General features: G+C 39.4%; 46 protein-coding genes and 1 riboswitch. Of the genes, 28 read left to right on the top strand and 18 right to left on the bottom strand.

Translation table 11 applies throughout. The features are described from left to right. Window positions 1-86: 86 nt before the first annotated feature. Window positions 87-1,706: an ABC-F family ATP-binding cassette domain-containing protein gene (locus BV906_RS11625; RefSeq protein WP_087973705.1), complete on the bottom strand. Its 1,620-nt coding sequence runs from the start codon at window positions 1,704-1,706 to the stop codon at window positions 87-89. 405 nt (window positions 1,707-2,111) lie between these two features. Here BV906_RS11625 and BV906_RS11620 point away from each other — a divergent pair, with 405 nt between their 5' ends. Then, a complete protein-coding gene (locus tag BV906_RS11620) occupies window positions 2,112-2,720 on the top strand; it encodes a hypothetical protein (protein ID WP_087973704.1) in 609 nt (202 codons plus the stop codon). Between the two features lie 613 nt (window positions 2,721-3,333). Here BV906_RS11620 and BV906_RS11615 read toward each other — a convergent pair. The 4 genes from BV906_RS11615 to rarD all read right to left on the bottom strand — a co-directional run bounded on the left by BV906_RS11615 (window position 3,334) and on the right by rarD (window position 8,093). Beyond that, on the bottom strand, window positions 3,334-3,969 hold the full coding sequence (locus BV906_RS11615) for a YpmS family protein (protein ID WP_087973703.1): 636 nt from the start codon (window positions 3,967-3,969) through the stop codon (window positions 3,334-3,336). 12 nt (window positions 3,970-3,981) lie between these two features. After that, window positions 3,982-4,887, bottom strand: coding sequence for an SGNH/GDSL hydrolase family protein (locus tag BV906_RS11610; protein ID WP_087973702.1), 906 nt, complete (start codon window positions 4,885-4,887; stop codon window positions 3,982-3,984). Between the two features lie 292 nt (window positions 4,888-5,179). Continuing rightward, window positions 5,180-6,886 carry an O-acetylhomoserine aminocarboxypropyltransferase/cysteine synthase family protein gene (locus tag BV906_RS11605; RefSeq protein ID WP_087973701.1) on the bottom strand — a complete coding sequence of 569 codons (1,707 nt, stop codon included), beginning with the start codon at window positions 6,884-6,886 and terminating at the stop codon, window positions 5,180-5,182. 84 nt (window positions 6,887-6,970) lie between these two features. Then, window positions 6,971-7,088, bottom strand: a riboswitch (SAM riboswitch). A 96-nt stretch (window positions 7,089-7,184) separates the two neighbouring features. Continuing rightward, complete coding sequence (gene rarD / locus BV906_RS11600) at window positions 7,185-8,093, bottom strand: EamA family transporter RarD (RefSeq protein ID WP_087973700.1); 909 nt, start codon at window positions 8,091-8,093, stop codon at window positions 7,185-7,187. Window positions 8,094-8,251: 158 nt separating this feature from the next. Here rarD and megL point away from each other — a divergent pair, with 158 nt between their 5' ends. The 3 genes from megL to BV906_RS11585 all read left to right on the top strand — a co-directional run bounded on the left by megL (window position 8,252) and on the right by BV906_RS11585 (window position 11,565). After that, window positions 8,252-9,436, top strand: coding sequence for a methionine gamma-lyase (gene megL / locus BV906_RS11595; RefSeq protein WP_087973699.1), 1,185 nt, complete (start codon window positions 8,252-8,254; stop codon window positions 9,434-9,436). 143 nt (window positions 9,437-9,579) lie between these two features. Next, window positions 9,580-11,019 (top strand): cardiolipin synthase, encoded by a 1,440-nt coding sequence (gene cls / locus BV906_RS11590; RefSeq protein ID WP_087973698.1) that lies wholly within the window; start codon window positions 9,580-9,582, stop codon window positions 11,017-11,019. A gap of 33 nt (window positions 11,020-11,052) precedes the next feature. Continuing rightward, on the top strand, window positions 11,053-11,565 hold the full coding sequence (locus BV906_RS11585) for an acyl-CoA thioesterase (RefSeq protein ID WP_087973697.1): 513 nt from the start codon (window positions 11,053-11,055) through the stop codon (window positions 11,563-11,565). A 424-nt stretch (window positions 11,566-11,989) separates the two neighbouring features. On the opposite strand, the gene BV906_RS11575 is transcribed toward BV906_RS11585, so the two are convergent. Continuing rightward, on the bottom strand, window positions 11,990-12,319 hold the full coding sequence (locus BV906_RS11575) for a winged helix-turn-helix transcriptional regulator (protein ID WP_087973695.1): 330 nt from the start codon (window positions 12,317-12,319) through the stop codon (window positions 11,990-11,992). 300 nt (window positions 12,320-12,619) lie between these two features. Between BV906_RS11575 and BV906_RS11570 the strand changes: the two genes are divergently transcribed. Next, window positions 12,620-13,858 carry an aminopeptidase gene (locus BV906_RS11570; protein ID WP_087973694.1) on the top strand — a complete coding sequence of 413 codons (1,239 nt, stop codon included), beginning with the start codon at window positions 12,620-12,622 and terminating at the stop codon, window positions 13,856-13,858. Window positions 13,859-14,952: 1,094 nt separating this feature from the next. On the opposite strand, the gene recQ is transcribed toward BV906_RS11570, so the two are convergent. Next, complete coding sequence (gene recQ, locus BV906_RS11565) at window positions 14,953-17,100, bottom strand: DNA helicase RecQ (protein WP_087973693.1); 2,148 nt, start codon at window positions 17,098-17,100, stop codon at window positions 14,953-14,955. Window positions 17,101-17,332: 232 nt separating this feature from the next. Here recQ and BV906_RS11560 point away from each other — a divergent pair, with 232 nt between their 5' ends. Beyond that, window positions 17,333-19,183 carry a cation:proton antiporter gene (locus BV906_RS11560; protein ID WP_087973692.1) on the top strand — a complete coding sequence of 617 codons (1,851 nt, stop codon included), beginning with the start codon at window positions 17,333-17,335 and terminating at the stop codon, window positions 19,181-19,183. Window positions 19,184-19,225: 42 nt separating this feature from the next. On the opposite strand, the gene BV906_RS11555 is transcribed toward BV906_RS11560, so the two are convergent. Next, window positions 19,226-19,414, bottom strand: a complete 189-nt coding sequence (locus BV906_RS11555; protein WP_087973691.1) for an SE1832 family protein — start codon at window positions 19,412-19,414, stop codon at window positions 19,226-19,228. A 63-nt stretch (window positions 19,415-19,477) separates the two neighbouring features. Beyond that, window positions 19,478-20,572 carry an AI-2E family transporter gene (locus BV906_RS11550; RefSeq protein ID WP_176330333.1) on the bottom strand — a complete coding sequence of 365 codons (1,095 nt, stop codon included), beginning with the start codon at window positions 20,570-20,572 and terminating at the stop codon, window positions 19,478-19,480. Between the two features lie 388 nt (window positions 20,573-20,960). On the opposite strand from BV906_RS11550, the gene BV906_RS11545 reads away from it, so the two are divergent. Next, window positions 20,961-22,703, top strand: coding sequence for a phospho-sugar mutase (locus tag BV906_RS11545; RefSeq protein ID WP_087973689.1), 1,743 nt, complete (start codon window positions 20,961-20,963; stop codon window positions 22,701-22,703). A 234-nt stretch (window positions 22,704-22,937) separates the two neighbouring features. Continuing rightward, the gene (locus BV906_RS11540) at window positions 22,938-23,729 is read left to right on the top strand and encodes a TerC family protein (RefSeq protein WP_087973688.1); all 792 of its coding nucleotides are present in this window, start codon (window positions 22,938-22,940) and stop codon (window positions 23,727-23,729) included. A 63-nt stretch (window positions 23,730-23,792) separates the two neighbouring features. Here the strand turns inward: BV906_RS11540 and BV906_RS11535 are convergent, their stop codons facing one another. Beyond that, window positions 23,793-24,770, bottom strand: a complete 978-nt coding sequence (locus tag BV906_RS11535; RefSeq protein WP_087973687.1) for a DUF4003 family protein — start codon at window positions 24,768-24,770, stop codon at window positions 23,793-23,795. Between the two features lie 193 nt (window positions 24,771-24,963). Between BV906_RS11535 and BV906_RS11530 the strand changes: the two genes are divergently transcribed. The 3 genes from BV906_RS11530 to BV906_RS11520 all read left to right on the top strand — a co-directional run bounded on the left by BV906_RS11530 (window position 24,964) and on the right by BV906_RS11520 (window position 26,832). After that, complete coding sequence (locus tag BV906_RS11530; RefSeq protein ID WP_087973686.1) at window positions 24,964-25,404, top strand: OsmC family protein; 441 nt, start codon at window positions 24,964-24,966, stop codon at window positions 25,402-25,404. A 225-nt stretch (window positions 25,405-25,629) separates the two neighbouring features. After that, window positions 25,630-26,397 carry a FixH family protein gene (locus BV906_RS11525; protein WP_087973685.1) on the top strand — a complete coding sequence of 256 codons (768 nt, stop codon included), beginning with the start codon at window positions 25,630-25,632 and terminating at the stop codon, window positions 26,395-26,397. 33 nt (window positions 26,398-26,430) lie between these two features. After that, window positions 26,431-26,832, top strand: a complete 402-nt coding sequence (locus tag BV906_RS11520) for a VOC family protein (RefSeq protein ID WP_087973684.1) — start codon at window positions 26,431-26,433, stop codon at window positions 26,830-26,832. Window positions 26,833-27,138: 306 nt separating this feature from the next. On the opposite strand, the gene BV906_RS11515 is transcribed toward BV906_RS11520, so the two are convergent. Beyond that, the gene (locus tag BV906_RS11515) at window positions 27,139-28,932 is read right to left on the bottom strand and encodes a DNA ligase D (protein WP_342744385.1); all 1,794 of its coding nucleotides are present in this window, start codon (window positions 28,930-28,932) and stop codon (window positions 27,139-27,141) included. A gap of 186 nt (window positions 28,933-29,118) precedes the next feature. Beyond that, window positions 29,119-30,246 (bottom strand): RNA-guided endonuclease InsQ/TnpB family protein, encoded by a 1,128-nt coding sequence (locus BV906_RS11510; RefSeq protein WP_087973682.1) that lies wholly within the window; start codon window positions 30,244-30,246, stop codon window positions 29,119-29,121. A gap of 230 nt (window positions 30,247-30,476) precedes the next feature. Between BV906_RS11510 and ku the strand changes: the two genes are divergently transcribed. Next, a complete protein-coding gene (gene ku, locus BV906_RS11505) occupies window positions 30,477-31,331 on the top strand; it encodes a non-homologous end joining protein Ku (protein WP_087973681.1) in 855 nt (284 codons plus the stop codon). Window positions 31,332-31,525: 194 nt separating this feature from the next. After that, complete coding sequence (locus tag BV906_RS11500) at window positions 31,526-32,527, top strand: acyltransferase family protein (RefSeq protein ID WP_087974068.1); 1,002 nt, start codon at window positions 31,526-31,528, stop codon at window positions 32,525-32,527. Between the two features lie 564 nt (window positions 32,528-33,091). On the opposite strand, the gene BV906_RS11495 is transcribed toward BV906_RS11500, so the two are convergent. Then, entirely contained in the window at window positions 33,092-34,435 is a 1,344-nt protein-coding gene (locus BV906_RS11495) for a YjiH family protein (protein WP_087973680.1), read from the bottom strand. Between the two features lie 201 nt (window positions 34,436-34,636). On the opposite strand from BV906_RS11495, the gene BV906_RS11490 reads away from it, so the two are divergent. The 4 genes from BV906_RS11490 (at window position 34,637) to BV906_RS11475 (ending at window position 37,787) form a co-directional block, all read left to right on the top strand. Continuing rightward, window positions 34,637-36,280 (top strand): ABC1 kinase family protein, encoded by a 1,644-nt coding sequence (locus BV906_RS11490; protein WP_087973679.1) that lies wholly within the window; start codon window positions 34,637-34,639, stop codon window positions 36,278-36,280. Window positions 36,281-36,294: 14 nt separating this feature from the next. Beyond that, window positions 36,295-36,609 (top strand): phasin family protein, encoded by a 315-nt coding sequence (locus BV906_RS11485; RefSeq protein WP_087973678.1) that lies wholly within the window; start codon window positions 36,295-36,297, stop codon window positions 36,607-36,609. Between the two features lie 491 nt (window positions 36,610-37,100). Further along, entirely contained in the window at window positions 37,101-37,394 is a 294-nt protein-coding gene (locus tag BV906_RS11480) for a YwdI family protein (RefSeq protein WP_087973677.1), read from the top strand. A gap of 21 nt (window positions 37,395-37,415) precedes the next feature. Beyond that, the gene (locus tag BV906_RS11475; RefSeq protein ID WP_087973676.1) at window positions 37,416-37,787 is read left to right on the top strand and encodes a DUF423 domain-containing protein; all 372 of its coding nucleotides are present in this window, start codon (window positions 37,416-37,418) and stop codon (window positions 37,785-37,787) included. Between the two features lie 103 nt (window positions 37,788-37,890). Here the strand turns inward: BV906_RS11475 and BV906_RS11470 are convergent, their stop codons facing one another. From BV906_RS11470 to hemQ, 3 genes are all read right to left on the bottom strand, one after another. Then, entirely contained in the window at window positions 37,891-38,142 is a 252-nt protein-coding gene (locus tag BV906_RS11470) for a hypothetical protein (protein ID WP_087973675.1), read from the bottom strand. Window positions 38,143-38,316: 174 nt separating this feature from the next. After that, the gene (gene gerQ, locus BV906_RS11465) at window positions 38,317-38,802 is read right to left on the bottom strand and encodes a spore coat protein GerQ (RefSeq protein ID WP_087973674.1); all 486 of its coding nucleotides are present in this window, start codon (window positions 38,800-38,802) and stop codon (window positions 38,317-38,319) included. 514 nt (window positions 38,803-39,316) lie between these two features. Further along, window positions 39,317-40,066 (bottom strand): hydrogen peroxide-dependent heme synthase, encoded by a 750-nt coding sequence (gene hemQ, locus BV906_RS11455; RefSeq protein WP_087973672.1) that lies wholly within the window; start codon window positions 40,064-40,066, stop codon window positions 39,317-39,319. 287 nt (window positions 40,067-40,353) lie between these two features. Here hemQ and pta point away from each other — a divergent pair, with 287 nt between their 5' ends. Then, the gene (gene pta, locus BV906_RS11450) at window positions 40,354-41,331 is read left to right on the top strand and encodes a phosphate acetyltransferase (RefSeq protein ID WP_087973671.1); all 978 of its coding nucleotides are present in this window, start codon (window positions 40,354-40,356) and stop codon (window positions 41,329-41,331) included. A 187-nt stretch (window positions 41,332-41,518) separates the two neighbouring features. Here pta and BV906_RS11445 read toward each other — a convergent pair whose 3' ends face one another. After that, a complete protein-coding gene (locus tag BV906_RS11445; RefSeq protein WP_087973670.1) occupies window positions 41,519-42,373 on the bottom strand; it encodes a lipoate--protein ligase family protein in 855 nt (284 codons plus the stop codon). 84 nt (window positions 42,374-42,457) lie between these two features. Here BV906_RS11445 and BV906_RS11440 point away from each other — a divergent pair, with 84 nt between their 5' ends. From BV906_RS11440 to BV906_RS11430, 3 genes are all read left to right on the top strand, one after another. Next, window positions 42,458-43,777 carry an HD domain-containing protein gene (locus BV906_RS11440; protein ID WP_087973669.1) on the top strand — a complete coding sequence of 440 codons (1,320 nt, stop codon included), beginning with the start codon at window positions 42,458-42,460 and terminating at the stop codon, window positions 43,775-43,777. After that, the gene (locus tag BV906_RS11435) at window positions 43,767-44,261 is read left to right on the top strand and encodes a YwgA family protein (RefSeq protein WP_087973668.1); all 495 of its coding nucleotides are present in this window, start codon (window positions 43,767-43,769) and stop codon (window positions 44,259-44,261) included. The genes BV906_RS11440 and BV906_RS11435 overlap by 11 nt, the downstream gene beginning before the upstream one ends. A 132-nt stretch (window positions 44,262-44,393) precedes the next feature. Further along, window positions 44,394-44,912: a YwhD family protein gene (locus BV906_RS11430; protein ID WP_087973667.1), complete on the top strand. Its 519-nt coding sequence runs from the start codon at window positions 44,394-44,396 to the stop codon at window positions 44,910-44,912. A gap of 872 nt (window positions 44,913-45,784) precedes the next feature. Here the strand turns inward: BV906_RS11430 and BV906_RS11420 are convergent. Further along, a complete protein-coding gene (locus tag BV906_RS11420) occupies window positions 45,785-47,812 on the bottom strand; it encodes a transglycosylase domain-containing protein (RefSeq protein ID WP_087973665.1) in 2,028 nt (675 codons plus the stop codon). Between the two features lie 191 nt (window positions 47,813-48,003). Between BV906_RS11420 and BV906_RS11415 the strand changes: the two genes are divergently transcribed. From BV906_RS11415 to BV906_RS11385, 7 genes are all read left to right on the top strand, one after another. Beyond that, window positions 48,004-48,444, top strand: coding sequence for a YwiB family protein (locus tag BV906_RS11415; RefSeq protein WP_087973664.1), 441 nt, complete (start codon window positions 48,004-48,006; stop codon window positions 48,442-48,444). Beyond that, the gene (gene argS / locus BV906_RS11410) at window positions 48,441-50,111 is read left to right on the top strand and encodes an arginine--tRNA ligase (protein ID WP_087973663.1); all 1,671 of its coding nucleotides are present in this window, start codon (window positions 48,441-48,443) and stop codon (window positions 50,109-50,111) included. Before BV906_RS11415 ends, argS begins: the two co-directional genes overlap by 4 nt. A gap of 688 nt (window positions 50,112-50,799) precedes the next feature. Then, window positions 50,800-52,908: a (Fe-S)-binding protein gene (locus tag BV906_RS11405; RefSeq protein ID WP_087973662.1), complete on the top strand. Its 2,109-nt coding sequence runs from the start codon at window positions 50,800-50,802 to the stop codon at window positions 52,906-52,908. Window positions 52,909-53,061: 153 nt separating this feature from the next. Continuing rightward, the gene (locus tag BV906_RS11400; RefSeq protein WP_087973661.1) at window positions 53,062-54,249 is read left to right on the top strand and encodes an acetyl-CoA C-acetyltransferase; all 1,188 of its coding nucleotides are present in this window, start codon (window positions 53,062-53,064) and stop codon (window positions 54,247-54,249) included. A gap of 32 nt (window positions 54,250-54,281) precedes the next feature. Next, window positions 54,282-55,133, top strand: coding sequence for a 3-hydroxybutyryl-CoA dehydrogenase (locus BV906_RS11395; RefSeq protein WP_087973660.1), 852 nt, complete (start codon window positions 54,282-54,284; stop codon window positions 55,131-55,133). A gap of 30 nt (window positions 55,134-55,163) precedes the next feature. Further along, complete coding sequence (locus tag BV906_RS11390) at window positions 55,164-56,300, top strand: acyl-CoA dehydrogenase (RefSeq protein ID WP_087973659.1); 1,137 nt, start codon at window positions 55,164-55,166, stop codon at window positions 56,298-56,300. Between the two features lie 12 nt (window positions 56,301-56,312). Beyond that, window positions 56,313-57,452, top strand: coding sequence for an acyl-CoA dehydrogenase (locus BV906_RS11385; protein WP_087973658.1), 1,140 nt, complete (start codon window positions 56,313-56,315; stop codon window positions 57,450-57,452). Window positions 57,453-57,671: the final 219 nt, after the last annotated feature.

Raw genomic sequence — 57,671 nt, 5'->3', positions numbered from 1 at the left:
GTGGAGTTGAATAGGAAAACGTGTGGAGATATATAAAATAATAAAAAGAGCGGGGGACCCTTAAGTGGGCACCTCCGCTCTTTTTATTAAGCATACATTTCTTTTATCTGTTTTTGCAGTTTGCGGTCTGAAACATATTCATCATAGCTTACTTCTTTATCAATAATGCCAGACGGTGTAATTTCAATCAGACGGTTTGCGATACTGTTAATAAATTGATGGTCATGTGATGTAAATAGGATTGAACCTTTAAATTTAATTAATCCATTGTTCAATGATTGAATAGACTCTAAATCCAAATGGTTTGTAGGCTCATCAAGCATAAGCACGTTCGCATGTGAAAGCATCATTTTAGATAGCATACAGCGTACTTTTTCTCCCCCTGATAAAACATTTGCTTTCTTCTTCGCTTCTTCCCCAGAAAACAACATTCTTCCCAAAAATCCACGTAGGAATGTTTCTGTTTCATCTTCAGGTGAATATTGACGAAGCCAGTCAACTAATGTCAAATCGCCATTTTCAAAGTACTTTGCATTATCTTTCGGGAAATAGGACTGTGACGTTGTTACTCCCCATGAATAGGTTCCTTCATCTGGTTCAATTTCACCAGCTAATATTCTTAGTAACGTTGTTTTGGCTATATCATCTTTTCCAACGAGCGCGATTTTATCGTCTTTGTTCATCGTAAAGCTGATTTTATCAAGGACCTTAACATTACCAATTGTTTTTGATAATCCCTCTACACGTAATAAGTCATTTCCAATTTCGCGTTCCGGTGTGAATGCAACATATGGATATTTACGTGAGGATGGTTTAATATCGTCCAATGAAATATTATCAAGCATCTTTTTACGGGAAGTTGCTTGTTTGGATTTAGAAGCATTTGCACTAAACCTTGCGACAAAGGCTTGTAATTCTTTAATTTTTTCTTCTTTCTTTTTGTTGGAATCCTGTGCCATTTGGGATGCTAGCTGACTTGATTCATACCAGAAATCATAGTTTCCGATATAAATTTGGATTTTCCCGAAGTCAACATCGGCAATATGTGTACACACTTTATTTAAAAAGTGTCTATCATGGGAAACAACGATAACCGTATTTTCAAAGTTTATCAAGAATTCTTCCAACCATTGAATGGCTTGGATATCAAGTCCGTTGGTAGGCTCATCAAGAAGCAGGATATCAGGACTGCCGAACAATGCTTGTGCAAGCAATACTTTTAATTTCTGATCTCCAGAAACCTCTGCCATTTTCATTGAATGAAGCGATTCTTTAATGCCAAGTCCTTTTAGTAAAACAGCTGCATCAGATTCTGCTTCCCAACCATTCATCTCAGCGAATTCGCCCTCGAGTTCAGCTGCACGCATACCATCTTCTTCCGAAAAGTCAGCTTTCATATAGATTGCATCCTTTTCCTCTTTTACTTTATATAACTTCTCATGACCCATTAATACCGTATCAATTACTTCATATTCTTCAAAAGCAAAGTGATCCTGCTTCAAGAAAGTTAGACGCTCCCCTGGGGACATGGAAACATTGCCTGACTGTGGCTCAACATCACCAGATAAAACTTTAAGGAATGTTGATTTTCCTGCACCATTTGCACCAATAACGCCATAGCAGTTTCCAGGAGTAAATTTAAGATTTACATCCTCAAAAAGCTTCTTATCACCATATCTTAAACTAACATTATTTACATTTATCATACTTGGTTTTTCCTCCAATAAACTAAATAGTAATCACGTTTAGCTTACGTCATTTAGCGCAATATTGCAAGGTATCGCGGGTGAATCTTTATGTGCATGACTAGCTATTTGCTGTTTCCAAATAAACCAAAATGACATATGCTATATAAATAGGAAATTAATTTTTGTACACATTCAGAAATGGTCTTGTATATTTCCTGTTTTTTTGTAATAGTAGTAAAAAGGGCTCTATTAGTGTATTTCAAAAAAATGCCAAATTGAGTCACGAGATGACGAAACGTTGAGCACAGAAAAAGGCAAGCATTCTTCGAGATTCGCCACTTATCATTTGCTGGTTTTTGAACGTCATTTATTGCTAGAAAAAAGAATAAAAAGTCACCCAATCATTGGAAGGAGGGAAATTAAATGGGTGAAAAGCTAATTTACTTCCTTTTTACAGATACAGGAAGCTACTTATCAAAAGCGATTAATTATTACACGAAAAGATCATTGAACCATGTATCCATCGGTTTTGACCCACAGCTCAATGAGTTATACAGTTTCGGGAGAAAGCAACCAAGGAATCCGTTTATCGGAGGGTTTATAAAGGAAGATATCCACAGTGAGCTTCTTAAAAAAGCAAGCTGTGAACTTTACAGTTTTCCTGTTTCGGACGAAGATTATAACGCTATTATCCATAATATTAAAGAGATTGAAAAAAGGAAAGAATACTATAAATATAATTTTATCGGCCTATTTGGTGTGATGCTGGATATTGAAATTCACCGTAAATCTGCTTTGTTTTGTTCCCAGTTTGTCGCAACGGTACTAAGGGATATAGATAGGTTCCAATTTGAAAAACCAGCATGTTTTATTACACCCGCAGATATTCGCGGGTTTCCTGGAATGCAGTTAGTATATCAAGGGATACTCGAAGAATACCAGAAGCAACAACAGGTTAAAATCGAAGAAGAGACATTGCCAAAGCAATCATTTATATTTCTTATATCCAATCGATTCAAACGATCCGTATAAAGTGAGAACCATATACAATGTAGATGGTTCTTTTTTCATGTTTACTCTTTGATTAATGATTATTGCTTTTTAATTATGCATCCGAACGTGTAGCCCTTTTTCTAATAGGTTCTTTGATTAATATTTGGAACTGTGGTTACTCGTTCCACCGAAAAGCATTGTCGCTTTATAATTATCGCATTTGACATAAATTCAGCAGTAACTACTAGTTGATATCCTAAAACCCGTGCTATTACCGCCGTCCGGGATTGCTCTGGGCGGATGCGCATCCTTAGGGCACGGCCTCCTCAGCCCCGAAGAGAAAACCACTCTTCAGGTCTTCGGACACGTGCTTTTCCCGTAGGAGTCACCGCCCTCCGCTCACCCGTACTGGTAAAGTTGCATGATGCTTTTTAACTATTAGCAAGTGTGGTAATTGTCAGCGTCCTCCTAACTAGCTCTGGGAAATATACGTAGACTCCAGCGGGAGGAAAGGCATAGGTGAGACAACGTAGCTCTTTAGCGCAAGTTGGCTCACCAGCCACCCTAAGGTGCGCGAAGTATATTTCCCAGAGCGGCTGCCGAGAGACTTATTTTATATCACAGCATTTCCCAACTGCTACAGCTCAGTTCACTAATCACGTAGCATTTCTATCCCCAATGTTTCATAAGGTACTTTTAATTTGAATGCTAAGTTATTTGCCTCTAAATCAATGGTCTCAACTGCGACTTGAAAATTACTTTGTATATCCATATCGGTTACAGCAACATAGATTTCCTGATTCTTCGGATTGACGGTTACCCACTCAGGCATTGGAAGGTATTTATCCATATATTCCATAATTTTTTGATTAGGCAACTCAAGTAACCCAACGGAAATGGAGCGTTGTTTTAAAATAAGATCCCCATTCTCCTGCACCAATGGTTCGAAATGGACAGATAATGGCACCGTCGATGAAAACACAGGGAGCTCACCAATCAGATGGACGTCTTCCTCTAAAGATACTCTGTAATGGTGTTTGGAATCTCCAAGTAATTTTTCAATGTAGGCATTGACAAGACTATTCAGATTCTGTTTCGAAGTCCTAATTACAAATTCTGAGCTAGTTTGCTCTGAAGCCTCTTCTGTAATGACTAATCGATTTTCTGATACAGGCCAGAAAATCAGTGTAAGCAGCATTATAATAATAAGTATATTGAAGGCAAGTAAGCTGAAAAAAAGCTTCTTCCATTTACTGGTTTTTTTCAAACGCTGTATTCTGTCTGTCATAGCGTTCATCCTTTATCTAATCGTAATATATTCTAAAACCCGTTCAGCAATTCGGTAATAACCTTCATAATTTGGGTGGAAGTTATCATCAGAAAAAAGTTCAGCAGTTTCATCTGTAAATAAATCATCTGTTGGTATATAGGTGGCATTTTCATAGTCACTTGCAACATCATTTCCAGTAGTATTCCATGTTTCAACAATTAAATCCAGTTCTTCAATATCGTCAAAATACTGCTTGAAAGGATTATAAAATCCAAGTAAGTAAATCTCGGTGTTCGGGTTTAATCTTAAAATTTCATCAAATATTTCACGGAGTCTTTCCTCATAACCATCCCGTTCAAAAACAAAATCCTCCATGACCAGATTGGTGAAATTCTCTTTAACGACCTGCATAATATCATTGGCACCAATCGTCATTAATACGATATCGGAATCACTGATCGAACTGGCAATTTCATCATCTTCCAAACGCATTAACAGGTGATCTGTCCGATTTCCACGCTTACCGAAATTATCAATATGAGCAATTTGTTTATGACCATTAATCGTCCGATCTAAAATACCGACATAGCCATGTTGTTCTGTTTCGTCACCAACACCATGCGTCAGGGAATCACCAATGGCAACTATATGTGTTTCACGTTTTGTAAAGAAATCTACGGTGCCTTGCACTGCTTCTGTAACGATTTGTGGAAATGCTCGTTGTTCTGTTTCTTCCGTTTCAGTCTCATTCCTTTTCTCTGCTTTTTCTTCCTCTTTTTCAATTTTTACCTGTTCTTCTAATGCTGCTTCTTTTTCTGCTACCTCGAGTTTTGTAGCGGAATCAGGGATACTTGAATCGGTTCCTGTCATAAAATAAATGAATGCTATCCCAATAATTAAGAATAAAGCAATCATATATATCCATTTTCTTTTCATGTCATCATCCTAAGCAGTTATCTATTATATATATTATGAAAACGGGTGGCTATTTGTCCTTTATCTATTCTAATAATATACCCTAATGGATCATGTTCGAAAAGTACAAATCTATGAAAGTTTTTAGTATGGTTTGCAATTTTACTTGTAGATCATAAATAACCTATGAATAGTGTACTCAATAAAGGATGATGTTAAAACGGGTTGAACAAAAAAATCACCTTCATGAAAGAAGGTGATTTTAGTCAGTGTGGGATTCTTTCCCTTAGTATCCTATTAGTAAAGCCGTTTATCAAACATTTTGTTTCTCCCTAATCGTATTACTTCGAAGTGCTAAAGCTTCAGTGGCAGGGTTTTGATCTATAATAACAATGATTCCAGCTTCTTTAGCAAGTTTTAATGCTTGCTGGTTATTTGTATTTTCTGCAAAGATAATTTTTCCCTCTTTATTAATCACTTGCTCGACTATAGCAGAAGGGAGTTCGCTATTGTTTACCCATAATGCATCAACAGTATCTGGCAAGTCTGAAATATTGAAATCATCTCTAATTTGAATAACTTGGAAGCCTTGTTTCTCCAGAGCTATTCTTGAAGCATCATCACTACCCAGGGATAAAATTACCTTCCTGCGCGGCCCATTACTACGGTCAAATGGGGATGATAGTAGCCATTTGATTGCTTCTGCTTCTTCTGATACATTCGTTAATCCCGTCTTCCCGGTAGCATTGCCAATTGCCTGATCCAAATCTGCAAGCGTATCTTCCACAGCCTCAAGCCCTATTGATAAACGGACAAGTTCTTCTGATACACCGCTATTCTTTAAATCTTCCTCACTTAATTGCTGATGTGTAGTTGAGGCAGGGTGGATAATTAATGATTTTGCGTCGCCGACATTGGCCACATGTGACCATAATTTAACACTGTCAATCAGCTTTCTGCCAGCATCACGACCACCTTTGATTCCAAAAGTAATGATGGATCCATAGCCGAATTTAAAATATTTTTTGGCAAGCTGATGTGATGGATGTTCAGACAAACCAGGAAAACTAACCCATTCTACGGATGGATGATCTTGTAAATAATTTGCAACTTCTTCCGCATTTTTAGTATGTCTTTCCATACGCAGATGAAGTGTTTCCAGTCCTTGTAATAGTAGAAACGCATTTTGTGGACTTAGGCATGCACCGATATCACGCAGAAGTTGAACACGCAATTTGGTTATGAAGGCTGCTGGGCCAAGGTCATTGTATTTCAGGCCATTATAGCTTTCATCAGGCTCTGTAAATCCTGGGAAGCGTCCATTATCCCAATTGAATCTTCCACCATCAACAACAACGCCGCCAATTGTTGTACCGTGTCCGCCAATCCATTTTGTTGCAGAGTGAACAACGATATCAGCACCCCATGTAATTGGCTTCGTTACATATGGAGTCGCGAATGTGCTATCAATGATTAGTGGAACTCCATGTGCATGGGCAATATCAGCGACCGTTTCCACATCAAATACATTTAAACTTGGATTGGTAATAATTTCTCCAAAGATAGCTTTTGTTTTTGTTGTGATGGCCGCTTCAATTTCCTCAGGGTTAGTTCCATCCACGAATTTGACGGTTATTCCGTAACGTGGAAGTGTCGTAGCAAATAGATTATATGTACCACCATATAGGTTGCTGTCCGCGATTATTTCATCACCCGTTCCAGCAATATTCAGGATGGATAGAGTGATTGCTGCCATACCAGATGAAGTGGCAACAGCTCCAATTCCGTCTTCAAGCAGGGCAACCCTCTGTTCAAATGCATCAACAGTTGGATTCATAATTCGGGAATAGATGTTACCTGGTTCCGCTAAACCGAATAGATTCTGGGCATGTTCTGTGTCACGAAATACATAGGAAGTAGTTTGATAGATTGGGACAGCGCGTGAGCCTGTACTCGGGTCTGGTTGCTGGCCACCATGAAGTAACACGGTTTCTGGATTCTGAACATGAAATTTTGTCATAAATAATCCCTCCTAATTTGGTTGGTTTTATTGGTATTAAAAACCCTCTTCCTAAGAAGAGGGCGTATGTACGAACCGGTCCTCATCTTATCTTCCAGATCAATGGATAATCTGTAGGATGTAGCACCTTTAACAGCAGAGAAATCTGCATCTGGTTGCTGGGTTTCACAGGGCCTATTCCCTCCACCGCTCTTGATAAGAGATTGCATTTATTAATATTTAATTATTATGAGTTTATAATGAATTTAATTAATTGTCAACATCTTTTCTGAAATAATTAATAGACTGAGAATATAAACTAGTTTTGCACCTTTAATTTTCTTCTTGGTTTTTTGTAAACGCTGAACATATAAATAAATAATGCTGTCCATATCAGGATAAAGGTAATTAAATGGGCCTTGGTGAATGTCTCATCGTATAAAAATACACCTAATATAAGCATCATTGTTGGGGTGATGTACTGCAAGAAACCTACCATTGCCAGTGGGATTTGTTTAGCACCACTTGAGAAGAGTAACAATGGAACGGCTGTTGCAATCCCGCCCCCAATTAAATATAGATTCGTTGTGGTTATGAATGGTTGCAATGTAAAGGAATTCACTGGAATCATGATTAAATAAATAAGGGCAACCGGAGCAACAATCATAGTTTCAATCGTTAAACCGTACATTGCACCTATATCCACTGTCTTTTTCAACAAGCCATATAGGGCGAATGACGTGGCGAGTAGCAATGACACCCATGGAAACACCCCGTAGCTGAAAGTTAGATAAAGTACTCCTGCAGCTGCAAGGATAAAAGAAATAATCTGTCCTTTGGAAACGGATTCTTTTAGAATAATAATTCCGAGTAAAATACTGATGAGCGGATTGATGTAATAGCCAAGACTTGCCTGAAGTACATGGCCACTGACAACTGCCCAAATAAATAGGAACCAGTTCAAACTGATGACAATGGAAGCTGCCGTAATACCGAATAGTTTTTTCCTATCCCGAATAATGTTATGGCATTCATTAATGAATGGTTGCCATTTGCCTAATATGGTAACAAGTAGAAGCATGAATGCACATGACCAAACAATACGTTGAGCAAGAATAACCCCCGGTGGAACATATTCAAGTTGTTTCCAGTATATTGTAAGAAAACCCCATAACAGATAGGCACTAAATGTATATAGTATGCCAAATTTCGTTTGACGATTGTCCATTTATATTTCTCCTTTTTCTGGTAAGCCTAAGATAATAGTAAATTGGAAAAATTAATAAAGCAATTTATTGGCTAAAAATCTATAAGAAAAACGATTTCATAAATTACTAGTTTCCTTTAAAATGGAAGCAAGCTCAAATGAATGGGAGGAGCTATTTCATGAGCAAGAAACGGGGTCATTTTGAAACAGCGGTAATCCATGAGGGGTATGATTCAAAAAATATGCTCGGCAGTCTCACCCCACCAATTTTTCAAACTTCCACCTACACTTTTGAAACAGCTGAACAAGGAGAACGTCGCTTTGCCGGTGAGGAGGATGGATATATATACTCAAGACTTGGTAATCCGACTGTTCGAATACTTGAAGACAGAATTGCAGTACTTGAAAATGGGGAAAAAGGTCTTGCATTTGGGTCGGGAATGGCAGCAGTATCAGCTGTCCTGGTTGCGTTGACAAAGGCAAATGATCATATTGTCTGTTCTTCCGGATTATATGGTTGCACATTTGGTTTACTTTCGATGATGAAGGAAAAATACAATATGAAGACCGATTATATAGATATGAAAACAAAAGCAGAACTCCGAGCTGCAATCAGACCGGAAACTGCTGTTATTTATGTGGAGACACCAATTAATCCAACAATGAGGCTCGTCGATCTGGAAATGGTAGCTGAAGTTGCCAAAGAACATGATATACCTGTTGTCGTTGATAATACGTTTTCCACCCCGTATTTACAACGCCCCTTAGAACTGGGCTGTGATGTCGTTATCCATAGTGCAACGAAATATATTGGTGGACATGGAGATGTTATTGCCGGTTTGGCAGTAGGAAAGCAGTCATTTATTGATTTGGTTGCACGCACAACCTTAAAGGATATGGGTGGCGTGATTTCCCCGTTTGATGCCTGGCTATTACTCCGGGGACTCAAAACATTACCGGTAAGACTTGACCGTCATTGTGATAATGCAGAAAAAATCGTGGAAAAACTAAAGAAACATCATAATATTGCACATATTTATTATCCAGGCGACAAACATAACCCTGACTTTGCTATCATGGAAAAGCAAATGAAGCGTGGTGGCGGTGTTATCTCATTTGAAATAAAAGGTGATAAAAAGTGCGCACAGAAATTACTGAACCGTTTAGCTTTCATGAAAATCGCCGTAAGCCTTGGCGATGCCGAAACATTAATTGAGCATCCTGCCACAATGACCCATGCGGTGATTCCGGCTGAAACCCGCGGGGAAATGGGAATAAGTGATCAGTTGATTCGTCTTTCTGTTGGCCTTGAGGCATGGCAGGATATTTGGTCCGACTTGGAGCAGGCTTTGAATCAAATATAAGAGAGTATGCATTACTCGCCTACCCCAGTAAAACATGGAGCAGGCGTGTTTTTTATTTTTGCATTATTATCTTGGAAGAAATTTCTATGCTATATTATATAGGTAGAAGTTACATATTAAACAGAAAGGGAGGACCATAAAACATGGGGATACTTTCTTATTTATTAGTATTTATCATTATCTTTAATATTGCATTAGGAGTTTCCATTATATTCTTAGAGAGAAAAGACCCTACTTCTTCATGGGCATGGCTAATGGTCCTTCTGTTTATACCGATAGCAGGATTTTTTCTATACTTGGTCTTTGGGAAGCCGATAAGTAAACGGCGAATTTTCACATGGGATAAACAAAGTAGAATAGGTGTCAAAACTGCTGTTCAGGCTCAACTCAGGTCACTGGAGGAAAGGGAATTTGTCTTTAATCATAAGGAATTGGAGATATACAAAGATTTGGTATACCTTCAATTACGGAATGATGATGCAATATTTTCACAAAATAATAATATCGATATTCTTACTGATGGAGAAGAAAAATTTAATGCTTTAATCCTAGATATGCAAAAAGCAACCAATCATATTCATATGCAATATTATATTATGCGTAGTGATGAACTCGGCGAGCGTCTGGCCGGAGTTCTGATTAAGAAGGCTAATGAAGGTGTGAGCGTTCGCGTACTATACGATGCGATGGGTTCCCGCTCCTTAAAGAAAAGCTATATTAAACGATTAAAAAATGCTGGTGTCATGGTCGATGCTTTTTTCCCAGCGTTATTTATTTTCAACTTAAAAATTAACTTTCGAAACCACAGAAAGTTGACAATTATTGATGGAAAAGTTGGATATATCGGAGGGTTTAATGTTGGTGATGAATATCTCGGTAAGAAAAAGAAATTCGGATATTGGCGGGATACACATTTACGTATAACTGGGGATGCCGTTCGAAATATGCAGACACGATTTATTCTTGATTGGAATCAAGCTTCACGGGATATTATTCTATATGATGATCACTATTATGATACAAGTCCAAGTGGTGATGTCGGAGTCCAAATAGTTACAAGTGGACCGGATGCTGAGTGGGAGCAAATCAAAAATGGCTATATCAAAATGATTTTGGCAGCAAAGGAGTATGTATATATTCAGACACCTTATTTCATTCCTGACGAGAGTCTTCGTGATGCATTGCGAATTGCAGCTTTATCGGGTGTAGATGTAAAGGTTATGATTCCAAATAAACCGGACCACCCTTTTGTTTATTGGGCCACCCTTTCTAATAGTGGTGACTTGTTAAATGCTGGTGCAGAAGTATATATTTATCAGAATGGTTTTCTCCATGCGAAAACAATTGTTGTCGATGGGAAAATTGCATCAGTAGGAACCGCAAATATTGATGTGCGCAGTTTTCGACTAAACTTTGAGGTGAATGCATTCCTTTATGGTTCGGGGATTTCCGAAAAGCTAGCACAGCAATTTAGTAAAGATATTGAATTATCCACTCAAATGACGGAAAAACTTTATGAGAAACGATCGATAGGGATACGATTTAAGGAGTCCCTTTCCAGATTGCTTTCCCCAATCTTATAAGTTAAAAAACGAGCTTCATTAGGAGGAAATAAAATGGAAGCAAGAGCCTGTTCAAAATCACTGGCATTAAAAACAACACACGTTCTACCACCAGACACAAATGCTTATGGCACCCTCTTTGGTGGCAAATTGATGGCGCATATAGATGATATTGCTGCGATCGCTGCATCAAAACATGCCAAAAATCCGGTAGTAACTGCATCAACAGATTCAGTCGACTTCCTTGCACCGGTAAAAGTCGGTCATTACATCTCCATAGAAGCCTTTGTGACATGGACACATCACACATCAATGGAAGTCTTTGCAAAGGCCATCACTGAAAATATTGTAACAGGAGAAAGACAAGTATGTACGACTGCTTTCATGACATTTGTAGCGATTGACTCAAATGGAAAACCAGTCCCAGTACCACCAGTTTTCCCTGAATCAGACAATGAAAAAATGCTCCACGAAAGCGCACCACAACGAGCAAAACACCGAGAAGAAAGAAGAAAAAGCTCCAAAAACCTCGCCAAAACATTCGGTACGAAGTATGTAATGGAATAGTATACAAAAGCGGAGGCGACCCGGTTAGGGGCGTATGGACTGGACTGGACCGCAGGAGATAAAGGAAACACGACGAACGGAGGGAGTCGATGTTGACTTATCGTACGGAGGTCTCAGGAAGTCCAATAGCCCCTGGTCGCCGCAGCTAGCCGACACAAAAGCGGAGGCAACTGTCCAGAAGCGGACGCATAAGCAAGGGACTGTAGAGCGCTGGTTTTAGCGCTCTTTCTTTTGAATCGCGGAATAAAGATGATTTGCGCGGAATAATATCACGAATTCGCGGATAAAAAGAAATAATCGCGGAATAAAATAATTAATCGCGGATAAAATTAATTATTCGCGGAAAAGCATAAGCTAGCGGGGTAAAAAGCAATCCTATACAATATAAAAAGAACTTCCTCAAACCGAGGAAGTTCTTTTAAACTTAAGCATTTTGGTCTTCAACTTCTTCTGGGGTAACATGATTATCGGCCCAGTCTTGAATTTCTTTGATAACTGGTTCAAGCGATTTTCCCTTTTCAGTAAGGGAATATTCAATACGAACAGGGAATTCAGAATATATATTACGTTTGACGATACCTTCTTTTTCGAGTAATTTTAATCGATCAGAGAGCAATCTTCCACTTATAGGCAAATCTGCTTCCATCTCTGAAAAACGTTTCGTTCCTTTTAATAGATCAAATAGAATTAAACCAACCCATCTTGTGCTCAGAAGTCCCATTGCCTTTTCAAAACGTGGACATAACTTCTCCATAAAGATCACCTCACTCTTTTAAATATCGTTATGATTCGTTAATATTATAATTTTATGATTGATTACAAAAAGTAACTTATTCTTTAATATTAACATATTTTGGCGATTAGGTAAATAGGACTGCAATACTTCGATGATCTTTTAAAAGAGCAGTATCATAAACGGAAATTAAATTTTGGCGAATTTCCGGTCAATATGGAATAATGAATTTATAATGTGTTTTTATTAATACAAGAGACAGTGTTCAAGCCATGCCGTTTTTTAGTAACACATACTATGATATCTTTTGGAGGTTAAATGATGGTAAGTCAACAAACACAAGAAAAGTATGCGGAATTAGCATTACGTACAGGTGTTAATTTGCAAAAAGGACAAGCCTTGATGATTAATGCACCGATTGAAGGAGCAGATTTCACTAAAATTGTTGTTCGCAAAGCATATGAATTAGGTGCAAAAGATGTGCATATTAACTGGACGGATGACGAATTAACGCTTTTGAAATATGAAAATGCGCCGGAAGAAGTACTTACAGATTACCCAGAATGGAAAGTGAAGCTTCATGATACACTTGCAGAAGATGGTGGAGCAGTATTACACATTCGTTCAACGAACCCGGATTTATTAAAGAATATTGAACCATCTCTTGTTGCAAAAGCAAATAAGGCAGCAGCAGAAGCAATGGTGAATTTCCGTAAATATACAATGAACGATAAAATTACATGGTCGATTATTTCTATTCCATCGGGTGACTGGGCACAAAAAATCTTCCCTGAAAAGTCAAAAGAAGAGGCTGTAAGTAGCTTATGGGATGCCATCTTGAAGATTGTCCGTGTTGATCAGGAAAATCCAATTGCTGCTTGGGATGCACACAATGAAACATTAAAAACTGCCCGTGAGGTATTGAATGACAGGAATTATAAGAAGCTCATCTTTAAAGCGCCGGGAACAGATTTAGAAATGGAATTACCTGAAGGCCATATATGGAAAGGTGGATCTGCTGTTTCCGAAGGTGGTGTGACATTCAATCCGAATATCCCAACAGAAGAAGTATTCACCATGCCAAATAAATACGGTGTGAGTGGAACGGTCTCAAGTACAAAACCACTTAATTATGGTGGCAGTCTGATCGATAACTTTAGTCTCACATTCAAAGACGGTCAAGTAGTTGACTTTAAAGCTGAAGTTGGGGAAGCGGTCTTAAAACATTTGCTTGATTCGGATGAAGGTGCACGTAGACTTGGTGAAATTGCATTAGTACCACATGAATCACCTGTATCACAATCGGACCTTATTTTTTATAACACCTTGTTTGATGAGAATGCATCATGCCATATTGCTTTAGGAAAAGCTTATCCAACTAATTTGGAAGGCGGATCAGCGATGAATGGCGAAGAACTCGACAAACATGGTGTAAATGACAGCCTAATCCACGTTGATTTCATGATTGGTTCCGAAAAATTGGATATTGATGGCATACAAGCAGACGGCACAACCGAAGCCGTATTCCGTAATGGAACATGGGCATTGAACGTAAAATGAAATGCGAAGGCGACTGACCAGAAACGCAGGCATAAGCAAGGGACCGACATGCAGGTGAACTTTCCTGCATAGAGAGTCAATTGCTTATGACCGGAGTTTCTAGGAGCCGCAGCTGGACAGAGGTGAATAATAACTTTTGCTGCTTTAGACGGAATATATATAAGCTGTAACGTAAGAGAAGCAACTTCGGCTACCGCTCTAGGAAGTACATTTACAATTTATGGAGATTGGTGAGCCAACTTACGCTATAGCATTTGGTTATCTCACCGATGCCTCCGTTCCTCAGAAGTCTACGCGTATCCCAGAGCTGATAAAATGCCGTTTGCAATTACTTCGGTTGATAAACGCTCTCATGGACTATGTGCTGGTTAATCGCGTTCGTTCGGTCGTTGACAAGCGCTCTCATGGACTATATGCTGGTTAATTGCGTTCGTTCGGTCGCTGACAGGCGCTCTCATGGACTATATGCTGGTTAATTGCGTTCGTTCGGTCGCTGACAGGCGCTCTCATGGATTATGTGCTGGTTAATCGCGTTCGTTCGGTCGTTGACAAGCGCTCTCATGGACTATGTGCTGGTTAATCGCGTTCGTTCGGTCGCTGACAAGCGCTCTCATGGACTATGTGCTGGTTAATCGCGTTCGTTCGTTGACAAGCACTCTCATGGACTATGTGCTGGTTAATCGCGTTCGTTCGTTGACAAGCACTCTCATGGACTATGTGCTGGTTAATCGCGTTCGTTCGTTGACAAGCACTCTCATGGACTATGTGCTGGTTAATCGCGTTCGTTCGTTGACAAGCACTCTCATGGACTATGTGCTGGTTAATCGCGTTCGTTCGGTCGTTGATAAACGCTCTCATGGACTATGTGCTGGTTAATCGCGTTCGTTCGGTCGTTGACAAGCGCTCTCATGGACTATATGCTGGTTAATTGCGTTCGTTCGGTCGCTGACAAGCACTCTCATGGACTATATGCTGGTTAATTGCGTTCGTTCGGTCGCTGACAGGCGCTCTCGCAGACATTATGCGGCCTTATCACATTCGTTCGGTCGTTGAAGTAAAGAACAGCCTGGCATAAAAACGCCAGGCTGTTCTTTTTACATTAATTCATTTTTAACTAAAACTGCTTTAATCTTCGTATAGTCATATTCCTCTGATAATGCTTCCTTCAATGGTTTCAACTTTTTCTCATCTATTTGACTATGCGCAGCAATCACTGCCGCTTCTTCCTTCTCATCGAAGAAGATTTCCCATGCGAGGGGATGGCCATCTTGAAAAGCTTTGAAAATATGATTCTCAATCGTCATTTTAGAAAAATCTCGGATTGCTGCAATGTCTTTAATAGACTTACCAGATTGAAACATTTGATAGCTAATCAAATGACTCGGACGATCATCGGCCGTTTTTTTAACTTTTGGTTTGGATGCTGAGGTGTCAGCGATACGAACCTTCTTTTTTACATCCTGATTATTAGCGCGCCATTCCTTAATAATTGCTAAAAATTCTTCCCCATATTGTTCATATTTCTTTTCTCCGACCCCTTTAATCTCAAGCATATCCTCCTTAGAAGTAGGGAAGTAGCGGCTTAGTTCTTTCAAGGTAGCATCAGAGAACAGAACATATGGTGGGACATTTTTTTCATCGGCAATTTGCTTCCGTAATGCGCGCAGTTCTGCAAATAAGTCCTCATGGTAATCGGCATCATCACTTGTTGGAATTGGAGCTGTATACATCTCAACACGCCGATTCCCTTTTAACACGTCAACAGAGTTTTGAATCAATCGTAATGTAGGATATTGTCCTTCCTCAGTTCCAAGTAGTTGCTCGGCAATTAGGAAATGAATTCGTTCGGTAAGTTCTTTCTCTGTATAGGCTGATAATATTCCATACGTAGAAATTTTGTTGAGACGAAAATCTCTTATTTTTTTATCTTTGGATCCTTTTAATACTTTAGCAGTCATGCCAACGCCGAAGCGTTCATCCATTCGTTTCACACAGGATAATATCATTTGAGCTTCTTCGGTAATATCGACCTTTTCCTGCCGCTCCACACAGTTGCTGCAACGACCACATGTTTCCTTTGTTACTGTATCGTCAAAGTAATCGAGGATAAATGATGTTAGACAACCATGGGTGTGACAGTAATTGATTATCGCCTGTAATTTGCGATACTCATTTTGTTTGGCGGTATCGTCCATAAGAGATTGCTCGATTAAAAATTTCTGCAGTTGCACATCCTGCGGGGAGAAGAGTAGAATACAATCACTAGGTTCTCCGTCACGTCCGGCTCTTCCTGCTTCCTGGTAATAGGATTCAATATTCATTGGCATGGCATAGTGAATAACATACCGAACATTGGATTTATCGATTCCCATTCCAAATGCGTTTGTCGCTATCATAATCGCCGTTTCATCATGAATAAATGCAGCCTGTGCCTGTTTACGCGCTGTTTCCGATAAGCCGGCATGATATTTAGCAACATTAATTCCGCGTTTGGAAAGCTGGTCATATAATGCATCAGCCTGTTTTCTAGTGGCAGTATAAATAATGCCAGATTCGTCCTGGTGTTCTTCTAAAAATGACCGTATGTAGGAAGGTTTATCTTTTCCTTTCACGATATGGAAGGATAAATTTTCCCGTTCAAAACCGGTATTGACAACATGGTTATCCGTAATGTTTAATAGTTCCTGAATATCGGAAATGACTTCCTCTGTAGCTGTTGCAGTTAATGCAACAAGGACAGGAATATTGGATAATCGTTTCAAGTTGGGTACGATGGAACGATAACTTGGCCTGAAATCATGTCCCCACTGTGAAATACAATGTGCTTCATCAAACGCAACGAGTGCTAGAGGGATTCGTTTGATTACATTTACAAAAGACCCGGATTCAAACCGCTCTGGTGCAACATAGACAAATTTATACCGGCCATTTTCCAAATCGCGCAGTCGAGCTTGTTGTTCTCCTGTTGAAAGTGAGCTATTGATGAAGGTTGCGGGGATTCCCAACGCCTGTAGTGCATCTACTTGGTCCTTCATAAGAGAAATTAAAGGGGATATAATAATTGCAGTTCCATCCATGGATAGACCAGGAATCTGATAACATAGTGATTTACCGCCACCTGTTGGCATCACAGCAAGTGTGTTATTCAGCTGTAATATATGATCGATTGTATCCTGCTGTCCAGGACGAAATGATTCATAGCCAAAATAGGTTTGCAGAATTTTTTCTTCTTTCACTAACATGTTCAGAGCCTCCTTCTAAAATATATAAGCTTATCCTAACATATTTTGCGTTATAAGACTAAATTAGAATTAAAGGGTGGGTAACTTAAATGTTTGTAAATTAACGTTAAAGTAATCGTTTAATTTCGCGTAATTGATTTACTTTTTCACTATTCATCTATAGAATAATTTTATAATATAGATGCTTCACTATGTGGAGTTTTGTCAGTTAAATATAAACAGGAGGTATGGTATGGTCCCTTCTTTATTATTTGAAATAATGATTATTGTTGTACTGGGAATAGCCTCACAGTGGGTAGCATGGCGTTATCGAATGCCTGCAATCGTCGTCATGTCTGTTACGGGATTAATTATTGGGCCGTTCTTTGGATTAATAAATCCTGAACAGGACTTTGGTGCTTTATATAGTCCGCTTATTTCTGTAGCGGTGGCAATTATTCTCTTTGAGGGAAGTTTAAATTTAAGTTTCAAGGAATTAAGAGGAATTGGAAAGCCGATTTTTCGAATTTCAACTATTGGAGCATTTATTGCATGGATCCTTGGTTCCCTTACAGCACATTATATAGCGGGGCTGTCATGGACGGTTTCATTTGTTATTGGTGGTTTATTTATCGTAACCGGACCTACCGTAATCTTACCACTGCTCCGACAATCAAAACTGAAGCCAAGACCAGCTAGAATTTTAAAATGGGAAGGAATTATTGTTGATCCGATTGGTGCACTGTTAGCGGTTTTTGCATTTGAAATTATTACGTTTATGACAGCAGATAATCCGAATCCCACGCAACTTTTATTGTTCTTTGCAGCATCATTGTTTGCAATTATTCTTGGCTGGGCTCTTGGGCGCGGACTAGGCTGGATGTTTGAAACGGGTCATGTACCAGAGTTTCTGAAATCTCCGTCCGTTATCGTGATAGTTATCCTTTGTTTTACCGTTGCAGATGAGATTATGCACGAGACAGGACTTCTATCTGTAACAGCGATGGGGATTACATTAGCAAATATGGGAATCAGTTCCATTTCAGATATGCGGCATTTTAAGGAAAATATTTCAATTCTTCTTACGTCAACCATCTTTATCATGTTGACTGCTTCGTTGGAAATGGATACCATTCTTCGTGTTTTCAGTCCGAATATAATTGGTTATGTGTTATTAATGATGTTTGCAGTAAGACCATTGTCGATCTTTCTATCGACAATTGGTACGGCACTGTCTTTCAATGAGAAAGCTTTACTCGGATGGATTGCACCCCGTGGTATTGTTGCATTAACGGTATCTGGTTACTTTGCTAACATATTAACAGATGCAGGATATGAGGATGCAGCCATTTTAACGACACTAACCTTTGCACTCGTCTTCTTTACGGTGTTGGCACATGGTTTTTCCATTGGTTGGTTAGCGAAAAAGTTAAATCTATCCATGGAAGGCAACCCGGGCGTACTGATCATTGGCAGTAACCCATTTACTGTGGAATTAGCAAAATCACTCGTGAAGGCAAAAAGACCCACCGTAATTGTAGACTCTTCTTGGGAAAACTTGAGTATAGCAAGAAAGGCAGGACTCACAACCTTTCATGGGGATATGCTTTCCGAGCAGACGGAATATCACTTTGATACGATTCCATACGATTATATGCTCGCAATTACAAGTGGGCGTTCATTTAATTCATTAATCTGTACAACTTTCTTACCGGAGTATGGCAGAACGAACGTGTTCAAGGTAAGTCCTCACAACGGGATTGATAATGGATATTCGAAAGATGTCGTTTCCCAGATTGGTGGAAGAATATTATTTGATAAGAAGTTTACACTTGAAGATCTAAATGAAAAAGTGAGAAATGGTTTTGTCGTACGACAGACCACACTAACAGAGAAATATAATTTTGAAACTTATAAAAAGGATAAAGATCCATCAACCGTTTTTCTATATTTGATAAAAGCTTCAGGTCAACTGAAGTTCTTCTCTGAAGAAATGCGAACTGTTCCGGTTGCAGGAGATACAATTGTATGTTTAACACCGCCAATTAAAGAAAAATCAAAAATTGAGGCGAAGTTAAATAACAACCAAAACTCGAAACAATAAAGAAATAGGGAGTAAACCGTGTTACTGGTTTACTCCCTATTTTTATTCTGCATCTTCCAGTTCATCAAGCTGTCGGTTAACTTCCGCTATTTCATCTTCGAGACGAATAAGTTGCCCTTCAGCAGATGATACTCTTCCTTTTACATATTCCAATTTATCCAAGTCACTTTGAATACGTACGTAATCTGATTTTAATTCAGCCAGTTTTGTTTGTAAGGCTTCTTTTGTCATGATTAAATCCCCCCTTAAATTTTTGTGAATAATATTCAAAAAGTTTCTTATTTGAACGCGTGCTTAAATTAATGCGTCATCTTTATCTTTTTTAGAATCTACATAGGTATCATAAAAATGGACAATAATCGTACGCAATACGGCATAGAATGGTACTGCGAACAGAATACCGATAAAACCGGCAATACTTCCTGCTGCAAGGATGACGGTAATGATGGTAAGTGGATGCAGACTTAATGCTTGTCCCATCACATTTGGCGAAATTAGGTTACTCTCAAACTGCTGTGCAGCGATCATGATAATCGAAACCCAAAGGAGGTTCATCGGATCTTGGAAAACTCCGACAAGCAGGGCTGGTGCCACCGCGAGAAATGGCCCCAAATACGGAATCACATTCGTCATCATACCGAACAATGAAAGTGCCAATGCATAATCGAGGCCGATGATTAGATAACCAATTAATAGCAATATCCCAACGACAAAACTGACAAGCAGCTGACCCTGAATAAAAGAAGATAGAACATGATCTATCTTATGAAGTAGACTGCTAATATTTTTCGCCTTTTTCTCACTGAACGTCTGCGTTATAAAAGGAACCAGTTTTTCGCCATCCTTTAACATGAAAAACAAGAAAAAAGGAATCAATACAACACCTGCAACAATACTAATGACCTGACCGATTAATACACCGATAAATCCAAATAAATATTCTACTGTATTTTCAATAGTCGTCGGTAGGTTATTCACAAAGTCATTGATTGCAGTTACAACTTGATCTGGAATGGCAGTGTAATTTGCCTGCCAATAATTGATAAAACTCTCCACCATCTTGATCATCGACGGAATACTATCTACGAGGTTTGTAACTTGGTCCCTGACGATAGGCCAGATGAACATAACGAATAAGAATAGAACAAGAATAATCAGTAAGAACACGAGTATAATAGATAAAATTCGTGGAACTTTACGTTTTTCTAAGAAATGCATAACTGGTTTTGTTAAATAATAAAGGATCCCAGCCCCAATTATAGGGAATGCAACAGCACCAAATATTTTTATGGCTGGAAAAAAGATAAAGGTTGTTTGAGATATTAATAAAACCAGCAAAAATAAAAGAACAAAGAAAATCATTACCTGGAACCACCGTTTATGTACCAATAAAATCACTACTTTCTCTACTTATTCGTATAGTCTCTTTGATTAATGTTTATAGCATTATAATCCTTGCAGCTGAGCGATCCCGGACGGCGGGAGAAGCACATATTTATAGAAAACAACCAGCAGTTCTAACGCAGTATATAGTTTTTTAGCAAGAATAACATATCTTTTGGTTGGGAGAGTAACTGCAGTCCCTAGAAAACAGTATTCATATAATTATATATTACCTGTAAAATGAAATATTAGAAAGTTTGTTTATAAACTATTAATATTTTGATTGCCTTTACTAATATTTCCACCAATCGGTATTGTTAAACAAGACTTATAGTATAATGCTAGAAAGTGTGATAAAATTTTGACATATAATTGTATAACAGGGGGTAACGACTTGGCAAATTGGGAAAAGGTGTATAAGAAATGGGATTCATTTGAAAACCTTGATGAATCACTAAAAACAGAATTACATAGCAAAAAGGATAATAAAACGGCGTTGGAAGATGCCTTTTATAAGGAGTTGACTTTTGGTACAGGCGGTATGAGAGGTGTGCTTGGTGCTGGAGTCAATCGAATGAATATATATACAGTAAGAAAAGCGGTCAATGGCCTTGCGAACTACCTGCTGGCTAACCGTGTTAATGTGAAGGACAGAGGCGTTGTTATAGCATATGACTCGAGATACATGTCACCTGAATTTGCTATAGAGTCAGCAAAAGTACTTGGATCCTATGGAATCAAAACACATCTTTTTGAATCATTGCGTCCAACACCACTGCTGTCATTTGCCGTTCGTTATTTAAGTACGGCTGCAGGCATTATGATCACGGCAAGCCACAATCCGCCAGAATACAATGGCTTTAAGGTATACAATGAAAGCGGTGCGCAAATTACACCAGGGGAAGCAGATCAAATTATTGAAGCAATCAAGCAAACAGAAGACGAGCTGACAGTTCCAACATTGGAAAAGACTGATTTGGAATCAAAAGAGCTGATTAATTGGCTTGGGGAAGAAGTAGACAATGCATACTTGTCACATCTGAAGCAAATTACCAAAATGAGTCCTGATGTGCTGGAGCAGGAAAAGGACTTACAGATTGTTTTTACACCGTTACATGGTACAGCCTATCACCTTGTTACAAAAGGACTTGAACAGCTTCAATTTTCTAATGTATCGGTTGTTGAGGAACAGGCAAAACCAGATCCAGAGTTTTCTACAGTTCAATCGCCAAACCCTGAAGAACATCAGGCGTTTACGATGGCTATTGAACTTGGAAAGAAAACAGATGCAGATATACTGCTAGGTACAGACCCTGATGCTGACAGATTAGGTGTGGCAGTCAAGAATGATGCCGGCGAATATCAAGTTCTGACAGGAAACCAGCTTGGATCATTACTTCTTGATTATATTTTGGCACACAGTGATCAAAAAGTAATTCAAAACCCTCGTATGATAAAAACAGTGGTAACTACTGAACTTGGACGGGCAATTGCAGATGCAAACCAAGTGGAGACGATTGATACATTGACAGGATTTAAATTCATTGGTGAGAAGATCAATCAGTTTGACTCCACAGGTGAAACATTTATCTTTGGATTCGAGGAAAGCTATGGATACTTGATCTCAAGCTTTGCCCGTGATAAAGATGCAGTTCAGGCAGCAATGATGGCTACAGAAATGGCTTATTATTGGAAACAGCGCGGAAAAACACTATTTGATGCTCTGAATGATTTATATGAGCAACACGGGTTTTATTTGGAAGGAATGTCTTCCCTAACCTTGAAAGGGAAAGAAGGATCTGAGCAGATTGCAACTATTATGAATGAAATTCGTACTAACCCATTCGAGGAAATTAACGGAATTAAGGTTGAAAAAATAGAAAATTATTTAACGAGTGAACGTATAATAGTGGCAGATAATATAAAAGATATTATTGACTTGCCACAGGAAAATATGATGAAGTTTATACTTGAACAAGATGGTTGGATCTGTCTGCGTCCATCTGGCACAGAACCAAAAATAAAATGTTATTACGGTGTGCGTGGAAACAGTCGTGATGACAGTGAACAATTACTTGCATCTTTGAAAGATACAATGGATAAAATGATAGATGGAATTGTAAAAAAATCCAGTTAGAATGAGAAGTAATTGTTCTTAGATTTGACAGAAAAAGTAAAATAGCTTTTAATGATATTAACTTGATATTTCCTAAAGGGGAGTAGCTGTACAATTAAAGTCGTCATTACGAGATAATATCTCCGGCTTGGTTGGCAACGAACGTTGTTAGCGAGACCTTTACCATTAGCAGGTAAAGGTCTCTTTTTGTGCTCTTATCTGCTAATGAGATTATATTTTTTAAGGAGCATACACATGGGAACAGAATTAATATTGGAGTATTTATGGGTTCTAGTTGTTTTAATCGGACTGGAAGGGTTGCTTGCTGCTGATAATGCACTTGTTTTGGCAATTATGGTTCGTCATCTTCCGGAAAAACAACGTAAAAGGGCTTTATTCTACGGTTTAGCAGGGGCTTTTGTGCTCAGATTTGGATCGCTATTTATTATATCCTTCCTTGTCGATGTATGGCAGGTTCAGGCGTTGGGAGCATTATATCTGCTGTTCATTTCGTTTAAGAACTTATATGGGAAATTTAAACCTAAAACTGAGGATGACGTAGACAAACTGAAAGAACCAATTCCTGTTGGAGAAGAACCAGAGGCTTCCAGAAAAGAATTTTGGCTTACAGTGGTTAAGGTTGAATTTGCTGACCTTGCTTTTGCAGTTGATTCGATTCTTGCAGCCGTGGCGCTAGCAGTAGCGCTTCCACCGACTGGATTAGGTACAGTTGGAAGTCTGGACACCGGTCAGTTTGCAGTCATATTTGCAGGTGGTATGATTGGTTTAATTATCATGCGTTATGCAGCCAATATTTTCGTTGGCTTGCTGCACGATCGTCCAGGACTGGAGATTGCTGCTTTTGCAATTGTTGGTTGGGTAGGGGTAAAGCTGGCAGTTATGGTATTTGCTCATCCTGATATCGCGTGGATACCACACGAATTCCCGCATTCTACCTTATGGAAATCGATATTCTATGGTGTATTGGTATTAGTTGCTGTTGTCGGCTGGTTTGCTTCCGGTTCGAAAAAGGAAAAAACAGCATAATGAAAAGCAATCCGCTCCGATTTGGTGCGGATTGCTTTTTTTTATTTGTTATAGGGTTGTTGCTTAATTGCTGCCATTACTTGAGTTTGTTGCAGCAGTAGTGGATGCGATGGTTGCAACCATGACAGCCTGCTGTGCTTGTAGGATGGTTTCCAATGTCGTGTGGATACTTGCCTCTAAAGCGTCATGATTATCAAGTTTTTCACTGACATACAGTGCAACGGCCATAATAAGGTTCATATCCTTTTGCCATTTGAACCCTTTCTTGCTATTTAAGGAGTCGTACGTTTGATTAATCTCCGTCATATTGAATTCGTCTTGTGGAAGCAGAGCAAGCATACCAATGATAGGATAATACATTCGCTTTGTGCGGATCCCGGCTTTTTTGAATGTATCCATCACGGTAACAGATCGATTAACTAAATCTCCAGTACTGGACTGATTATCGAGCGTTAGAATATGGCTTAGAAACTGTAATTCATTTCCTTTCCAAAATCCATTTTCATTTAATTCATTATAAAATTGTTCCATCCGCTGAATAATGTTCGATTGTTGCTCGTTAGCGAGTAAAACGGCAAGAGGATAATCATTTGCACCCGTCAAAATAAGGTGTTCTTGTTTCATTCCATCATATATTTCCTTTGTTCGATTGATGACTTCCTCCTGTGTCAATATACTATCCGTGTTTGTTAGAGCGATTGTTGCTGCCAGATAGGTAAATACGCCACTTTTGAATTTAGCATTTTTAAATCCCTCATATATACGAAACAGTGCATCAATTTGATTTTCGGGATCATCAAATTTCACATCAAGAGAAGCTGCAGTAGTAAATCTGGAATAAGATTTCAAAGCAGAAAAGAGACCGGCTTGTTCTTTAATTCGATCAGCGATCCGGAGCATTTTATCTATATGAAGTTCTTTATTGTTCATTGTGTACATGGAAGCAATGGTCATCAGTATTTTTTTATCTGAAACCTTCCATTTCATCGCATCATTCAATTGGTAAAAGTTATTCGTATAGATTGTCATTTTTTCTTGCATCCATTGGTACCACCTTTCTGGTATGTACTTTTTATTACGTATTGGACAGCTAAAAGGTTTCGGGATGTTAACATTCTGCAAATGGTACTAAAGTCAAAAGTAGCTTGGACTATTATCGTAGTGTAGGGAAAATAGTTATTTTTATTTTTGTTTGCGTGTCAGCTACGTTAAAATGATTGTTGAGGTGATTGACATGGCAGAACATCATTTTCATTTAAAAGCAGACTGGCCGGGTGGAAGAAATAGTGAAGGCTATATCGAAGCAGGAAATTTAAATACAAAAATTTCCATACCGCCTGAAATGGATGGCCCAGGTATTGGTACAAATCCGGATGAGATGTTATTAGGTGCAGCCGCAACCTGCTACATTATTACATTGGCAGCATTGATCGAACGAGCGGAATTACCACTGGAAGAAATGTCCCTGGAATCAGTTGGGATTGTTGAGGTAAGAAGAGGTATCTTTACATACAAAAAGATTATTCATCGTCCAACCGTTTCATTAAAGGAAACTGCAACAGATGAGCAGCGAGGGAAATTAGAGAAGCTTGTCGTAAAGGCAGAGAAAAGTTGTATGATTTCAAGAGCACTCCAAGGAAACGTTGAGCTGGAACTACAACCAAATCTAAAATAATGAAAAAATCGCTGCACAAATTGGTGGAGCGATTTTTTCGACGAAATCAGTAACTTTGGTCATGTTATCAGTGTTTAACCATATTGTTCACATAAAATCTATTGATAAGTAACCCCCTTGCTGATACATTTTGTTATAGAATGTTTTACTTTAGCTAAGGTAATCGATGTTCGTTATAGATGATTTTATTCTTGAACCAGGATAATGAAAGAGAGGATCTTAAAAATGAGAAGAAAAAGCTTACTATTTATGTTTATATTGTTAATTGGTGTTTTAGCTGCATGTAATGGCACAGCTGAAACGGAGAATGAAGATGAAGAACTGAAATCACTTGATGTTGAATTTGAGGTTCCTGAGCAAGCTGATGCAGGTGAAATAATTGAACTGAATGCAATCGTTACATATGGTGATGAGGAAGTTACAGATGCGGATGAAGTAAAATTTGAGTATTGGGAAATGGGAAATGAAGAAGATAGTATAACGGTTGATGCAAATAATAATGGGGATGGAACGTATTCTGCTGAAGTGTCATTTGACCATGATGGAGTTTATGAAATGTATGCACACACAAGTGCAAGGGCTATACACACGATGCCAAAGAAATCGATTACCATTGGTGAAGGTGCAAGTGCTGACCAAGGTGAAGAAAACCATGGGGAAAGTGATGGCCATCATGAACATTCAGGAAATAATGATGGATTTGGAATGGACTTTATGGAACCTGAAGAAATCACAGTAAATCAAGAAATCGATTTGACGGTTCATTTACAAATGGATAACGAAGCTTTTGAGAATGCCAATGTTCGTTATGAAATTGTAAACGATAGTAATTCAGAGAAGCATGATTGGGTCGATACAGAAGAAGCTGTTCCAGGTGAATACACGAGCAAATATTCATTTGAAGAAGATGGGGCATATACAATAATTATTCATGTTGAAGATGACGAAGGATTACATGAACATCAGGAATATGAGATAGTAGTGAATGAATAATAACTCAATATATTATGGAAAGCAGGGGATTTTATGGCAAAGGTAACACCATTCTTAATGTTTCAAGATGGTAAGGCGGAAGAAGCGATGAATTATTATACCTCCCTAATTGAGGATTCTAAAATCACAAATATTATCCGATACGGAGCGAATGAAGAGGCTGGTGATGAGGGAACGGTAATGCAGGCTACCTTCACTTTAAAGGGTCAGGAATTTATGTGTATTGACAGTAATATAGCACATCAGTTTTCTTTCACTCCATCGTTTTCCATCTTTATTACTTGTGATACAGAAGAAGAAATTGATAATCTTTATCAGAAACTAGGCGAAGATAGACAAGCACTTATGCCTTTAGACAATTATGGTTTCAGTAAAAAGTTCGGTTGGATAAATGACCGCTTTGGAGTTTCTTGGCAGTTGAATCTTCCTGAGTAAACTGGAAGGGTATTCTAAAGATGGCTTTGCTGCTCTGCACCCCACTCTTTCTATTTTGGAATCTAGCAATTACACTATTTAATAATAAATATAAAGCACTTCTTTCTGTATTATCTGTATTAATAGAAAGAAGTGCTTTTGTGATATTAACAACTCCATAACAATCCTCAACCTCTATTTTGAATTTTGTAATAATCTCTGCATCCAAGGACAACATCGTCAAAAAGTGCGCACTCCCTCCGCAAAGTGGTGCAATGTCGCCGAAAAGTCGCGCACTCCCGTCAAAAACAGTTACACCCCAACTGCTCACCCTCTTACTAATTTCAATACTTTATCCAATTTCTGAACCGCAGCAGTCTCAAAATAATCAGCAAAAGGGCAACCCAACTCCTGAACACGCTTGACCACATCAGCAATTGTGAACTGTGTAGGGTGTAAACCGTCCTGAACTTCATCCCAATATAAGGGGGTTGCTACTGTTCCTTCTTTTGTCATCCGTGTGGAATAGGGAGCAATCAATGTCTTGTCTTTGCCATGCTGAACATAGTCAATATACAATCTGCCATTTCGGTTTTTCTTCATTCGCTCGGTAGTAAATAAGTCAGGAGATATGTTTTCAATTGTCCAGGCGATTGCTTGTGTAAAGATAGCTGTTTCCTCGTAAGTCATGCTTCCTTCTCGAATGGGAATATGAATTTGTAACCCCTTATTTCCGGAAGTTTTAACAAATGACTTCAATTCGAGATCATTCAGTAATGTGCGAATAAGCATAGCTGCCTCGATAGCTAAGTAAAAATGCTCCCTGTCCGGTGGATCGAGATCAAATACGATTTCTGTTGGTACCGTACTGTGAATCCGTTGAAAAGGAATATGGTATTCCACAGAACCATGGTTAGCAAACCAGATTAGTGACTCCAGATTATTACATACAATCGTTTTCCCATCCTCGGAGGGAACACCCATAATAAAATCAGGAGCGTAATCAGGCAGATGTTTTTGAAAAAAATGCTCCTTGTCGACGCCGTCCGGACAGCGAATAACAGTCAATGCTCTTTTGTTCAAGAAAGGGAGCATATATGGGGAAACTTCACGCATATAGGTAAGGAGATCACCTTTTGTGTAGAATGCATCTGGCCAAATTAATTTATCTATATTTGTCAGTTCTATATTCTTTGGGGGCATCGCCAGATCTAAATGGAATTTATTCCATGTGCATTCTTCCGGCTTACGGTTTGGCAGTAGCATTGCAAACTCTGGCTCACGTAATTCACCTTTATATAAATCAAGGGTATGGATTGCCGCACAGACAGCCGGTGGCAATGTATATACCTGTCCATGTTTATTACCATTTGATATAAATAACTGTTTTAATGTTTGAAAAGATTCGGTATCCAATCCATGCTTGCATTTTCCAACTGTAACTACTTCTTCAGCCTTAAAGACAGCAACTTCAAAATAGCCATTTTCCATGTCGTATTTAGTTAGAAATACTTCGATCGTACGCCAGTTTTTAATTTTCAACCAATCACGGTGGCTCTTCCCAGGTTGGTAGGTGCTTACTTTACGTTTCGCAACAATGCCTTCTCCTTTAGATTCAAACACGGCGCTATTGACCTCATCTGCTTTGGAAAAGACTTCTACTAACTTCACCCGATCGGCATTCGCAAGTTTTGCAAACAGACTGCTTAAACTTTTCTTCCGCATTGAGTATTTTTGTGTAATGGATGATGCCCCTTTCATCTCCAATAAATCAAATGCCATGAACACGGCTGGCCTGATCTGAGCAGTATTTTGTATGGTATCTTTATTTTTCAATCTCCCTCGTTTTTGTATCCAAGAAAAGTTGGATTGGTATTTATGATTTAATATGACAAGCTCCCCATCCAGTGTTAATGGGAGAAACGGAGCAATGGATTTAAAATTTTCCTTGCAGAATTCGACAATCTCTGGAAAGTTTCCAGTAAGATCCTTCTTGTTTTTACTCGTTAAGCGAATCGTACCATTCGACTTCCAAGTCAGTACACAACGGAAACCATCATATTTCACTTCATATACCCATGCATCACCAGTCGGTATGTCAGAACTTGAAACAGGCTTCATGATATCCAATAAGAGCACCTCCTTTTAGTGAATAACCCCACCTTATCATTCTTTCCGAATGCTTGAAGATAGGGCTTCCTGTTTCATAGACCACTGCATCGAAGGAATTTCTTAAGATGGCTGATGTTGTCTCCACAGGCTTGATTATACTGTTCGGACACAACCTTGCCCTACAGTTTTTATTGATTAATCCATCACTACCATTTGATCTAATTGTTCTAGTCCTTTACGCAAAATATTTAGGCTGGCATTGTGGTCACGATCCAGTATAGTTCCACAGCTTTTACAAATATGCGTGCGAATGGATAAGGATTTTTTCACACGTGTACCACATTCAGAACAATCTTGGGTCGTAAATTCTGGATTGACTCTGATAAGTAATCCACCGTTCCTTTCACATTTGTAAGATAACATATTGCGAAACATTCCCCAGCCTGCATCAGAAATGGACTTAGCTAAATGTTTGTTTTTTACCATATTCCGGATATTTAAGTTTTCTACTGCAATAACGGAATAGTATTTCGTTAGATTGTGGCTCCATTTATATAAGGTATCTCTTCGTTGGTTAGCTACCTTTTCATGAAGCTTACGGATTTTGATAACTTGTTTCTTATAATTGGCTGAGCCTCGCTTTTGTTGGGAAAGCTTCTTTTGTGCTCGTTTCAACTTCTTCTCTGTTTGACGAAGAAATCTTGGGTTATCAAAGCTTCTACCATCGGATAAAACGGCATATTTGTCCAATCCAACGTCAATCCCAATTACAAGGTTTCTGTTGATTGGTGCTGGATATACTTGCCTCTCGACACTGAAAAAAGCATACCAGCGTGTTCCTTGTCGTTTAATAATGAGTTGTTTGATCGTTCCGTCTATCGGACGATGTAAATGAATTGGGATTTGACCTAGTTTTGAAAGTTGTAGATTTCCATTAGTGGCAAAAGATGCTGCGTAGCGATGATGTGAGTTTGGTTTGAAGCCAAATTGTGGGAAAGTTATGCTGTTGTAATCTTTGTATTTCTTTAACCTTGGATAGTTTGCTTGTTTTCGAAAAAAATATACAAATGCTTTATCTAATCGAATGAATACTTCTTGCAATGGTTGAGAAGGTATTTTTTTCAGAAAAGGTATTTTACTTTTATCTAACTTTAATTGTTTTTGCATGGCAAAGCGTGTGTATGATTCTTTGGATTGCTTATATTTTCGTTGTTTATCCAGGAGTGCAGAATTATAGGCTTGACGACAATAAGAAATCCAGCGATCCAGTTGTTCTCTTTGTTCGTCTGAAGGATAAATTTCGTATTTTTGATTCAGCAGCATCATTTGCACCTCCTAACTCAACTATAGAACATATGTTTGCAAAGTGCAAGTGTTTTTGCTATCGCAAACCGAAATTCATCTCCCTCTTAGCCTTGGGCGCAGCCCGGTACAGGCTTGAAGAGGGAGACTTCTTTCAGAATCCTATTAAAATGGCTCATTTCGGGGATAATAACCAGACTGGAATAGAAATGTTCTGTACCAGCAAACTAAAGAAAAAGGGGGTTATTCACGTGCATACGATGTGGAAGGGCACAATTAGCTTTGGATTAGTAAACATCCCTGTGAAAATGCATGCAGCAACAGAGAATAAGGATGTTAAACTCAGGCAGCTTCATAAAGAATGTAAGTCACCAGTTAAATATGAAAAAGTATGCCCTATATGTGATAAGGAAATTAAAAGTGAAGAAATTGTAAAGGCATATGAGTATTCTAAAAATAAATTTGTTGTTCTTGATGATGAGGATATCGAAGCATTACGGAAGGAGCAGGAGGACAAAGCAGTGGAAATTGTCGACTTTGTCAAACTCCAGGATATTGATCCGATTTATTTTGAAAAAAGTTATTATCTTTCACCGAATGAGGGTGGTAGTAAAGCATACGGGTTATTACGCAATGCATTAAATGACACGGGAAAGATTGGGATTGCCAAAATGATTATCCGCTCCAAAGAGCAACTTGCAGTCATCCGGGTTTATGAAAATGCATTAGTTGTCGAAACAATCCATTATCCCGACGAAGTACGCAGTGTTCAGGATGTACCGAATATTCCAGAGGAAGTTAAAATCGTTAAAAAGGAATTGGATACGGCGAAGATGCTGATTGATCAGTTAACAACCGAATTTGAACCGGAAAAGTACAACGATGATTATCGGACAGCCTTACTTGACTTAATTGAGGAAAAGAAAAATAATGCGCAGACAACAACTGCAAAAGACAAACCTGCTCCAGACAATGTCACCAATTTGATGGATGCATTGCAAGCTTCATTGGAAAGGGCCAAATCGGAAAAGCCGAAGCCAAAACAACCAAAACAGGTAAAGCGAAAAGCAAAGACAACTGCATCAAAGAAAAAGGCAGCAACCTAAAAGTCTCCAATTATGGAGACTTTTCTTTGTTAAGGTAATTTTACCCACCAATATTACAAACCGGCTTCATTTTTTCACTCTGCTAACAAATTAGTGACAAAACAATAAAAATAGTTCATCTTTCATGTTTTTTACATAAAAAAGGGGTAGAGTGATTAATACATACTTATACATAACATAGAGGGTGAGATATGATGAATAGGAATCCATTTTTCGATAATGCAAAAGTTTTATTGATTTTTCTAGTTGTTTTTGGACATATTATTCAGCCGTTTGTAGATGGTTCGGGCGGAATGAACACCTTATATACATGGATTTATACCTTTCATATGCCTGCCTTTATACTACTTTCAGGTTTTTTTGCTAAAGGCTCTGGAAATAAAGCTTACATTTTGAATCTAGCGAAAAAACTACTGATTCCATACCTTATTTTCCAAGTCCTGTATACGATTTATTACTTTTTCATTGGAAAGGCAGGATGGCAGGCTGAGATATTTTATCCACATTGGTCATTATGGTTCCTGCTTAGTCTTTTCAGTTGGCATATTCTTTTATATTGGTTTAAAAAAATCCCTGCAGCATTAAGTATTTCGATTGCAGTTATGATTGGATTGATTGTTGGTTACTTCGGTGAGATTGGCCATACATTCAGCCTGTCACGTACATTTGTGTTTTTCCCATTCTTCCTAGTTGGTTTTTGGTTAACGGAAAAACAAGTCATGTGGGTCAAATATAGAGCAGTTAAGGTTTCTTCCATCGTATTCATGATCGGATTGGCAGTTGCGATTTATTATTTGCCGAAAATAAATTCAGGATGGTTGCTTGCATCGAAATCATATGGTGATCTAGGCATGGCCGAATTTGGCGGGATTGCTAGATTGCTTGTGTATGTGACTGCAGCCATAATGGTAGTTTGTATTCTTGCCTGGGTTCCTGGGAAGAATTTAGGCTGGATAACCAAGCTTGGCACACGCACACTATATGTCTATTTATTACATGGTTTTTTCGTGCAATATTTCCGTCAGCACGAATTATTTGCAGTGAACAGTGTAATCGACGTTCTCGGCCTTGCAGCAATAGCAGCATTCATTGTCATCATCCTTTCCAGCAAACCTATTCTTGGAATTTGGCAACCATTTATTGAAGGAAAAGCTTCGATAATTAAAAAAGCATTTAAGGGCAAGACTGTTTTGTAAAAGATTTATTGTTATTGCTATAAAATCGATAAAATTAGACATGGGCTAAGAAACTTCGGCGAACGCTCTGGGAAATATACTTCGCGTACCTTAGGGCGGCTGGTCAGCCAACTTGCGCTAAAGTGCGACGTTGTCTCACCTATCCCTTTCCTCCCGCAGGAGTCTACGTATATTTCCCAGAGCTGATTATAAGCTTACAAACAATCAACTCCATTAGTGATTGTTATAAAAATCAAACCATACAGCTAAACCAGTCCGGGTGAGCGGAGGGCGGTGACTCCTGCGGGAAAAGCACGTGTCCGAAGACCAGAAGAGCGATTTTCTCTTCGGGGCTGAGGCCGTGCCCGCGGAAAGCATCCGCCCATAGCGATCCCGGACGGCGGAATTAGCACATATTTATAGGGAGAAACATGCACTGAAAATAAATTATTTCTTATAATAAAAGCGAATCATTTTGGAAGTTGTGACATAGAATCAATTACCCCCTATTTTAAATATAGAAAAACAGGCGATCCTTCATTTGAGGATCGCCTGTTTTCGTTACTATACTATTTAATTTAGATATTAAAACAATATATGTGCAATCACGATAATGATCGGCAAGGTAATAATAGTACGTAAAAGGAAAATGATAATGAGATCCTTGAACGATACCGGTACCTTGGACCCTAACAGTAATCCACCAACCTCAGACATATAGATTAACTGTGTCACAGAAAGTGCTGCAATGATAAAACGGGTAATATCTGCTTCAATGGATGAACCAATGATTGCCGGAAGAAACATATCTGCAAAGCCAATCAGAATTGTTTCTGAAGCCTCTTTCGCATATGGAACCTGCATAAGCTCTAAAAACGGAATGAACGGTGTACCGAGCCATTGAAAGACAGGAGTATATTCTGCAATAATGAGTGCAATCAGACCAAATGCCATAACGACAGGGGCAACACCCATCCACATGTCGAGAATATTTTGTCCGCCTTCTTTAAAAAATTTATAGACACTTGTTTCTTTTTTTGCACGATCCAATGCTTGTTTATAACCAAATGTAAACACATTATATCCAGATGGGATTGCTTCGTCGATACCATCTGATGTTTCTGACACAAACGTATCCGCTTTTCTGGATAATGGTGGGATACGTGGCATGATTAAGGCGGCTATAAATCCGGCAATCGCAACCGTCAAATAGAAAGGAACAAACATATATGCAAGGTCCATCTCTGTCAAGACAACGAGAGAGAACGTAATGGATACAATGGAAAAAGTAGTACCGATTACTGCAGCTTCCCGTTTTGTATAATGGCCGTCTTCATACTGTTTACTTGTAAGCAAGACACCTATTGTGCCATCACCAACCCAGGATGCAAGGGCATCTACTGAAGACCTCCCCGGAAGCCGGAATAATGGTCGCATCACTTTAGTCATTAACGTACCGAATAATTCCAGTAAACCAAAGTTCATGAGCAATGGTAAAAATAGACCTGCAAATAAAAAGACTGCAAATAGTACATGAAGTAAACTGTCTAATAACATGCCACCTGTATTTTCTCCATAGACTGCAACTGGTCCAAGTTGGAAATAAACCATTACCGCAAAAACGGCTGCAATCGTCCGTGTTGCCGTCCAAAAATGACTCGTATAAAATAGTCCCTGGAAAAATGGTGTTCCAGCAAATGCTTTCTTCCCAGCAACCTTAGCAATTAACGTCATGACTGCTGTAATAACAATAATAACCATCATAATGGCAGATAATTGGTCTGCAAGTAATCCTTGAACCCAATTTGCCAAAAGGGCTATAGGAATCGTCATTCCGTCTTCAGTATTAATAGGTAGCATAAACAAGAAGACGCCGACTAGTGATGGTATAATAACTTTTAAGTGATCTATTAAACTATATGTTTTCATCATAACCTCCAAAAATAATTTACTACGTAAGAAATTTATAGGGGATAATCCCACATGAATAATTATACAATATAATGTAAATTTATACAATACTATAGGAATGGTAAAAATATACACATCCATCTAAAAATATTCTTAACAGAGGACGTCTCGCGTGTTAGGAAACGACTCTTTAGGGTATAGTATAATGGGGTGTTGCAAGTGAGAAAGTTATTTAAGTACAATATTCTTTATCGCAGTACTATCATTATATGGTTAGCTGTAAAGTTCATTATAAAGATTTATTACTTTAATTTTAATAATAAGATTTGGGATAGGAAAACGGTCCAAAAATGGGATAATATGCTTTATCATATGGCAGTTGAATATCGAAAGAAGGCGGAAAGACTTGGTGGTGTTCTCATCAAGCTTGGTCAGTTTTTAAGTACGAGAACAGACTTTTTACCAGAAGTATTTATCAAAGAGCTTGATGGCTTGGTGGACCGTGTCCCACCAATGCCATATGAAACAGCTCTTTCATCCATAGAAAAAGAGTGGGGCACCACTATTTATGAGCCTCTTGCTGACATAGGGGATTCGGCTATCGCGTCTGCATCGATCGGAGATGTATATCGGGGAACACTTAAAGATGGTACCCCGGTTGCAATCAAGGTCAGACGGCACCGGATTGAAGAGGTTTTTCATAAAGATTTCATCGCATTACGAATTGTTTTCTGGATTCTAAAAGTATTTACAGCGTTTGGCAAAAAGGCGGATCTCAATTCACTTTATAAAGAACTCGTCCATGTCATGAACCGTGAGCTGGATTATGAGCAGGAATTGGAGTTTGGAGAATATTTCAGTGATCGTTACAAGGATAACGAGGATATCCATATTCCAACCTATTATAATCATCTCTGTACAGAGAAAGTGCTTGTGATGGAATGGGTGGACGGTGCGAAAATAACAGATACATTATTTATGCAACAGCATCATATAAATATAGAGAAAACAACGAAGAATTTATTTGATCATTATATTGACCAGTTCCTCAACCCTGGGAAATTCCATGCTGATCCACATGCAGGTAATATCCTTATAAAAAAAGACGGGACGATTGCGATTATTGATTTTGGCATGGTCGGTGAAATTAAAAAAGAGGATACGGAACAATTCAAATTACTTGTCCAGGGATTTATAATTGATAATTATGATATCGTATTGTCCGCACTCGACAAGATGAATTTTATTTTACCAAATGCAGATAGGAAAAAGTTGAAAAAGGTAATTAAAGAAACGGTTGATATGTATTCAGACGGTTCACTTAAAAATATTGATTCAAAGGTAATGAGTCAATTAAATGAAGATATCAGTTTGATTGTCAAAGACCAGCCAATACAATTACCTGCAAATTATGCCTATTTATTACGAGCAGTATCTATTGTAGTCGGAATTTTATTCACTATTTATCCAGAAATGGATGTTAAAAAATGGGCAATACCAAAAATAAAAAAATGGTTTGGCAGAAGAAGTATTGTCGAATCCGTAACCAGACAATACGTCAAGAATCTGACTGAACCAATAGAAGCTTATCCGAGAGCATTGTTAAATTTCCTTGAAAATGGGGTAAAGGATAGGAAATGGGATAAAGAGAAGCATCATGTCCAGATGAAACACCAATTTTATTTACTAGTTGAGGTACTTTCCTTTATGATGATATTAACAGGAGCGGCTACCACCATATGGGGATTCAGTATCGAAACAAATGGTATGGCTGTGATTGGGCTTGTGCTTGCAGGGATATTTTTATTCCTACTGAACTTGGTATTCATAAACCACTATAGGATGATTCGATCCAGAAAATAAGGGAGTGTTCGAAAATGAGTGATTATCTTAAAAAAGGCTTCTTACTTGGTCTAGGTGCCGCGGTAAGCGGTAAGGAGAAATTAAGTCAAAAACTAAAAGAACTCGTCGATAAAAATGAATTGACCCAGGAACAGGCCAAAACGATGATGCAGAATTTCATTGATAAAGGTGGCATGAAGAAGGAAGAATGGAGCACCAAGAATTATGAACAAATGAGTAAGAAGGCAACAGAGTATGGACTTGCGACAAAAGAAGATATTAATGAATTAAGAGCTCGCCTTACGGAATTAGAAGAAAAACTTGCAGAAAAAAACGATCAGTTAAATTAATGGAGAGTGGACCTGCATATTTCGGGTTCACTTTTCTTTTGTTTGGCGACAATACAAATCAGTCAATTCAGTAAATTTAAAAATAAGTATTGCTTCCTAAAGATGTAACCGTTATAATGTTCACATAAACTTCAGTTGCACATCTAAAGGAGTGATGGCGGGATGAAAAGCTTTTTTCATATTTGTAACAGTATGACAGTGAGGCTTGGTAGGAATTTGCAAGAGGAAGAAATATCATTTTTGCAAACGTTGTACGAACGCTACACGAAAGAACAGCTAGAAACTGAGGTCAAACAAAGAGAATATAATTTAGGTATAGTGAACTCATAACTGTAAGCTCTTCTATTTAGAGGGCTTTTTTTATTGTCTTAACAGGTGTACGATTCCCATCTTTAGCTTCGATTCGGGAAAACTCCTTATTACTCTCCTTTCTATAAATCTGAATCTAATCATGCTATAATAATGGTATTGGATTAGCAAGGAGCGATACTGTGGCAATAACAAATGATACGATTATAAAAAAGATGATACATGAATTATACGAGGCGAAAGAGAGTCAACATTCTCATGAAAAAATGGTAGCACATATAGCGAATGTTCGACTATTAAGCGATCTATTTTTAGAGGAAGATCAACAGACAGTGAACAAAGCTGAATTATCAAAAGAGGAAATGAAAGCGATGATTGGCGAACAGTCTACGAGCAAACAAATGCAGGGAAAATCAGAAACAAAGCCAATCATTGATCATGAAGAAGCGAATGGGAAATCGATTTTTGATTTTTAATAGGGAAAGAGGTACATAGCAATGAAACTATTTTTAATTTTTGGTGTTATTAATGGATTTTTGGCCGTGGCACTCGGTGCATTTGGTGCACATGGATTGGAAGGGCGAATTACAGAAAAAGCGATTGGTACATGGGAAAAGGCTGTTACCTATCAGATGTTTCACACGATGGCCCTTCTCGTTACTGGATTGTTACTAGCAAGGTTCCAAGGTGAAGGCCTCCTAACAACCGGAGGCTGGATGTTCATGGCGGGGATTGTTTTATTTTCCGGCAGCCTTTATACCTACGCATTAACATCTATTAAAACGTTTGCTATGATTACACCAATCGGTGGGGTGGCATTTCTAATAGGTTGGGTAATGGTCGGTATTGCAGTTATGAGAAATGTATAATGAATCTTGTAAGCTATCACTTTATAATTGTTGTTCAAATAGGAGGATAAAAAGGACGAAGAAATTCGGAAGGGTCATTTTCACCGGAATTTTTGAACAACCTCTATAATCGAAAGATGAAATAAGTAGTAAACAAAAGCAACATAATACCGCGTATTGCTTGTTTTCCGGCTTCAGCTGGATGACGAGTATATAATAAGAGCATGGCATCACAAAACAAACTCAGAACGACAAGGTAAATCGATAGAAATATAATGATAATATAACCGGCAATTAGTGCAGAGAATCCGATCAGCATTGCAAATAACAGTGAAATAAGCTCCATTTGAATTAATTTTCTGTAGGGGTGTCTCATAGATAATCGCCTCTCTTTTGGTGAAGCAATTGTAATAAAGGATGACCCGATCTGTTCGGAGTCATCCTTTATTTATAAGTCCATTACGAAAATATAAAGATTTGACATAAATTAACTCATAGACAGAAACCGTTACGTCCCATACTTCGCTAACCTAGCTTTAAGCTTTTGCCTTTATCTTGGTTGAAAGGTAGCCATCTGTTGCTGCTGTTGGCCATATGGATATTCATAATTGATTTCTTCGTTGAAGATGACATAGTCCAAGTAAATCATCAGTAAAAGAACTCTTCTTCCAGTTTCCGGCTCACTTAAAATAATATGGTCTCTTCCAGCGGCTTCAATAACTCCTGTGAACGTTTTTGCACTCCATTCTGGGTTATTCTCAAATGTTAAATAAAAAGTAGCAAGTTTACCACGGTTTAAACGTAAAATGTTTTCAATGTATGACTGCTGCAAAGGAAGCATGCCTGGGATATCTGATGTTTGTTGCTGTGCCTGTTGGGCTTGCAGCTGGCCTTGCTGTTGCTGTTGTGGAACTGGAAATTGCCTCGGTTGGTACATCGGGTAATATGCTGGAGATGTTGTCGGATAATAGTAGTACGGGCCACCTTGACTCTGTTGCTGATATTGTGGATTAATGTTACCTTGATTCTCACTCATTATAAAACCTCCTGTTAATGATTATATGTGTTTTTTTAGGAGAGAAGGATAGGTACTCTCCCATGGGTATTGAACATCCAAACCATATGCTCTCCGGCCCCTTATCTATGCCCACCGTCCCTGGGCAAGCCCGCTCCGCTTTTGTTCGGCTAGCTGCGCGGGCTAGGGACTACGGGGCATAGATAATGGACACTCCGAGCACGAAAACCATGTTCTCTCCGGTCCCTTATCTATGCCCTCCGTCCCAGGGCAAGCCCGCTCCGCTTTTGTTTTGTTTCCGACCACGAGCATACCCAGTTCACCATCTCCTTTAGCCTCGAGACGCAGTAGTCTTGCAAGGAAATCCACCTCAGGAGCTTCTGTATTTGCAACAATAGCCGTTGATATCATTCCTCATTTCTGTCTGTTCCTTAGGCTTGAACTCACTAAATAATTGTATGTCTATAAACTGAAATTGATGACAATAAAAAAAGACTTTCTCTCACGAATGAGAGAAAGTCTTTTTAAATAGTTATTATAAAGCGAAGTACTTGTCCACGTCTTCTTTAGGAAGGTGGTTTCCTACGATGAAATCACCAAATTCGCCATATTTTGTTGTTACTTCATCGAAACGCATTTCATAAACAATTTTTTTGAATTGTAATGCATCATGGGCAAAGAGGGTAACGCCCCATTCCCATTCGTCCAGCCCAATGGAGCCGGTAATGATTTCTTTTATTTTGCCAGCATATTTTCTACCTGTAAGGCCATGCTCATAAAGTAATTTTGTTCTTTCTTCCCTATCAATCTCAAACCAGTTAGCATCCGACCAGCGACGGCGTGCCATTGGATAGAAACAAGCATGTTCCCACTTCGGCATAATAGGCTTTAAACGATCTTTTACGTAGGGAGATAATTCACGGTCTTTACCTTCATCCATCGGGTTATGCATCGTCATTTCAATAATGGATACATAAGAATATCCCGGAATTAGAAAATCACCAATTTTTGTTTTATTGATTTCCGTTTTAATTTCTTCCAATTCTTCCATCGTTGAACGCAAGAAGATAAACATGATATCTGCTTTGTTGCCAATAACTTTATATAAAGCGTGGCTGCCTTCTTTTGCTTCTTCAACTGCTTCCCACTTTGAAATCAGTTCTTTGAATTCTTTTACTGCTGTAACTCTTTCCTCTTCGGATATCATTTTCCATGAGGTCCAGTCAAATGTACGGGTATCATGCAATGCGGACCAACCATCCATTGTAACTACTGCTTCAGCCATATTCATTCACTCCTTCAATTAGACGATATGTTCAAAACGTGGGGTTAAATTTGCTATCGTGATATTTTGAACAACCGCCCATATAGAAAAATAACTTGTATGTTTTTACTATAGCACATTTTGGGTATTCTAATCATATGAAAGGGTGGCAAGTCTTTCGTATTTATATCTTTGTCGAATCTTTGTCAAAATATGTAAAATACTAGCGTGCAATTCTTTAAATATCAATAGAAATCATTTATGATGAGATGGATGTAGATGTTTAATTTTAAGATGGAGGTTTTTTTGTGAGCACATTATTTGATCAGTTAACAGATAAAGTATCGTCTTCAAATAAGAAAATAGTTTTTCCGGAAGGTCTTGATGAGCGCATTCTGACAGCAGCAAGTCAGCTGGCTTCTGCAGGGGTTGTTACACCAGTATTGATCGGAAACGAAGATAGTATAAATCAGAAGGCAGAAGAAATTGATGTCAATATATCTTCCTGCACGATTCTTGATCCAAATCAATACGCAGAATTTGAGACAATAGTTCAAGCATTTGTTGAGCGCCGTAAAGGGAAAGCGACAGAAGAAGATGCACGTAAAATCTTGCTTGATGAGAACTATTTTGGGACGATGCTCGTATATATGAATAAAGCCGATGGACTTGTAAGTGGTGCGGCACACTCGACTGCAGACACAGTACGTCCAGCATTACAGATCATTAAGACAAAAGAAGGTATCAAAAAAACATCTGGCGTATTTGTGATGGTACGTGGTGATGAAAAGTATGTCTTTGCCGATTGTGCAATTAACATTGCGCCAGATAGTCAAGATCTTGCAGAAATCGCTGTTGAAAGTGCAGTGACAGCCAAACTCTTTGATGTTGATCCACGTGTAGCGATGCTAAGTTTTTCTACAAAGGGATCCGCGAAATCAGAAGAAACGGAAAGAGTTGTAGAAGCATTGCAAATTGCAAAAGAAAAAGATTCTTCGCTAGTTATTGATGGGGAATTCCAATTCGATGCTGCATTTGTACCTAGTGTTGCCGCGAAAAAATCTCCCGATTCTGAGATTAAAGGGGATGCGAACGTATTTGTTTTCCCAAGTCTCGAAGCAGGAAATATTGGTTATAAAATTGCACAACGTCTAGGTGGATTTGAAGCAGTTGGGCCAATTTTACAGGGATTGAACAAACCTGTTAACGATCTTTCTCGTGGCTGCAGCTCAGAAGACGTATATAATTTAGCATTGATTACAGCTGCACAGGCAGTAGCTGAATAACAAGTGAAGATCCTGCATCTTATGTGATGCAGGATCTTTTATTTTTGTAAAGTGGGCGGACGGCGGACGGGATTCCGCGAATATTGTGAGTTTATCCGCGGATTTGCATCATAATTCCGCGAATGAGGAAATTAATCCGCGAATTTTCCTGTTATTCCGCGCTTTTAGCTTTATTTTCGCGAATCGCTCACTTTTGCATCAATGCTACCGTCTCATTCCGTTTTATCATCTGAACATATCTTTTTTCAAATACAGCAAGTTCAGCATCGGAAAACTCCGTACGAACGATTTCCTCACTAAAATCAACGAGCGCGGCAAGGACTCTTTCTTTCATCGCATCAACAGTCAGTTGCACACCGAGCAATTCAGAGAGGGATGCCATCACAGCGGGTTCAATTGTCGGGTAATCAAATTTTGTTGCTTCATTCTTTTTGCTAAGCTCATAAAAATGGCGAATGACAGATGCCCTTTCCTTACTGTTTCCTTCTACATCGAGATAGATTTGGATGGATGCACCATCTTTCACCCGCCGCTGGGAAATACCTGCAAACTTTTTGCCACCAATGCTCAAGTCATAATCACCTGGACAATAGGAACCAACAATCTCATAGGCAACGATTTCATCTGTCAGATCGCGCAGCATATATTGGACAAAGCTTACCATAGCTTCATAGCAGTCCTGGATGGAGAGATGATGGACACCTGGAATAACGAGTGAGAGATTCAGAACGCCACGATCAAGTGCAACTGCAAGACCACCGGAGTTTCTTACAACGACATGGTAGTCAAGATCTGTCAAATAGTTTACACCTTCTTCCAAAAAGGGAAGTCTGGCATCCGGAATACCAAGTACAATTGTTGGTGGATGTACCCAAAGTCGTATTGCTGGTGGGGAATCTCCATTGCTGACAGACATTGCTAAGGCATCATCGACAGCAAATGATGTCAGGGCTGTATAGGATTTTTTATGGAAATTCCTTTCTTCAGAATGGTCGATATATCGGAAGGTCGTATGACTAATAATGTCTTTCCAGTTTTTCATAATTGCCTCCTTACTCTTTAAACCCTTGTTGATCTATTATATAATAAACTAAAATTGTCGAAAAAGATCGGATGGGGAAATGAAATGGCATATAAAGATGAGAAACTATCGGAAGAGAAGGTATTTAAAGACCCTGTACACCGTTATGTACATGTGAGAGATCGAGTGATATGGGATTTGATTGCAGCACCTGAATTCCAGCGGTTGCGCCGCATTAAGCAGCTTGGTATAACAAATCTGACCTTCCACGGTGCTGAGCACAGTCGTTTCAATCACTCGCTTGGGGTGTATGAAATTGTACGCCGGATTATTAATAATTTCCATGACCGAAAACATTGGAATGAAGATGAACGATTGCTTTGTCTTTGTGCAGCATTACTGCATGATTTGGGTCATGGACCATTTTCCCATTCTTTTGAAAAAGTATTCAAACTGGATCATGAATATTTTACCCAACAAATTGTAATTGGAAACACGAAAGTAAATGAAATTCTTGAACGCGTCAGCCCAGGGTTTTCCCAAAAGGTTGCCGATACAATAGCAAAAACTTATGAAGACAAGCTGGTAGTCAGTTTAATTTCCAGCCAGATCGATGCAGACCGAATGGATTATTTGCAGCGTGACGCATATTTTACTGGTGTCAGCTATGGTCATTTCGATATGGAACGAATCTTGAGGGTCATGCGGCCAATTGATGATCAGGTCGTCATTAAATCAACCGGAATGCATGCCGTTGAAGATTATATTATGAGTCGCTACCAAATGTACTGGCAGGTTTATTTCCACCCAGTAACAAGGAGTGCGGAAGTGATTCTATCCAAGATTCTCCATAGGGCAAAAGTACTATACGAGATGAGAGACTATACGTTTAAACTGAAACCAACACATTTTGTTTCCTTTTTTGAAGGGGAAGTCGATCTTTCTGATTATCTGAAGTTGGATGAGATGATTGTCCATTATTATTTCCAATTGTGGCAAGAGGAAGATGATGAAATCCTAAGTGATTTATGTGAACGATTTATGAATAGACGCCTGTTTAAATATGCTGAATTTAATCCGAATCTGCAAATGGATGATTGGGCGGAGCTTTATGAGCTTTTCCAACAGGCCGGAATTGATCCGGAATATTATCTTGTCGTCGATTCTTCCTCAGATCTTCCCTATGATTTCTATCGTCCAGGTGAAGAGGAGGAGCGCTTACCAATCAATCTATTAATGCCAGACGAGAGTTTAAAAGAACTTTCCAGACATTCGGATATTGTTGAGGCTATTTCGGGTAAAAAGAGAACAGACCATAAACTATATTTTCCAAAAGACAGGTTGAATGAATTAACAGATGAAGCAGTTAAAAAACGCATTAAAGAAATATTGTACGGGCAAGGAGCGAAAGAAGATGTTGAATAATCATGCTAAAATAATGCAGTTTTTTTCAGTGACCAATATGGTAACCGGACGTAAGAAGCTGCAGAAAATGATCTATATTTTGCAAAAATGCAATCTCCCTTTTGAAGAAAAATACCAGTTCCATTTCTATGGTCCATATTCAGAAGAGCTGACACTGCGAGTTGAAGAGCTTTGCAATCTTGGGTTTTTACTGGAGGAAAAAGAGGATAAAAGTAATTATTATCAATATAATTATCAAATAACTTCGGCCGGGGAAGATTTCCTGCAACAATTCTCATTGGATATGCCGGATATGACCTCGAAAGTGGACATGCTCCAGGCTAAGAGCTCGCGATTCCTGGAACTTGTTTCAACGATGTTCTTTTTCGATGACCTGCCATTGCAAGAAAATATCGAAAAAGTCCATACGGTAAAGCCAAAGCAAAAATTTAGTGATAAAGAAATAGACGAAGCTGTTACCTTTATTGCGAAGTTAAAGCAGTAAAGCAAATAGCTTAAAGGCCTGAATCACCTATGCTACAATAAATAATAAGGAGAGTTCAGGCAAGACACTAAATAATAAACGGTTCCTTTTCTGAACACGCATTAGTTAGTAAAAATAGAAGGAGGTTCTACAATGAGTTCAGATCAATCTTCAAATAAAAAGAAGAATACCTTTACGATTATTAAAGATGACTCCACCGATGGTCATGGTGGCTATGGCGCTGGTACAGTCAGCCTGGAAAACATGTCATCGGTCATTGTCGACCCAAATGAGAATACAGCATATGTCGATATGGCTGCCATGCATGCCCGCAGTGAAGTTGAACGTCGTGTGAAATGGATTCAAGATAAAAATGAAGTGCCCAATGGTAAATTGTACTGGATCGTCTGGGTAAACGTGGAGCGTGGAGAGAACGGTCCATATTATGGTGGAGTTGCAGGCAGTGAAATGCGTATTGATCGTGAAATTAAGCGAGCATATAAGTCAATGGCGCAGCATGTCACACATATGGAAAAGTCACTGAAGGGAAAAATTATTGTGGAGCATATGGATGAACAATCCAAAAAGCTATTGAAAGATTTCCTTATCGATTTTAATGAAGATATGTGGAATAACTCAACCGAAGAACTGAAAGATGCGCTAAACGTTTAATCTATTATAAATGGACACGTTTATTGTTCTTAAAAAAATGGCAAATTTGTGACCGAATAGTGAATCTTTTCCGAAATTCTTGTGCTTTTCTTCAAAAATTTGTAAACTATGGATACATGGACTAACTCATGTTTGCTAGGACAAAAAAATAGCCAACGATCAGATAAGACGGACTTATACTGAAAGTTGGCTATTTTTTTGCTTTTTTTAGAAGGAGGGTTTCCTAGTAGAATGCGATTACTGTTACTCTGCAGGTTGGTAATAATTAGCAAACTACACTGCTCAACCCACTGAAAAGACTGTTGCTTTAGGATTACCAAAGATGAGTGCCGTTGCCGCCGTCCGGCATCGCTGTGGGCGGATGCGGACCTTAGGGCACGGCCTCAGCCCTGAAGAGAAATCACACTTCTGGTCTTCGGACACGTGCTTTTCTAAGCAGGAATCACCGCCCACAGCGATGCCGGACTGGTGAAGTTGTGTGTTGCTATCTTTGCTATTAGCAGGTATTGCAATTGTTAGCAACTTTCTTACCAGCTCTGGGAAATATACGGAGACTCCTATGGGAAGAGAGGCATAGGTGAGACCCTGAAATGCGACAGCATGAAGGGGCTCACCAGCCGCCCATGGAAAAGCCAAGTGTATTTCCCAGAGCGGTCGCCGAAGTTTCTTATTTCAAGTCACAATTCATCTCTGCTTCAATGATTATAAAGGAATGGCACACATCTTTGGTAATCAACCAACAGTTACAACGAATTATATAAATCTTATGGAATAAATTACAACAATGCATTTTGATGGTACGAGCAATGCGGAGTCACAATGCATTTCGTTAGACGAGTAACGGCAGTGCCAAACATTAAATCAACGGGGTTTTAGAAAAACGCGTCAAACCATCGTTCAAAAACGCCTTTTTCCTCGGTATCCTCAATATACTCCATATCTTTCTCTAAAGTATTATGATCGGTACAATAGCTCCGTGGTTCTGTGCCTTTTTCGTAATACATCACTCTGCTATTCCCGCAATCAGGAGTGGCAATTTTGCCTGTTGCTGGGTCAATGGGAATGCCAACAATACCAGAAGGCATGGCAAATACATCTTGGGGTTCTCCCGCGTGTGCTGCTTCCATAAATGTTGCCCAAATTTCTTTTGCATAGGCAGATTCGGAAACAACCTCCATGTTGCGGTTGTCATCGTATCCTGTCCATACTCCGGTGACGTTGGAGGGGCTGTAACCGATCATCCAGCTGTCGGAATTTGTTGAACCGGATTTTCCAGCATAAAGCTTTGTCAGTTTACTTGCAATCCGAGAACCTGTTACAGAGGTATAGCCATTCAGTTCTTTATCAAACATTCCGGTCATTAAATGGGTTAAAATAAATGTCTTTTTAGGATCGAGTATTTGCTCGGAACGATCCCGTTCTCTTTCGTAAACGTCTTTTCCATGTCGGTCAGTAATTTTTCCAATCGTATAGGTATCGACTTCCTTACCCCCATTTGCTAACATGCCATATGCAGCAGTCATCGCCTCAACCGAAACAGATGCTGTTCCAAGCGCGAGGGAAGGAACGGCAGGGAAATCCCCATTTAATCCAAATTGTTCTGCAGTCTTGGTTAATTTTTCTGTTCCAAGATACATATTTGTTTTCACAGCGTAAATATTATCTGATAAAGCAAGTGCCTGTGCCAAGGTGATCGGTTCATTGGCATAATAGCCATTGAAATTACTTGGCTGATAGACTTCCCCGTTTTCCATTTCAAAAGTGGTCGGTTTGCTCATTAGTTGAGTACTTGCCGTGTAGCCATGGTGTAATGCAGCATAATACAAAAATGGCTTAAAGGTGGACCCAGGCATTCGTTTTGCATCGATGGCCCGATTATAAGTGCTTTGCCTATAATCTCTGCCGCCAACCATCGCTAAAACCGCTCCAGTATGTGGATCCATGGAAATTGCTGCGGTTTCAATCTCGCTCTTATCATTAATAGTTTCGCTTGTTTTATCTTCTAGCTGTTGTTGTAGGTTACGATTCAGGGTGGTGTGGATTTGATAGCCCCCGGTTTTTATGTCACTTGGATCAAGCTTTAGCAGACTCGAAGCTTCCTGTAATACCACATCCTGAAAAAACGGTGCTATCTCGGGGCTTTCCTGGGTAACTGAATAAGTAAGCTCAACTTGTAAAGCAGCTGTTTGTTCTTTTTTTGAAATAATCTTTTTCTGGACAAGATTTTGTAAAATAAGTTGTTGCCGTTCCTTTGCGTTATCCTCATCATTTAATGGGGAATAATAGGTAGGCCCTTTTGGAATCCCGGTAAGCATTGCTACTTCAGCCAACGATAAATCTGTGACCGATTTATTGAAAAAGTAGTTACTCGCTGATTCAATGCCATAGGCACCATGTCCGTAGTAAATTGTATTTAAATAGCCTTCAAGAATTTCCTCTTTGGAATAAAACATCTCCAGTCGGACCGTATAAAAGGCTTCTTTCATCTTCCGTGTCCAAGTTTTTTCTGGAGATAAAAATAAATTTCTAGCATATTGCTGTGTCAATGTACTTGCACCTTCCTTTAAAGATGCGCTCGTAATATTTTCAAGCACAGCGGCGCCGATTCGTTTGTAATCAAAGCCATGATGATCAAAAAAATGCTGATCCTCTATCGCTATGGCCGCATCGGCGACAATCGGTGGTATTTCATCTAATGAAAGCCAGTGCTTCGTATGGGTGCCACGTTCCTCACCAATAATTTCACCTTGCTGATCATAGATAATCGTCGCCTGCTCGCCAACAAGTTTAGGTGGTCCCATAAGAAATGCAGCTAAGTAGATTACAGCAAAAGAAAGAATCCCTGTGGCAACCAGTGATAAGATAATTTTATAAATGAGCTTTTTGGGCCAAAGTCGCATAAGTATAATCTCCAATATAAAGATGTTTGTATTCTCCATTATGGGATAGTGACGGTGGTTATAAACTTAAAAGCGGTAATTTCTATACGTTTGCAATTTGAACGTAAAAAATATAAATATTGATTAACACAACCATTTATCGCTATAATAGGGACATTATAAAATTTTCATTAGTTTAGAGGTGCGATAGGATGGATAAAATCCAGAAGAACGTAACGATACAACTCCGCACCGTTATTGATGATGATGGTCAAAAGGAGTACAATGATCAGAAGCAATCAGGCAATTACTTTCGAAAAAAGGAATTGGATGTATTGATTTTTGAAGAAAAGCTGGACGATGGTGCCATCATTAAAAATCTAATTACTATCCAACAACATAAAGTCAGTATCAATCGATCTGGTGCAGTTATGATGAATCAGAAATTTAAAGCAGAAAAGATAACGGAAAATATATACCATCATCCACATGGGAAGATACATATGGAGACATTTACGGAATCGATTGATTATAGCCGTTCAGAGGATTCCATTGAAGGTAGTCTTGGGATTCACTATACGGTTAAATTAAATGGACAGGATAAACGAAAACATACATTAGAGCTGGCATATAAAGAGGAGGAAAATCAATGAACGTTTTGGAACAAACAGAAACTACATTGAAAAAAGAAATCGGGGCTGCAGTCATAAAGGCTAAGCTTGCAAAAGAGGAAGAGCTGCCATCGATTATTCTAGAAAAACCGAAAGATAAAGCACATGGCGATTTTGCCTCAAATATTGCAATGCAACTGGCACGAATTGCAAAGAAAGCTCCACGCCAAATTGCAGATGATATCGTAGCGAATCTGGACCAGTCCAAGGCATCCATTGAAAAAGTGGAAATTGCTGGACCTGGTTTTATTAACTTTTTCATGAAAAATGATTTTCTTGGAGAAATTATCCCAACTGTTTTACAAGCAGGAGACGATTACGGTAAAACAAATAGTGGTAATGGAGAGAGAGTCCAAATTGAATTTGTTTCGGTAAATCCAACTGGTGATCTTCACTTGGGACATGCCCGTAATGCGGCCTTTGGTGACGTACTTTGTAATGTACTGACAGCTTCTGGATTTGAAGTGGAACGTGAATATTACATAAATGATGCTGGAAATCAAATTGATAATTTGGGGCTTTCTGTAGAAGCGCGTTATCTTCAGGAACTTGGGGGAAATGTCCAAATGCCTGAAAATGGGTACCATGGACAGGCCATCATCGATATTGCAAAAAAACTTGTTGCCGAGCATGGAAATGCGTTTGTTTCCAAGGATCAACCAGAGCGGCTGGCATACTTTAAAGAATACGGATTGAACGCTTCACTAAAAAGTATTGAGAAGGACTTGAAAGATTTCCGTGTTGAATTTAACAACTGGTTCTCGGAACGTTCCCTCTATAAAGATGATAAGATTACCGATGCATTGCATACACTTGAAGAAGGTAACCATACGTACGAAAAAGACGGTGCGATGTGGTTCCGCACGACCGAACTTGGCGACGACAAGGACCGTGTACTAATTAAGCAAGACGGAAGTTACACCTATTTGACACCAGATATTGCTTATCATAAAAACAAGTTGGATCGTGGCTTCGATCATATTATCAATGTGTGGGGCGCCGACCATCATGGATATATTCCAAGAATGCGTGCAGCTATCCAGGCATTAGGATACCCGGTGGAAAAATTTGATGTGAGAATCATTCAAATGGTTAACCTGTTTGCTGGTGGGGAAAAAGTTAAAATGAGCAAACGTACAGGAAAAGCTGTTTCATTAAGAGAATTAATGGATGAAGTTGGCGTTGACGCTGTACGCTATTACTTTGTAACCCGCTCTAATGATTCCCAGCTTGATTTCGATATGGATTTGGCACGTTCCCAATCAAATGACAACCCAATTTTCTATGTTCAATATGCACATGCCCGTATCTGTACAATGTTAGAACAGGCGAAGAGTAAAGGATTTGAAATTGACGGTGCATTTGATGGCACATTACTGACAGCAGAAAAAGAATTGGATCTGCTGAAAAAATTAGGCGAATTCCCACAAACCGTTGCAGAAGCTGCAGAAAAGCGTACACCACATAAGGTAACACAATACCTTTACGAGTTAGCATCCTTACTGCATAGCTTCTATAATGCGGAAAAAGTACTTGATTCCGATAACAAAGAAAGAACCACAGCCCGCATTGCACTAATGAAAGCAGTCCGCCAAACACTAGCAAACGCAATGAACCTAATCGGAATAACAGCACCAGAGAAAATGTAAATTCAAAAGCGGAGGCGACCGTTTAGGGGCGTATGGACTGGACTGAGCCGGCGGAGATAAAGGAAACACAACGACCAAAGGGAGTTGATGTTGACTTATCGCACAGAGGTAAAGGAAGTCCAATAGACCCTGGTCGCTGCAGCTAGCCGAAACAAAAGCGTAGCGGGCTTGCCCAGGGACGGAGGGCATAGACAAGAGACCGTAGAGCACACGGTTTTGGTGCTCGGAGTGTCTAATGACTATGCCCCGTAGTCCCTAGCCCCCGCGCAGCTAGCCGTTCGAAAGCGTAGCGGGCTTGCCCGGGGACGGAGGGCATAGACAAGAGACCGTAGAGCACACGGTTTTGGTGCTCGGAGTGTCTATTGACTATGCCCCGTAGTCCCTAGCCCCCGCGCAGCTAGCCGGGTCAAAAGCGGAGACGACTGGTCAGAAGCGAACGCACTGTGCAGCTTATCGGCGAATCACAAATTTTATTAGCGAATTTTTAAATTTATCAGCCAATCCGGGAGTTTTATCGGCGATCGCCAATCTCCCGGATTTTTTTCTTGTGGAAAAATTCAAAATTTTAACAGAAATATATTGACTGAATGTTCGTTCAGGTTTAAAGTAGTGGTAAGTATTCTTATAAATCTATTTATTCGCAAAAATGGAATCGCTATCATTTATAAAAAATAGGGGGGCGCGGGAAGTGGAAACTTTTATGATTATTAACTGGATCGCATTTTTAATTATTACGTTTTACGCATTATATTTATTTGCAAAAGTCGTCACAACAAGAATTGCATACATAAAGTTGGGGCAGAAATCTGAGTTTGATGGTGAAATTAAATTACGATTGAAACGGGTTGGGAAAATTGTATTTGGTCAATCCAAACTGTTGAAGGATAAGAAATCTGGAACGATCCATGTGATGATGTTCTATGGTTTCCTTCTTGTTCAATTCGGTGCGATTGATATGTTTGTTAAAGGACTTTCACCAGGTAACCATTTGCCATTCGGAATGTTCTATCCTGGATTCGTATTCTTTCAGGAACTAGTTACATTAATGATTCTCGTTGCCGTCGTATGGGCTTTCTATCGACGCTATATGGAAAAGCTTGTCCGACTGAAACGAGGATTTAAAGCGGGTCTAGTACTCATTTTTATCGGTACGCTAATGGTCTCTGTTTTATTTGGTAACGGAATGGCGATGATCTGGCATGGACATGATCCAGCATGGACAGAACCGGTTGCAAGTTTAGTAGCTTTTGTCTTTGGCTTTCTTTCAGAAGGTACTGCAACGGTGCTTTTCTATGTCGCGTGGTGGGTACATACAATTACATTGCTGTCTTTCCTTGTATATGTACCACAATCCAAGCATGCCCACTTACTCGCGGCCCCTATCAATGTATTTTTAAGTAAAAAAGTTCCTGGTAAACTTAAAAAAATAGATTTTGAAATGGATGAAGCAAGTGAAGAGGATGAAGAAGAAATTGCTTTCGGTGTTGGGAAGGTAGAAGACTTTGAACAACATCAAATGCTTGATTTCTATGCCTGTGTGGAATGTGGACGTTGTACAGACGTTTGTCCTGCAGCTGGAACAGGAAAAATGCTATCCCCGATGGATATCATGGTTAAGGTTCGTGACCACCTCACTGAAAAAGGTGCTGCGGTGACAGGGAAGTCTCCATGGGTTCCATCTTATGCCTTTTCAAATACAACTGGTAATGCGGCGAGTGCTAGTAATGAAGCGGCAGCAACGATTCAGAGTGCAAGATTAATTGGTGATATCATTACAGAGGAAGAACTTTCCGGATGTACGACATGCCGAAACTGTGAAGATGCTTGTCCGGTCAATAACGAACATGTAGGAACGATTATTGATATGCGTCGTTATCTAGTAATGACGGAAGGGAAAATGGATTCTGAAATACAGCGTGCAGTAACGAATATCGAACGTCAAGGAAATCCTTGGGGGCTATCCAAAAAGGACCGTATTAAATGGCGTGATGAGGATGAGTCAGCATATATCCCAACGGTGAAGGAATTGAAAAAAGAAGATAAAGAATTTGAATACCTTTTCTGGGTAAGTTCGATGGGAGCATATGATAGTCGTAGTCAAAAGATTGCGATGGCCTTTGCTAAATTGATGAATCAGGCTGGTATAAGCTTTGCTATTTTAGGTAATACGGAAGCAAACTCAGGAGATACGGCGCGTCGTATCGGGAATGAATTTCTTTTCCAGGAGATTGCGGAGAAAAATATTAAAACATTTGAAAAAAATGGAGTTACCAAGATTGTTACGATTGATCCACATGCATATAATATTTTTAAAAATGAATATCCAGATTTCGGATTTGAAGCAGAGGTATATCATCATACCCAATTACTATATGACCTTGTGAAAACAGGTAAATTGAAACCTGTGCTTTCGATAAATGAAAGATTAACCTATCATGATTCCTGCTATTTAGGAAGATATAATGGGGTATATGATCCGCCGAGGGAAATTCTAACAGCAATACCGGGACTAGAACTCGTGGAAATGAATCGCAGTCGCGAAAACGGCATGTGCTGTGGTGCTGGTGGTGGACTGATGTGGACGGAAGAGACAACAGGAAACCGGATAAATGTTTCTCGTACTGAACAGGCATTGGCTGTTGAACCAACGATGATTTCCAGTGCATGTCCATACTGCTTAACCATGTTAAGTGATGGAACAAAAGCAAAAGAAGTCGATGAAGATATTAGCACAATGGATGTTGCTGAAATATTGGCACTATCTGTATTAGAAGAAGAACAATCCAAAACCGCATAAGGCAACATGAGAGAATAATAGAGGGGCTTGCTTTGGAGACCCCTCTATTATTCGGATTGTGATGAGCGAACGTTCAATTGGAGTTTTTTCTCGGAAAGTTAAAATGGCATTAGTATAAAATAAATATAGTTTAAGAGAGGAAGAAGAAAATAGGTGAGAAAAACAGTTATCGTTTCAGGAGCAAGAACACCATTTGGAAAGTTTGGTGGAGGTTTGAAACCTTTTATCGCATCACAACTTGGGGGAAAAGCAATAAAGGAAGCATTGAACCGTGCTGGGATGGACGGTTCCGAAATTGATGAAGTAATCATGGGTACCGTCTTGCAAGGTGGACAGGGTCAGATACCTTCCCGCCAGGCTGCACGTGTTGCAGGTATACCTTGGGAAGTGAAAACAGAAACAATTAATAAAGTATGTGCTTCAGGACTTCGCAGTGTAACACTTGCAGACCAGCTAATTCGCCTTGGTGATGAGGACACCATTGTAGCGGGTGGGATGGAAAGCATGAGCAATGCACCGTATTTTCTACCGGATTCACGCTGGGGAAGTCGAATGGGTGATAAACGCGTTGTTGATATGATGGTCCATGATGGATTGACTTGTACATTTACCGGAGATCATATGGGTAATTATGGAAACAAGACGGCGGAGGAACTTGAGCTTACAAGGGAGTCACAGGATGAATGGTCTTACCGCAGTCACACGCGTGCTATCCAAGCGATAGAAGAAGGCAAGTTTGCAGAAGAAATCGTTCCTGTTGAAGTTCCGGTACGTAAAGGCAATCCAATCATTGTGGATACAGATGAAGCACCACGGAAAGATACGACAATCGAGAAGTTAGCAAATTTGAGATCTGCTTTTAGTAAAGACGGAACAATTACGGCTGGAAATGCACCAGGTGTCAATGATGGGGCATGTGCATTCGTCGTTATGGGAGATGACAAGGCAGCAGAACTTGGAAAAGCGCCAATGGCAACCATAATTGGTCATGCAGAGGTTGCAGTGGAAGCAAAGGATTTCCCGAAGACGCCGGGACTTGTCATTAATAAATTGCTTGAGAAAACCGGGCATTCTAAAGAGAAAATTGATTTATTTGAAATTAACGAAGCATTTGCTGCAGTATCCCTTGCAAGCGGGAAAATTGCCGGTATTGATAACGATAAAGTTAATGTGAATGGTGGTGCCGTTGCATTGGGTCATCCGATTGGTGCAAGTGGCGCAAGAATCATTTTGACATTAATTCATGAACTGAAACGACGTGGTGGTGGCCTAGGAATTGCAGCAATTTGTAGTGGTGGCGGCCAAGGTGACGCAGTGTTAATTGAAGTACCAAAAGCTTAGTCAATAAATTCAGGAGGAGGGCTTTCACACAAATGGTAATCCAAAAAGTAATGGTAATTGGAGCAGGACAAATGGGAGCGGGAATTGCCCAAGTTTGTGCCGGGTCCGGTTTTGACGTGTTACTCCATGATATGAACGAAGAAGCAATGCAAAAGGGACTCGAAAATATTGAAAAACGACTGGGCCGTAATGTGGAAAAGGGGAAAATATCTGCAGAAGTTAAATCAGCTACCATGAAAGGATTATCCCCTTCCAGTGAATTAAAAGATGTAGCCACATGTGATTTAGTTATTGAGGCGGTCATTGAAAATATGGATGTGAAAGCAAAGGTCTTCCGTGAATTGGATCACTATGCACCAAAACATGCAATCCTTGCTTCCAACACATCCTCCCTACCAATAACCGAAATTGCGGCTACTACCGATCGACCTGAACAAGTCATCGGGATGCATTTTATGAATCCGGTTCCAATTATGAAACTCGTGGAAATTATTCGCGGACTGCAAACAAGTGATGAAACCTATGAAGCTATTAAGGTGATGACAAATAAATTGAGTAAGACACCTGTTGAAGTAAAGGATTTTCCTGGTTTTGTATCCAATCGTATCCTAGTGCCGATGATCAATGAAGCGATTTATACGGTATATGAAGGTGTAGCATCACCTGAAGATGTTGATCAAGTCATGAAACTCGGGATGAATCACCCGATGGGACCTCTTACCTTGGCGGACTTTATCGGATTAGATACATGCTTGTACATTATGGAAGTCCTTCATGAAGGCTTTGGCGACAGTAAATACCGTCCATGCCCATTACTGAGACAATATGTAAAAGCTGGCTGGCTCGGCAAGAAATCGGGCCGAGGATTCTATCAATACAGCTAGTAACCCACACCCTAAGAGAGGTGCATGAATATGATAATGAATTTTACCGAAGAGCAAAATATGGTAAGGAAGATGGTTCGTGATTTTGCCCAAAAAGAGGTTGCTGGTGAAATTGAAAGAATGGAAGCGGAAGACCGTTTCCCGATTGAAGTTGTCAGGAAAATGGGTGAGCTTGGCTTAATGGGCATACCAATCCCTGAAAAATATGGTGGCGGTGGAATGGATTTCACATCCTATATCAGCACGATTCATGAACTTTCGAAAGTGAGTGCAACCATTGGAGTCATATTATCCGTGCATACATCTGTTGGAACAAATCCGATCTTATATTTTGGAAATGATGAACAAAAGAAACGATTTATTCCGAAGCTTGCGAATGGGGAATACCTTGGTGCCTTTGCACTGACAGAGCCTGGTGCAGGTTCAGATGCAGGCAGTTTAAAAACGAGCGCTAAAAAGGCTGGTGACAACTATATTCTCAACGGTTCAAAGGCTTTCATCACCAATGGCGGTGTGGCAGATACATACATCACCTTTGCAAGGACTGGTGAGAACTTCAAAGATATCAGTGCATTTATCGTTGAAAAGAGTTCACCTGGCCTAGTCATTGGAAAAAAGGAGAAAAAGATGGGACTCCATGGATCAAATACTGTCGAGTTGATTTTTGATAACTGTGTCGTTCCAAAAGAAAATCGCTTAGGTGAAGAGGGCAAAGGGTTCCAAATTGCGATGGCCAATCTGAATATTGGTCGAATCGGGATTGCAGCTCAGGGGCTTGGAATCGCCGAGGCAGCACTTGACTATGCAGTAGCATATGCAAAGGAAAGAGAACAATTTGGTAAGCCAATCGCAGCGAATCAGGGCATTTCCTTTAAACTCGCTGATATGGCAACAGCAGTTGAATCTGCAAAACTGCTAACTTATCACGCAGCAAACCTTATCGAAAAGGGAATTCCTTGTGGAAAAGAAACATCGATGGCAAAGATGGTTGCGACAAAAGCGGCAATGACGAATGCAATTGAAGCGGTTCAAATCTTTGGTGGCTATGGTTATACAGAGGAATATCCTGTTGAACGGTTATTTCGCGATGCAAAGGTAACGGAAATATATGAAGGAACAAATGAAATTCAACATATCGTTATTGCCAAGCACCTATTAAATAATTGAGGAGAAATTTGGATGAATTTTAACTTAACAGAAGAACAAGTGATGCTCCGTAAAATGGTCCGTGATTTTGCAGAAAAGGAAGTAGAACCAACAGCAGCTGAGCGTGATGAGGAAGAGCGCTTTGACCGGGCTATCTTTGATAAAATGGCTGAACTTGGCTTGACCGGAATTCCATGGCCGGAAGAATATGGTGGAATTGGTTCAGATTATGTCAGTTATTGTATAGCGGTAGAAGAACTATCCAGAGTTTGTGCATCGACTGGTGTAACATTATCTGCCCATCTTTCTTTGGCAAGCTGGCCAATTTATAAATATGGGAATGAAGAACAGAAGAAAAACTTCCTCACACGACTGGCAACAGGTAAAGCATTGGGTGCTTATGCCTTATCCGAACCTGGCGCAGGGAGTGACGTCGTATCCATGAAAACAACCGCAAAAGAAGCTGGCGATCATTACGTACTTAACGGAAATAAAGTTTGGATCACAAACGGCGGGGTGGCAGATATCTATGTCGTCTTCGCTAAAACAGATGCTGATGCCAAACATAAGGGAATCAGTGCATTTATCGTTGAAAAAGGGACAGAAGGATTTTCATTCGGAAAAAAGGAAAAGAAACTCGGAATCCGCTCCTCTCCAACAACAGAATTAATTTTCGAAAACTGCCGAATACCAAAGGAAAATATGCTTGGTACAGAGGGAGAAGGATTTGCGATTGCTATGAAAACACTTGATGGTGGCAGAAACGGAATTGCCGCTCAAGCTCTTGGCATTGCACAGGGTGCCCTTGATGCAGCAGTCGAATATGCAAAAGGTCGTGAACAATTCGGAAAGCCAATCGCAAATAATCAAGGGATTAGCTTTAAACTCGCAGACATGGCAACTGATATTGAAGCGGCCCGTCTATTAACCTATCAGGCTGCCTGGCTGGAGTCCGAGGGTCTCCCATACGGAAAAGCATCGGCCATGTCCAAACTATTCGCCGGGGATGCTGCAATGCGCATTACTGTGGAAGCAGTCCAAGTATTTGGTGGCTACGGCTATACAAAGGATTACCCAGTTGAGCGCTACATGCGTGATGCCAAGATTACGCAAATCTATGAAGGAACAAATGAAATACAGCGTCTAGTGATTGGGAGAATGCTGACGAAATAGCGTGCGGCTTGAGACAATGTGCCTTATTCGCGGAATCTCACGCCAAAATCGCGGAATCACGCACCGGAATCGCGGAATAAATATGATAATCGCGGAATCACGCACCGGAATCGCGGAATAAATATTATAATCGCGGAATCACGCACCGGAATCGCGGAATAAATATTATAATCGCGGAATCACGCGTCAAAATCGCGGAATAAATATGATATTCGCGGA

Origin of the sequence: Oceanobacillus rekensis, assembly GCF_002153375.1 — a bacterium.
GTDB classification, from domain to species: Bacteria; Bacillota; Bacilli; order Bacillales; family Amphibacillaceae; genus Oceanobacillus; species Oceanobacillus rekensis.
This window is presented reverse-complemented; position numbering and strand designations above follow the sequence as displayed.

Coding starts and splice junctions, on each gene's coding strand:
- BV906_RS11485 (WP_087973678.1), top strand. CDS start 36,295: ATGAGTGATTATCTTAAAAAAGGCTTCTTACTTGGTCTAGGTGCCGCG.
- BV906_RS11430 (WP_087973667.1), top strand. CDS start 44,394: ATGAGTTCAGATCAATCTTCAAATAAAAAGAAGAATACCTTTACGATT.
- BV906_RS11390 (WP_087973659.1), top strand. CDS start 55,164: ATGATAATGAATTTTACCGAAGAGCAAAATATGGTAAGGAAGATGGTT.
- BV906_RS11610 (WP_087973702.1), bottom strand. CDS start 4,887: ATGAAAAGAAAATGGATATATATGATTGCTTTATTCTTAATTATTGGG.
- BV906_RS11555 (WP_087973691.1), bottom strand. CDS start 19,414: ATGACAAAAGAAGCCTTACAAACAAAACTGGCTGAATTAAAATCAGAT.
- cls (WP_087973698.1), top strand. CDS start 9,580: ATGGGGATACTTTCTTATTTATTAGTATTTATCATTATCTTTAATATT.
- megL (WP_087973699.1), top strand. CDS start 8,252: ATGAGCAAGAAACGGGGTCATTTTGAAACAGCGGTAATCCATGAGGGG.
- hemQ (WP_087973672.1), bottom strand. CDS start 40,066: ATGGCTGAAGCAGTAGTTACAATGGATGGTTGGTCCGCATTGCATGAT.
- BV906_RS11470 (WP_087973675.1), bottom strand. CDS start 38,142: ATGAGACACCCCTACAGAAAATTAATTCAAATGGAGCTTATTTCACTG.
- BV906_RS11420 (WP_087973665.1), bottom strand. CDS start 47,812: ATGCGACTTTGGCCCAAAAAGCTCATTTATAAAATTATCTTATCACTG.
- BV906_RS11615 (WP_087973703.1), bottom strand. CDS start 3,969: ATGACAGACAGAATACAGCGTTTGAAAAAAACCAGTAAATGGAAGAAG.
- BV906_RS11415 (WP_087973664.1), top strand. CDS start 48,004: ATGGATAAAATCCAGAAGAACGTAACGATACAACTCCGCACCGTTATT.
- BV906_RS11570 (WP_087973694.1), top strand. CDS start 12,620: ATGGTAAGTCAACAAACACAAGAAAAGTATGCGGAATTAGCATTACGT.
- BV906_RS11540 (WP_087973688.1), top strand. CDS start 22,938: ATGGGAACAGAATTAATATTGGAGTATTTATGGGTTCTAGTTGTTTTA.
- BV906_RS11535 (WP_087973687.1), bottom strand. CDS start 24,770: ATGCAAGAAAAAATGACAATCTATACGAATAACTTTTACCAATTGAAT.
- rarD (WP_087973700.1), bottom strand. CDS start 8,093: ATGGACAATCGTCAAACGAAATTTGGCATACTATATACATTTAGTGCC.
- BV906_RS11435 (WP_087973668.1), top strand. CDS start 43,767: ATGTTGAATAATCATGCTAAAATAATGCAGTTTTTTTCAGTGACCAAT.
- BV906_RS11510 (WP_087973682.1), bottom strand. CDS start 30,246: ATGCTGCTGAATCAAAAATACGAAATTTATCCTTCAGACGAACAAAGA.
- BV906_RS11620 (WP_087973704.1), top strand. CDS start 2,112: ATGGGTGAAAAGCTAATTTACTTCCTTTTTACAGATACAGGAAGCTAC.
- gerQ (WP_087973674.1), bottom strand. CDS start 38,802: ATGAGTGAGAATCAAGGTAACATTAATCCACAATATCAGCAACAGAGT.
- BV906_RS11395 (WP_087973660.1), top strand. CDS start 54,282: ATGGTAATCCAAAAAGTAATGGTAATTGGAGCAGGACAAATGGGAGCG.
- recQ (WP_087973693.1), bottom strand. CDS start 17,100: ATGTTAGTGAAAGAAGAAAAAATTCTGCAAACCTATTTTGGCTATGAA.
- BV906_RS11625 (WP_087973705.1), bottom strand. CDS start 1,706: ATGATAAATGTAAATAATGTTAGTTTAAGATATGGTGATAAGAAGCTT.
- argS (WP_087973663.1), top strand. CDS start 48,441: ATGAACGTTTTGGAACAAACAGAAACTACATTGAAAAAAGAAATCGGG.
- BV906_RS11495 (WP_087973680.1), bottom strand. CDS start 34,435: ATGAAAACATATAGTTTAATAGATCACTTAAAAGTTATTATACCATCA.
- BV906_RS11385 (WP_087973658.1), top strand. CDS start 56,313: ATGAATTTTAACTTAACAGAAGAACAAGTGATGCTCCGTAAAATGGTC.
- BV906_RS11440 (WP_087973669.1), top strand. CDS start 42,458: ATGGCATATAAAGATGAGAAACTATCGGAAGAGAAGGTATTTAAAGAC.
- BV906_RS11445 (WP_087973670.1), bottom strand. CDS start 42,373: ATGAAAAACTGGAAAGACATTATTAGTCATACGACCTTCCGATATATC.
- BV906_RS11560 (WP_087973692.1), top strand. CDS start 17,333: ATGGTCCCTTCTTTATTATTTGAAATAATGATTATTGTTGTACTGGGA.
- BV906_RS11530 (WP_087973686.1), top strand. CDS start 24,964: ATGGCAGAACATCATTTTCATTTAAAAGCAGACTGGCCGGGTGGAAGA.
- BV906_RS11525 (WP_087973685.1), top strand. CDS start 25,630: ATGAGAAGAAAAAGCTTACTATTTATGTTTATATTGTTAATTGGTGTT.
- BV906_RS11585 (WP_087973697.1), top strand. CDS start 11,053: ATGGAAGCAAGAGCCTGTTCAAAATCACTGGCATTAAAAACAACACAC.
- BV906_RS11500 (WP_087974068.1), top strand. CDS start 31,526: ATGAATAGGAATCCATTTTTCGATAATGCAAAAGTTTTATTGATTTTT.
- BV906_RS11515 (WP_342744385.1), bottom strand. CDS start 28,932: ATGAAGCCTGTTTCAAGTTCTGACATACCGACTGGTGATGCATGGGTA.
- BV906_RS11605 (WP_087973701.1), bottom strand. CDS start 6,886: ATGACAAAATTTCATGTTCAGAATCCAGAAACCGTGTTACTTCATGGT.
- BV906_RS11475 (WP_087973676.1), top strand. CDS start 37,416: ATGAAACTATTTTTAATTTTTGGTGTTATTAATGGATTTTTGGCCGTG.
- BV906_RS11575 (WP_087973695.1), bottom strand. CDS start 12,319: ATGGAGAAGTTATGTCCACGTTTTGAAAAGGCAATGGGACTTCTGAGC.
- BV906_RS11520 (WP_087973684.1), top strand. CDS start 26,431: ATGGCAAAGGTAACACCATTCTTAATGTTTCAAGATGGTAAGGCGGAA.